This is a genomic window from Actinoplanes xinjiangensis (genome assembly GCF_003148685.1).
GTDB lineage: Bacteria > Actinomycetota > Actinomycetes > Mycobacteriales > Micromonosporaceae > Actinoplanes > Actinoplanes xinjiangensis.
On the sequence record NZ_QGGR01000030.1, the window covers coordinates 1 to 57,671 of the forward strand.

Consider the following 57,671-nt stretch of genomic DNA (forward strand, 5'->3'; position numbering starts at 1 on the left):
GACCCGCTTGCCACTCCGCGAGCACCGCCCCACCCAACATGACCAGTCAACGAGCGACCGCTGCTCAAGTCGCAACACCGGGTTGCAGTATTAGGACCTGCTGGTCTTCACAGCGCTTCCGCGTTCGCTGGCGAGGCGAAGCTGCGGCTCCTCAATCTTGGACGAATCGTCCGCGGCGCCCGATGTCAGCCGGCTCACACCTCGTTCCACTTGCTTCGAATTCAAAGCGAGTTATGGTTCAGGGGTGCTTCGAATACGAAGCACTCGGCAGACGAAGAGGCGAGGGCAAGCCATGAAGGCGATCCGATTCCATGAGTACGGCGACCCGACCGTCCTGCGCCACGAGGACGTCGACCAGCCCGTCCCCGGCACCGGCCAGGTGCTGATCCGGGTCGCGGCGACGTCGTTCAACGGCGTTGACGGCAACATCCGCGCCGGGTTCATGCAGGGCCCGATCCCGGTGGCCCTTCCGCACATCCCCGGCATCGACGTGTCCGGCACCATCGCGGCGCTCGGTGACGAGGTGACCGGCCTCGCGGTCGGCGACCGGGTCGTCGGGTTCCTGCCGATGACCGGTGACGGCGCCGCCGCCGAATACGTCGTGGCCCCGGCCGGGATCCTCGCGCCGGCGCCCACCGGTATCGATCTGGTCGACGCCGCCGCACTGCCGACCGTCGGCCTCACCGCATGGCAGGCGCTGTTCGACCACGCGAAACTCACCGGCGGGCAGCGTGTGCTGATCAACGGTGCGGGCGGGGCGGTCGGCGGCTACGCCGTGCAGCTGGCCAAGAGCGCCGGCGCACACGTGATCGCCACGACCAGTGCGCGCACCGCCGACCGCGCGAAGGCGGCGGGCGCCGACGAGGTCATCACCGATGCGCAGGAGTCCGACGCCAAGGAGCGCGAGGCCATCGACCACACCGGGGTCGACCCGGTCGACGTGGTCGTCAACCTCGCCCCGATCGACCCGGCGCGGCTGGCGGCGCTGCTCGACGTGATCCGGCCCGGCGGTGTCCTGGTCAACACCACGGTCTGGATGCCCGCCCCCAGCGACGAGCCGCGCGGTGTCCGCGGTATCGACCTGTTCGTCCGCAGCGACGCCGGACAGCTGGCACACCTGACCGGGCTGGTCGACTCCGGCGCGCTACGGGTCGAGGTCGCCCAGCGGGTCCCGCTCGCGGAGCTGCCCTCCGTGCACGCCCAGGCCGCTGCCGGCACGCTGCCCGGCAAGACCGTGATCGTCGTCTGACGGCCCGCCGCGGACGGAGACTCGCAGCGGCGGAGACCCGGAAAGCAGGAAACGATGGCCCCTCTTGCAGCGATCGAACTCCCGCATCGGGCTCGCGGCCACCTCCCGCGGCGGTGACCATCGCGGCCACACCGACTACCCGGCGCCGGCCCCGGTCTGGCCGGCGGCGCCCTGGACTCCGGTGCCGCGGGCGGTCACCAGGCCGGATTCGTAGGCGGCGATCACCAGCTGGGCGCGGTCGCGGGCGGCGAGCTTGTGCAGCAGGCGGCCGATGTGGGTCTTGACGGTGCCGACACCCAGATACAGATGGTCGGCGATCTCGGTGTTGGACAGGCCCGCGGCGATCAGGGACAGCACCTCCCGTTCGCGTTCGGTGATGGCGTCGAGGCCGCGCGGCGTACCGGAGGAGGGGTTGCCCTTGCCGGTGAAGGCGTCGATCAGCCGGCGGGTCACCCGGGGCGCCAGCAACGCCTCCCCGGCGGCGACCAGGCGGACACCGTTGAGCAGCTCGGCGGCGGTGGCGTCCTTGACGAGGAAGCCGCTGGCACCGGCCTGGAGCGCGGCGTACACGTACTCGTCGAGGTCGAACGTGGTCAGGATGAGCACCCGCACCGCGGTGGTGTCCGGTCCCGCGCAGATCTGGCGGGTCGCCTCGATGCCGTCCATCTCCGGCATCCGCACGTCCATCAGGACCACGTCGGGTCGCAGCTCCCGGGCCAGCCGGACGGCCTCGGCGCCGGTGCCGGCCTCACCGACCGTGGTGAGGCCGGGTGACGCGTCGAGCAGCGCCCGGAAACTCTCCCGCATCAGCGGGTGGTCGTCGGCGAGCAGCACTCGGATGTCCAGCGCGGGCGGGGCGTCGGTCACGCGTTCTCCTCTTCCGGCGTGTACGGGATGGCGGCGGTCACCTGGAACCCACCGTCCGGGCGGGTGCCGGTGGAGAGCCGGCCGCCGTACATCGAAACACGTTCGCGCATGCCGATCAGCCCCTGGCCGGTGCGCCCGCGACGGGACGGCGCCCGGCCCCGCCCGTCGTCGGTCACCTCGATGTGGACCTCCCCGGCGCCGGCACGCACCGCCACCCGGCACCGGCTCGCGTCCGCGTGTTTGATCACGTTGGTCAGTGATTCCTGGACGATGCGGTAGACGGTGAGCCCGACCGCCGTCGGCAGCTGCTCGACGCCGGCCAGGTCGAGGTCGATGTGGAGCGCCGGTGATCGCAGCCGGTCGACGAGGTCGGGCAGGTCGGCGGCGGCCGGGGCGGGCGCCCGGTCGGCGGCCGGTTCGTCGTCGTCACGCATCACGTCGAGCAGCCGGCGGATCTCGACGAGCGCCGAGCGGCTGGTCTTCTCGATCGTCTGGAGCGCGGCCCGGGTCTCGGCCGGCCTCTCCTCGGCCAGGTGGTTGGCGATGGTCGCCTTCACCGTGATCAGGCTCAGGCTGTGGCCGACGATGTCGTGCAACTCGCGGGCGATCCGCAGCCGTTCGTCGGCGACCGCGTCACGGGCCACCCGGCGCGCGGCCTCGGCCTGCAGGGCGCGCCGCCGGCGGATCAGCCGGCCGGCCGCCCACGCCGTCGCGATGACGACGACGGTGATCCCGGTCTCGACCTGCCACCACAGTGGCGCCTCACTCTGCGGCGCCGACGCGGACGTGACGCCGGTGCGCCGATACAGCCACGGGATGGTGATCGCGGGCGCGGCCAGGCCGGTGACCAGCGCGGTCATCGCCGGGAGCCGGCCGGCCGCGGCGGCCAGGCTGTAGCCGGCGAACGCGACCGGCACCCAGGTCAGGAAGATGACGCCGAAACCGACGACACCCGTGGCGGTGGCGATCGTTGCGGCCGCGGTCACGACGGCGAACACCGGCGCCGGCCAGAGCCGCCGCACCACCAGCGGCAGACCGGCCGCCGCCCCGGCCGTCCACGCGAGCGCGGCCGGACCGGCGAACGCCGGGCCCGGCGGATCCAGCGTCGCGGCGATGATCTGGTAGGTCAGCACCACGGCGAGGGCCGCGTCGATCAGCGTGCCGCGTACCTGGAATGCGGAGGCCCGTGTCACCCGCCCCACGTTATCGGCGTGATCCACCGGGGCGCGTCTGACCCAGGTCATACCTTCGGTTCCGACCCCGGTCAGACTCGCCGGCCCCCGCCTCGCCGACACCATGGGACGCATGATCGAGCTGCGAGAGCTGACCAAACGATATGGACCGACGACGGCGGTCGACCGGCTGTCCTGCGAGGTCCGCCCCGGCGTGGTGACCGGATTCCTCGGGCCCAACGGGGCGGGCAAGTCCACCACGATGCGCATGATGCTCGGCCTGCACCGGCCCACCTCCGGCGAGGCCCTGATCAACGGGCGCCGCTACGACCGGATCCGCCGTCCGCTGCACGAGGTCGGCGCGGTCCTCGACGCCGACGCCGCGCACCCCGGCCGCAGCGCGTTCACCCATCTCGCCTGCCTGGCCCGCAGCAACGGGATCGGCAGGGCCCGGGTGGCGGCGGTGCTCGACGAGGTCGGCCTGGCCGGGGTGGCACACAAGCGGGTCGGCGGGTTCTCCCTCGGTATGCGCCAGCGGCTCGGCATCGCCGGCGCCCTGCTCGGCGACCCGGCCGTCGTGCTGCTCGACGAACCGGTCAACGGCCTGGACGCCGCCGGCATCCGGTGGATCCGGTCCACGCTGCGGTCGCTGGCCGCCCAGGGACGCACGGTGCTGCTGTCCAGCCATCTGATGAGCGAGATGGCGGTCACCGTGGACCGGGTCCTGATCATCGGCAAGGGACGGCTCCTCGAGGACACCTCGATCCACGAGATGCGCGACCGGTTCGAGCGGGACGTGCTCGTACGGACGCCGCGCCCCGCCGAACTCACCGGCGTACTGACCCGGCTGGGAGCCACCGTCACCCCGAACGGTGACGGCGACCTGATCGCGGTCGGGGTGGACGCCCCGGCCATCGGCGACGCCGCCGCGCACGCCGGGATCCCGATCCACGCGCTGACCCCGCGCAGCGCCACTCTCGAAGACGTCTACCTGCAGATGACCAGCTCGGCCGCCGAATACCGGGCCACCGTCACCGCCGCCCCCACCAGCGCCGCCCTCGTCGGCGCCGCCTCTGCGAAGGAGAACAACTGATGACCGCCCTGCTGGACCGTACGTGGCGCGACGCGGTGGCCGCCGAGTGGATGAAGGTGCGCAGTCTCCGGTCGACGTGGGCGTTCCTCGCCGGCGGGATGGCCGCGACCGCGCTGGGCGCACTGATCCTGTTCATGCTGGTCGGCGCCTACGACGCGGCCACCCCCGCCGAGCGGTTGAACTACGAGACCGCCGACCCGACCGTGGTGACCATGCCGTTCGTGATGTTCTTCGTCGGGGCGATCGGTGCCATGCTCGTCACCAGCGAGTTCGCGACCCGCTCGATCGGCCCGGCGCTGCTGGCCGTACCGCAGCGCCGCCTGCTGATGGGCGCCAAGGCGACCGTTGCCGGACTCGTCGGCCTCGGCTGCGGTGCCCTGTTCGCCCTGCTCGCGTTCGCCGACGCCCGCCTGCTGCTCGGGGACCGCCCGGCACCGATCAACCCGTGGCCCCAGTGGACCGACGCGATCCCGACCGTGCTCTGCGCCACCCTGGTCGTCACGGTCACCTGCCTGGTGGCGATGGGCATCGGTGCCGTCGTGCGATCCACCGCGGCGGCCCTGACCATCGTCGGCACGCTCGTCCTGGTGATGCCGACCTTCGCGCACTTCCTGCCGACGGTGTGGCAGCTGCGGCTCGCCTCGGTACTGCTGCCCAACCTCACCCCGCAGCTGGCCGGCAGCGACCATCCGTACCTGCTCTCGCAGGGCGGTGCGGCCGCGGTGACCGCCGGATACGTGCTGCTCGCCCTGACCGCCGGTGTGCTGCGCTTCAGCCGCCGCGACGCCTGACCCCGACACCGACACCGACGACTCGTAGGAGAGAAACCATGACCGACCTCGCCATGACCCTGCTCGGCATCCTGTTCTGGACCCTCCCGCTGGCCGCCTACGTGGCCGTGTTCGCCGCCACGATCGCCGGCATCGTGCGCGCACCGCTGAGCAGACGATCGCGTACCCGCTGGATCTGGCTCGTCGTCCTCGCTCCCGGCATCGGCATCGTCCTGTGGTTTCTCGCGGGCCGCCCGGCGGTCTCGGCCCGGCGGTGATCCGGAGGCCGGCGGCACGGCGGTGGTCGATCGACTCCAGGATGCCGAGGGCGCGGCACCACCACAGGGCGGCCGGCGGCCGCGGGAGAATCAGCCGCGGATGGACCGTACCCCTTGCTCTGACCTGCATGTCATGCCGGTGTCATGGATGCCCTTCTATCTTGCCGTCGTCGCATTGGCATTGGTTGAGACGGGGGTGTCCCATGCCGGGATCGATGGGGTTGCGTGTTGCCCTGGCGGGCGCATTGGCGGGAACAGTACTGGGAGCGCCACCGGCATCGGTGGCGGAAGCGCCGTCGTCGGTGGTGGACGATCGGGCCTATCCGGGTGCCGAGGAGATCTTCGCCCAGCACGGCGTGCGGGTGATCAAGGGCGACGGCAACATCCGGTACGTGGCGGACTGCGCGGCGGACCCGGATCTCCTGCGGGTGGAGCGGCTGGTCGGCTCGGACCTGAAGACGACGTGTTTCGAGGTACGGGGGCCGCGCGGCTTCCTGACCCTGGAGCTGGCCAACGCGTTCCTGGTGCGCGGCGCCGACCGGACGGTGACGGCGAAGGCCACCTTCGAGGGCGAGACGGACACCGTCACGGTGCCGCCGCACGAGTACGAGGCCATCGGCAACGGCGACGCCACCCACACGCTTGTGGAGCTGCGGGTCGCGGGTACGCCGCCGGCGGGTGAGACGTCCGCCCATCCGTTCGTGGCCCGGGTGGAACCCGCCGACGGGCGGGCCTGCAGTGGGGTGCTGATCGCGGCACAGTGGATCGCCACCACCCGGTCGTGCCTCGCCGCGGACGGCAACGTCGCCGCGGGCGCCCCGCCGCAGGCCACCGGGGTGACCCTGGGCCGCGCGGACCTGACCCGCTCCGGCGGTCACACGACCACGATCGCCGAGGTCGTACCCCGTACCGACCGGGATCTGGTCCTGGCCCGGTTGACCGCGCCGGCCGAGGGCATCACGCCGATCGGGCTCGCCTCCACCGCGCCGTCCGCCGGTGACCAGGTGGTGGCCGCCGGCTACGGGCGCGGCGCGGCCGACTGGACCTCCGACGTGCTGCGCAGCGGCGGCTACACCGTCGGGGCGCTGACCGCCACCACGGTCGCGCTCACCCGCTCGGCGGGCACCGCGACGAGCACGTGCAAGGGCGATGCGGGCGGTCCGGCATTCCGGTCCGTCTCCGGGTCCCACCAGTTGCTGGGCCTGCACTCCCGGTCCACGCACCGCGGCTGCTTCGGCGCCGGCAACGACAACGGCGAGGACCAGGCGATCGAGGTACGCACGGACGACCTCGGCCCGTGGATCGACGCGGTGCTGACCCCACCGGCCCGGCAGAACCCGCTGAAGAACCTGCTCGCCGGCGCCACCCCGACCGCGTCGAGCAGCACCGAGAACTGGGGCTGGGCGTTGCGCCTGGTCAACGACGGCGCCCGGGAGGGCCTCGGCTGGAGCTCCCTGGACCCGCCGAACGCGCAGCGGATCGAATGGCTGCAGTTCGACCTGCCGCAGCCGCAGGTGATGAACCGGGTCGACCTGTTCCCCCGCTCGGACGGCAACGCCTCCGGCTTCAACTTCCCGTCGAACTTCGTCATCGAGACCTACCGCAACGGTTCGTGGTTCCCCGCGCTGCAGCGGTCCAACCTGCCGAACCCGGGCAACAAGCCGATGCGGTTCACCTTCGACTCGCCGCGCACCGTGGAGAAGCTGCGGATCCGGCTGGGGTCCGGCCGGCTGTTCCAGTTCGCCGAGGTGGAGGCGTACCTGTCGGACAACCTGCTGGCCGACGCCACGGTGACCGCGTCCAGCACCATCGAGAACTGGGGCTGGTCCCTGCGGTACGTCAACGACGTGCGCCGTGAGGGCATCGGCTGGAGTTCCGACCCGGTCGCCGGCCGCAACGACTGGATCCAGTTCGACCTGCCGCAGACCCGCACCATGAACCGGATCGACCTGTACCCGCGGTCCGACGGCTCGAACGCGGGCAACAGCTTCCCGGCCACGTTCACGGTGGAGGCGTACCGCGACGGCCAGTGGCGCACCGTGGTGACCCAGACCGGCCGCCCGCACCCGGGCGCCGCCCCGCAGCGGTTCCAGTTCCCGCCGCAGCCCGTCGAGCGACTGCGGGTGTCCACCGGCTCCGGCCTGCACGTGCAGTTCGCCGAGGTGGAGGCGTACCTGTCGAACAACCTGCTCGCCGACGCGGTGACCACCGCGGCCAGCAGCACCGAGAACTGGGGCTGGTCCCTGCGGTACGTCAACGACGGCGTGTCCGGTGCCGACGGGTGGAGCTCGCTCGATCCGCCGGCCGCCGACCGTCCCGAATGGGTGGAGTTCGCCTTCCCCGGCGCGCGGACGCTGAACCGGGTCGACATCTACCCCCGCACGTCCGGCAGCACGTTCCCGCCCGACTTCACCATCGACGTGTTCCGCGGCGGGACGTGGCACACCGTGGTCAGCCGCACCGGCCATCCGGCCCCGGGGGCGACGCCGCAGCGGTTCCTGTTCCCGGCACAGGACGCCGAGCGGGTCCGGATCAAGGCCGGCGCGGGCCGGCTGCTGCAGTTCGCCGAGATCACCGCAGACCACATCTGACGGGGGGCCGATCATGAGAGCGTTTCGACGTTGGATCGCGGTGGCCACCGCCTCGGTGATGCTGGCCACGCTGGCGGCCGAGCCGGCCCGGGCCACCCCGGCGGCCGAACCGTACCTCGCGAACATCACCGAACTGCGTGAGTGGGCCGTCGAGCTGATGCGCTTCGGCGGGCCGTCCGTCGCCGGCGCCGCCGAGACGGCGTTGACCGGAACCGACGCCGACCTGCGCGCCTTCGCCGAGACAGGCGTCCAGGAGGCCGGCGCCCACGATGTCCGGGCCGAAGTGGAACAACTCGCCGGACTGGGCGGTGCGACGATGAAGCGCGCAGCCGAGGCGGCGTTCAACGGCTCGGACGCCGACCGGAGTGCGTTCCTCGCCTCCGGGTGGCGGACCCCGTGGGTGGCGGACGAGCGCGTGCGAACCGCCAACGTCCTGGCGACCGGCGGCCCGGCCACCCGGCAGGCCGCCCAGGCCGCGCTCAACGGCACGGCCGACGACGTGGCCGAGTTCCTCGCCACCCAACAGCACCAGACCCGGGCCGCCGACGACCGCATGCTGGTGGCGCAGATCATCGCCAGCGGGGGACCGGCGGTCCGCGCCGCGGCCCGTACGGCACTGAGCGGGTCGCCGCAGGATGTTCGGGAGTTCCTGGTCAGTGGTCAGCACGTGGCTCGTGCGCGGGACCAGGAACTGCTGACCGTGGCACAACTCGCCGGCATCGCCAGGGAAGCGGGTCTGCTCGCGGCGCAGGAGACCCAGGACGCGAAGGACGCCTCCGACCGGGCGGTCGAGGCAGCCCGTCTCGCCAAGGAAGCAGCACAGCGCGCGGCGGCCGAGACCGAGGCCGCCCGCGACTCGGCGGCCAAGGCGTCCGCCGCCGCCGGCCGGGCCGCGGACGCCGCGCGCCGGGCGGCGCAGGCAGCGCAGACGGCGATCGCCGCCGCCCGCGCGGCCAGCAACGCGGCACGGGTGGCGGCCGGTGCGGCCGCCCGGGCGGCAACCGCCGCGGCCCTGGCCGGCGACGCCGCCGCACGGGCGTACACCGCGGCGGCGGACGCGGCCGGCGATGCGAACAAGGCCGACGCCGCGCGGCAGGCGGCGCAGCGGGCAAGGGACGCCGCGGCCGGGGCGCGCAAGGCGGCCGAGGCCGCTGCGGCAGCCCGAGACGCGGCCGGCGCTGCCGGGGACGCCGCGGTGGCGGCCAGCAACGCGATCATCAACGCCGAGGCGGCCGCAGCCGCGGCCGCCGAAGCCGCCGGTCACGCCGGGGTGTCCCAAGCCGAGGCGGCCCGGGCGCGGGCGGCAGCCGCCGAGGCCCGGAGGAAGGCCGCCGAGGCACGCAGGGCCGCGACCGCGGCGCAGACCCTGGCGCGGGAGGCGGCCGCCCACGCGGCGGATGCCATGCGGTTCGCTCAGGAGGCAGCCAACCGTGCGGAGGCCGCCGCGGCGGCGGCCGACGACGCGGCGGCGCACGCCGGGCAGGCCGCGGACTGGGCGGCGAAGTCGACACAACACGCGGCCGCCGCGATGGCCGCGGCGGAAGCGGCCGGCGCCGCAGTGCAGAAGGCACGGGATGTCGAGCAGACAGCGCGCCGTGCGGATGCCGAGCGGCTCGCCACGGCGACCGCCCAGGCGGTCCTGATCGCCGAGGCGGATCGGGCCGAGGAGCAGGCGAACCTGGCCAGGGCCGACTGGGACCAGGCCGAGCAGGCGCGGCGGGACGCCGAGACGAACGGGTGGCTGGCCGCGGCGCGCCAGGCCGGCGCACCCGCCGACACGGTCACGGCCAATGGTCGGCGGGTGGCGGCCCGGCTGCTGACCACCGGCGCCTCGTGGACCCGGATGGCGGCGGAACGGGCGCTCGCCGGGACACCGGCGGACGTGGCCCACTTCGTGACCACCGGGCTGGACCAGGCCGCCCTCGAGGACGACCGGGCCAAGGTGGCTCACCTGGCGGACACGGCCGAGAAGCCGGCTGCCCGGACGGCGGCCGAGGCGGCACTGTTCGGCACTGCCGACCAGGTGAGGGAGTTCCTCCGGACCCGGGCGTACCCCGGCAAGGAGGCCGACGACCGGATCAAGATCGCGGCGCTGATGGCGGCCGGCGGCCCGGCGACCCGGGCCGCGGCACAGGCGGCCCTGAACGGCACCGACGCCGATCGGCAGGCATTCCTCACCCGGGGCCGGTATGCCGCGGCCGAGAATGACGATCGGATCGAGATCGCTCGTACGGTCGCGGCCGGTGGTCCGGAGGTCAAGGCAGCGGGGCAGATCGCTCTGGCCGGCCCGCGTGCAGCGGTACGCGACTTCCTCGCGGTGGAGCGGTTCCGGGCGGCGCAGCGTGACGCCGAGGCGGCGGCGCACGTCGCCAAGGTGCAGGCCATCATCCAGGACGCGGCCCGGGACTCCGCGGCGGCGTACGGGCAGGCAGCCGAGGCGGCGGCAGCGGCGGCTCGGGCGCGCAACGCCGCGGCCGAGGCGGAGGGCTACGCGCTGGAGGCTCGGGAGTCCGCCGAACAGGCCCGCGGGTACGCGGATCAGGCGGCTGAGTCGGCCCGGCAGGCTCAGCAGTCGGCGGCGCAAGCGGCGGAGTCGGCGCGGAGCGCATCCACCGCGGCGGCCGCGGCTGAACGGGACGCGGCAGCGGCGCAACGGTCCGCTGCGGCGGCGGCCGCTTCGGCGCACCGGGCGCGGGTCTCGGCCCAGGACGCGGCGAAGTCCGCCGCGGCGGCGTTCCAGTCTTCCCTGGACGCCAGCGCGGACGCCGCCGAGGCAGGCCGGCTCGCCAAGGAGGCCCTGGACCTGAGCATCGCCAAGCAGCGCGCGGAGGAGGAGGCGCGCCGTAAGGCCGGCCAGGACGGCACCGAGGGACTGCCCGAGTGCACGATCGTGCACAAGGTGCACGGCATCAAGTGCAAGGGCGGGGAACTGCTCGACGCGATCGCCGGCGAGGAGAACTGGTGCACCATCCGATATGGGCACGGTGAGCACTGCGACACCATCATGCAGCTCCAGCAGGACATCACCGCGCGGGAGGACGCGCAGGTCAAGGTCGTCTTCCAGATCATCCTCACGCTCTGCGGATTCATCCCGCTCGTCGGCGAGCCGTGTGACGCCCTCGACGCCTTCCTCGCCTACCTCGAAGGCGACGAGGAGGGCGCCATGCTCAGCCTGCTCTCGATGATCCCGCTGGGTGGATGGCTGTTCGGCGGCGCCCGAGGTGCCGACCTGCTCCGGCAGTTGCAGAAGTTCAAGAATCGGGCCTGCGGTGTCGTGTCCTCGCCCACCTATCATGGGCTGGCCGGTGCGGCCCGGGCGCCCGGTAACGACGAGTGCAGCATCAACTGGAACTGGCGGAGCCAGGCGTCGTTCGGGCACGCGTTCTCCCTGCACGGCGCGGGACCGGATCGTCGGCGTGGTCTGGAGGGCAGAGCACGGGGCACCGGGCAGGAGCAGGGTCAGTGGCTGGACAACGACCGAGCGGCGGAGTTCTTGCGGAGCATCTATGACCCGAACAATCGGCAGCCACGGATCGTCTGCATCCCGCCCGGCCTGGGACAGGTGATCATGCCGGACGGCACCGATCCCGTCCCGGCTCAACGGGCCTGGGTGATCCCGATGCGCAACGGCGTGTACCGCAACGCCTACCCGATCTCGGGACCGTGCTGACAACCTCGTTGCGGCTGTGGCTGGACCTCCCGTCGGGTCCGGCCACACCCGGCCGGGACCTCGGCGACGACGACCGATCCGGCTATCCGTATTTGGTCATGGCGGTGTGCGGCCTCCTCGGTGCCACCGACTGCCGCTTCCACGCGAGCGGCTTCGGAGCCGAAGAGTGGTACGTGGACGTCGCGTACGATCTCGCCACCGTGATGGAGGCGGTACCGGAGGTGCTGGACGGCTTGCGGTCCGGCCGCGCGTGCGAGATGGACATGTACGGGCAAGGGGTTGAACGGACCCTGCATTTCTCGGCCGGTGGTGATGCCGTCGACGTCGAGTGCCGCTCGGGGACCTCCTGGATGCCGGATCCGGCGGTGGTCCGCCACGACCGTGCCGCGCTGATCGCGATGGTGGAGAAGCTGGCGGCGGACTTCGGGCGTGCCGTGGCGATCGGTCTGCCCCGGCTCGCCGGTCTGGAGCCGTTCGCCGGGTGGCGGCGAGCGGCGTGACCCCGCGGGCGCGATGCCCCGGCCCCGCGCCCGCGGCGAACCATTGATGGTCATCTGTCGATTGATCTGGCCTCCGGAGGGTTGCCCCGCCTACACTCCCGTACATCATGGACTTCCTGGTCCTCGGCCCGCTGGTGGTGCGCTCGCGGGGGACACTCGTCGACCTCGGCCGGCGCCGGCGGGAGCGTTGCCTGCTCGGCCTGCTGTTGTTGCAGCCCGGCCGGGTGATCGCCGTCGACCGGCTTGTGGACCTGCTCTGGGCGGGTGATCCGCCGGAACGGGCCAGGGCCACCCTCAACAGTCACGTCTCCCGGCTGCGCGGGGCGCTGGGCGCGGCCGGTGACGCGCGGCTGCACCGGCACGGCGACGGGTACCGGCTGGCGGTCGAGCCCGGCCGGGTGGACGCGCACCGGTTCACGGCTCTGGTGGCACAGGCCGAGACGATCGATGATCCGGCACGGCGCGCCGGCGTGCTGCGGGACGCGCTGGCGCTGTGGCGGGGCGACCTGCTGGCCGATGTGGCCGATGCGCCACTGCGGGAGCGGGTCGGGGCGGGGCTCGCCGAGCAGCGGCTGGGCGCCACCGAGGCGATGCTGGCCGCGGAACTGGCATGCGGACGGCACCTGGCCGCCGTACCGGCGCTGACCGAACTGGCCGAGGCGTACCCGTACCGTGAAGGTCTGTCGTCGCTGTTGATGCTCGCGCTGTATCGCAGCGGGCGGGCGAGTGATGCGCTGGCGGTCTATCGCCGGGCCCGGGCCCGGCTGGCCGGTGACCTGGGCACCGAGCCGGGCGCCGAGTTGCGCCGGCGGCATGAGGCGGTGCTGCGCGGTGATCCCGCGCTGGACCTTCCGGAACCGGCGGTCACCGCCGGCACGGTATCCACGGCCACCGCCGGCACGGTGGCGGCGACGGTCAGCGCCGACGGGGGATCCGCGACCGCCGCCGGCGCGGTACCGGCCCAGCTGCCGGTCGCTCCCGGTCGTCTCATCGGCCGCGACGACGCGCTCGTGGAACTGGACACGATGCTGGACGCGCCGACGCCGCTGGTCGTGGTGGAGGGCCCGGCGGGAGTCGGTAAGACCGCGCTCGCGTTGCGGTGGGCGGTCACGGTCCGGGAGCGGCTGCCGGACGGGCAGATCTATCTCAACCTGCGGGGCTTCGCCACCGACCCGCCGCTGTCGGCCGCCGACGCGCTGGGCCGGCTGCTGCGGACGTTGGGCGTGCCGGCCGCGGAGGTTCCGGCCGGCGCCGACGAGGCCGCGGCCCGGTTCCGCACCGCGGTCACCGGCCGGCGGATGCTGCTGCTGCTCGACAACGCCTCCGGTGTGGACCAGGTCCGGCCGCTGCTGCCGGGCGACCCGCGCTGCGTGGTCGTGGTGACCAGCCGCAACCGGCTCGGTGGGCTGGTCGCGCTGGAGGGTGCCCGCCGCATCGGGCTGGTCCCGCTGGCGCCGAAGGACGCGGTCGCGCTGCTGCACCACCTTCTCGGCGACGGCCGTCTCCCCGGACGGGCCCGGGAGACGGCGGCGGTCGCGGAACTGGCCGAGGTCTGCGGCAACCTGCCGCTGGCGCTGCGGATCGCCGGCGCCAACCTGGCGGGCGACCCGGAGCGGCCGGTGGCGTCCTACCTGCGGGAGGCCGCCGGGGCACTGTCCGCGCTCAGCGTGGAGGGCGACTCGCAGGCCGCGGTCCGGCTGGCGTTCGACCTGTCGTATCTGAAGCTGCCGCCGCCCGCGGCCCGGCTCTTCCGCCTGCTGAGTCTGGTGCCCGGACAGATCGCCCCGACCGGTGCCGCGGCCGCCCTAGCCGGGACCGCGGACGGCATCGAGACGGTGCTGGGCACGCTCGCCGACGCCAGTCTGGTGGAACAGCCGGCGCCGGGCCGCTACACGATGCACGACCTGATCGCCCGCCACGCGCGGGAACGGCTGGCCACCGACGAGCCGGCGGCGGACCGGTCGGCGGCGGTGATCCGGCTCCTGGACTGGTATCTGGCGGCGTTCCACACCGCGCACACCGCTCTCGCGCCGTACCGGACGACGGTGTCGATACCCGAGCCGCCGCCGCCCGCGATACCGGCGTTCACCGGTGACCCGCTCGCGTTCCTGGAGCAGGTCCGGGAGATGCTGCCCGGCCTGGTGCGCTTCGCCGTCGAGGAGGGGCACCCCGAACGCGGCTGGCAGATGGCGTATCTGCTCGGGCCGTACTTCCAGATGCACGGTGACGGGCCGGACAGTCTGCGGATCTACCGGACCGGGCTGGCGGCCGCCCGGGAGACGGCGGGGCCGACGGCACAGGCGGCACTGCACAACAGCGCCGGGATCGCGTACGCCATCGCCCGTCGCCTGCCGGAGGCCGCCGAACACCTGGAGCGGGCCGTCGAGGCGTTCCGTGCCGCCGGGATGACCGACGCGGTGGCCGGCGCGCTGTCCAATCTCGGCCGGCTGCGGGTCGAGCAGCATCAGCTGGCCGAGGCCCGCGCCGTCTACGAGGAGGCCGCCCGGCTGCGGGAGAGCACCGGCGACACCCGCAGGCTCGGGACCGTCCTGAACAATCTGGGCACGCTGCTGGCCGAGTTCGGCGAGAACGAGGCCGCGCTGGTGCACCTGCGGCGCGCTCTGGAGTTGCACCGGCGGCACGACGACCGGGGCGGGGCCGGGCACACCCAGGACAGCATCGGCATGCTGCACCTGCGCGCCGGTGAGATCGACGCCGCACTGGCCGGTTTCCACGCCGCGCTGGCCGATCTGCGGGCCGTCGGTTATCGCGAGGCGGAGGGCGCGACGCTGGCGAACATCGGTCACGCCCATCTGTCCCGCGGTGACACCGCGGCCGCGCTCGAGCACCTGCGCCAGGCGGCGGAGTGTTTCCACGCCACCCGCGACACCCATCGGGAGCTGCTGATCCGCCAGGAGATGGCCGCCCTGCAACAACCGGATCACCATCCCGGATGAGCGGTGGCCGCCGCGGCCGCGGCGGACCGGCAAAAGGCCTCGAACAGCGAGCGCTCCGGTACGGCGGCCGCGCGCCGCCGTACCGGAGGATTCAGGGATGTCTCACACGCGGCACTGCCACGAGTGGGCGTCGTGGAAGTCGGCGAACCGGTCGACGGTGGCGTAGCCGAAGGTGGTCTCCCGGCATGCCGCGAGCACGTCGATGTCGGTGGGGGCGCCGCCGGTGACGCAGTGCCAGTCGTAGACCGTGTCACCGGTCAGCGCCGCGCCGTCGGCGCCGATGCTCCGGCAGTACCGGTCGAAGTCCGGCGTCACCACGTCGGAGCGGACCCGCCAGCAGCCGATGCTCTCCGGGCGGTGGAAGTCGCCGATCCGGTCGACGGCCTGGTCGATGCCGTGGGTCCAGCGGCAGGCCGCGTCGAGGGCGATGCCGGCGTCCCGCCCGTCCGCGGTGCGGCAGTGCCAGTCGTAGGCGGTGGCACCGGACAGGACGGCCGCGGCGTGGCCCAGCGACTGGCAGTAGCCGGTCAGGTTGGGCGCGCCCAACTCCCGGGGCGGCGGCGGGGACGCCGAGGCGGGCGCGATCGCTAGGACCAGAGCCGCGCCGGCGCCGAGCAGCAGGGTGAACAGGAGACGGATCAGGGTGCGCACGGGTTCTCTCCTTCGCGCTCAGGCGATCGTGTACGCGTAATTGGCGCCGAAGTCGGAGTCGTAGGCGGTGCAGCCGCTGCGCTGCCCGGTGACCCGGAACCACAGCTCCAGCTCCCGGGTGCCGGGTGCGATGTCGACGGTGGCGGGAACGGGCGTGCCGTGGGCACCGGTCAGGGCCTGGGACCGCACCGGGCCGCCGTCGAAGCGGAACAGGACGTCGATGTGCCAGGCGGCCACACCGTGGTAGGTCTCCCGGCACTGCGGGAGGCGGGCGGTGTCGTACCGGATGGCGAGGCCGTGGCCGGCGCGGATCGTGCCGGTGACCGACTCGGACCAGTCGGCGCCGAACGTGGCGACCGCGGGCTGCCCGATGGCGTAGTGGTAGTTGGCGCCGGACCGCGAGTCGTACTCACTGCATCCGGTCCGGTCGCCGGCGTGGAACCACAGTTCCAGGTCCTGCCCGCCGAGCGGCAGGTCGATGCTGACCGGAACCTTGACGTTGTGCCGGTTCTCGTCGAGCCGGGTGACCGCCTGTGTCGTGATGGGCCCGCCGTCGATGCGGTAGTAGACGCCGATGCTCCAGGCGTCCCCGCCGGCGTACTGGTTGCGGCACTGGGAGAGCCGGGCCAGGTCGTAGTCGACCACGACGGGCCGGTTCGCCTCCAGGGTTCCGTCGAGCCGGTCGGTCCCGTCGGCCGCGAAGTGCAGCACGGGGGTGCCGTCGGTGGTGGGGGTGGCCGCCGCGGCCGGCGCCGCCATGGCGGCCAGTGCGGCCATGCCCAGCACGAGGATGCGGGTGATGCCCGCCATGGTCCGGCGTCTCGAGGTGATCCCAGTGGTGCGGTGCATCGCTTTCCTTCTCTCAGATCGCTGCGGAGGGTGCAACGCTCGCTGCAACATCAGGCAGAGACTGCAAGTTCTTCCAGGATCAGTCAAGGCGAATCATCACGTTGGGTATTCACAAGAGGCCTCGCAGTCATGAACGCAAGCGGTTCGATAGAGGCTGTACGTGTTCAAATAAGGCCTTCATGAACAACGTGGGCTTCGTCACGAGCAGTGATCACCCCAGGTTTCGGCGCAGTGGATGCAAGAACTTGCAGCACCGATCCGCTCCTTGGTTGAGCTGCCGAAGGACTCTCGGCTACACCCTCCTGCGCAGCAACGTCAGCGACCGCGATCGAGCCGTGCTGAAGAATCCCGAGCATGGACAGCCTCGACCCGTTGCGCCAGGCGGCCGTCATGGTCCCTCGATCGGCCACCAGCGAGGCCGGATCCACCGTGGCGGACGCTATCGACTACCTCGACCACAACGAGTACGAGGTCGCGCTCGACCTCCTCACGGAACTGGGCGAGGCCTACGCAACCGAGACGTCGTACTGGAATCTTCTGGCAGACGCGGCAGCCGAGATGAACCTGCACCGCGCCAAGGCCTGGTGTCACTGGAGAGCTGCGGAGACCGTCCACGGCATCATCCGCGCGGACCTCCGCCTGGTCGACCCCGCACAGCCGGGTGCCCGAAGAACCGCCATACCAGGCGACGGCATACTGCGCCCTCTCTGGAACGTCGGGCTCGTCATGCCGGAGGGACATCCCGACCTGCGCGTCGCCCGCATCTGGGTCGAACGGGTACCCCACCTCGAACCGAGCGCATGCGGACCGGTCCGCCTGGCTCCGCTCCGCCCGGAAGGATGGCGGCACCTGAAACCAGGCCACCAGATCACCATGCACGAGCAGGCTCCGCCGGCCGGCACGGCCACCATCACACAGGCGACGTTCCCCGTGGCCGCTTTCAGCCGGCCTGGGTTTCGACGGTCGCGGTGACGGTGCCTTGGAGGTCGGCGATGCGGGCGGCGGCGTCGCCGTCCAGGTGGCCGATGATCACGATGCCGGGATGGTACGACTGATCGCCGTAGTAGAGGACGAGATCGTTGCCGGGTGCGTAGTAGCCGACGTCTCCGACCGCGGGGTCGGCGCCGTCCGGTTGGCCCGCCGTGGACAGCGGCGACGGCAGCGGACCGGTCTTCTCCACCGCACCATGATCGGTCATGTCGATGGTCAGCGGGAGCTGGGCGACGAGGTCACGACCGGCGGCGCTGTCGGCGATCGTGGCGTGGAAACGCTGATCGCCGATGACGATCCGGATCCTCATCCACCCCTCCTGACCAGGTGACGCGCCGGTCGGTGCGCCGGATGCATTCCGCACATTGCCGGGCGCCGATGCACCGACCCGGGTGTCGCCGGAGGGACCGCCGTCACCACAGCCGGCGACGGTGAGTCCGACGACCGTGGACAGCACTGCGCCGAACGGCAGGGCGCGTGCTGCGAGTGTCCTTCTCATCGGTTGCCTCCACATCGGCGAGCGGCTACGGGCGCAGCAGTGCCTTGACGGTCCTCGACGCGGACGTCGCCGGGGCCGTGCATGACGGCACCACGCATGGTGATCTCCTCCTGGGTTGCCGTTCTGTCCGTTTCAGCAAACCGCGCCGGTGCCGTCGGGAGAAGTTCCTGTTGATGGGTGTACCGGCAGGGCACGTCAGCCGGCCGGAGGGGTTCCGGTCGTCCGGCCATGAAGGCTGCGCCGGGGCAGGCGTAGGCTGAGGGTGTCGCTCCGGACTTCGGCGGCTTCCTACGCCGCCGACCAGTGACTCGAGAAAGCCGGAAATGATCATCTCCAAGGCAGTCGTCATCGCTGCTCTCCGTGATCGCGGCCAGCAGGCCAGGGCTGACTTCGTCGACCGGGAGCTCCCGGATCGCATCGACTCCACCGAGCACGGCGGGTTGCTGGCCATGCTCCGCCTCGATCTGGCGACGTTGTCCGAAGAGACATCCTCGTGAGCGTCGGCATCCCGCGCCCGGCTGCCGGAAACAGGTCCGTGCACGCCTCGATGCGCGCCGCGTGGTCGCCGACCATCTGACCGGCCCGCTCGTCTCACCATCGGTTCCGCCGGCAACGGTCGGCCCGCAGACATTCCGGCACCGTGGTTCGCATCCGATCGACCGATGCGCCGAGGGTGGCCGGCTATCGGAAGGCGCCACCATGACCATCAGGTACGGATTCCTCAGCACCCACCCGCCTACCCGGTGCGGTCTGGCAGCCTTCAACTCCGCTCTCGCCGCCCACCTGGCCGAGGTCGCCGGGCCGAGCGGCATCGTGCGGGTCGCCGTGAACGGCGACGACGTCACGCCCGCGGCCGGTGTGGCGCACACCTGGGTGGACACGACGCCGGCCGGCTGGCGTGACAGCGCCGAGGTGCTGAACACCTTCGACGTGGCCGTCGTCCAGCACGAGTACGGCATCTACCCCGGCCGTGACGGCGGAGAGGTGCTGTCCGTCCTGCGCCGGCTCACCGTACCGAGCATCGTCGTCCTGCACACCGTGCTGACCCATCCCACGCCGCGGCAGAAGTCGCTGCTCGAACAGATCGTCGCCGCCGCCGGTGCGGTCGTGGCGATCACCGAGGCGGCGCACGACCGGCTGCTTCTCGGTTATGCCGTGGACCCGGCGAAGGTCTGCGTCATCCCGCACGGCGCCTCCGATTTCGCGGGAGAGCCCGCCCGCCGCTACGACGACCGGCCGCATCTGCTCACCTGGGGTCTGCTGGGCCCGGGAAAGGGCATCGAGTGGGCTCTGCGCGCCTTGGCCCGCCTGCAGAGCGTGAAGCCGGCGCCGGTCTACACCGTGGCCGGCCGAACCCATCCCAAGGTCGTCGAACAGCACGGCGAGGCCTACCGGGCGAGCCTGCACCAGCTCGGTGCGGCCCTGGGCATCGCGCATGACGTGCACTACGAGTCGGCCTACCTCGATGACGCGGCGCTGGGCGACCTGATCCGCTCCGCCGATGTCGTCGTGTTGCCGTACGACTCCACCGAACAGGTCACCTCGGGTGTCCTCGTCGAGGCGGTGGCGGCCGGTATCCCCGTCGTCGCGACCGCTTTCCCGCACGCGGTGGAGCTGCTCACCGACGGGCCCGGGCTGCTCGTACCGCATCGGAACCCGGCGGCCCTGGCGGCCGCGGTGCGCAAGATCCTCACCAAGCCCGCTCTGGCGGCCGAACTTCGCACCCGCGGCGGCCACGCCGAGCCGGTGCTGCGGTGGCCCGCGGTCGCCCAGCGGTACCAGGAGCTGGCCACGACTGTCATCGGCGCCCGGGCCCGTCCGGTCGCGGTAGCCGGCGCATGACCGCCGGAGCCGCCCTCACCACGCGGTCCGGCCGGGCCGTTCCCGCTGCGCCCTTCACCCACCTGGTGCGGCTCACCGACGACACCGGTCTCTTCGAACACGCCCGGCACGCCACCGTCCGCCGTGAGCACGGGTACTGCACCGACGACGTCGCCCGGGGCCTCGTCGTCACCAGCCGCGAGCTCGACCCGTCCGCCGAGGTCCTCCGGCTCGCGGAGCGCTATCTGGCGTTCCTCACCCACGCACAGGACACCGACGGCGCGTTCCACAACCGGCTGGACTTCGGCCGGACCTGGACCGACCAGCCGGGGCTCGGCGACTGGTGGGGCCGCGCCCTCTGGGGCCTCGGCACCGCCGCCGCGCGCTCACCGTTGCGGTGGATCCGCCAGGAAGCGCTTCTCGCCTTCACGCAGGGAGCGGCCCGCCGGTCCACCGACCCGCGGGCGATGGCCTTCGCCGCGCTCGGGGCCGCCGAACTGCTGCGAGCCGACCCCGGCAACGAGCCGGCCGCCGAACTGCTGGCCGACGCCGCGATCGCCATCGGCACTCCCGGTCCCGACCCGCAGTGGCCGTGGCCGCACGAGAAGCTGACGTACGCCAACGCCGCCCTCGCCGAGGTCCTGATCGCCGCCGGGGATCTCCTCGACGACCCGCCGGCCCTGACCGCGGGCCTGCGGATGCTGACCTGGCTGCTGGAGATCCAGATCAGCGACGACCGCCTGTCGGTCCTGCCGTCGGCGGGCTGGCAGCACGGCGGCCCCCGGCTACGCCACGACCAGCAACCGATCGAGGTGGCCGCGCTGGCGGACGCCTGCGCCACCGCCGCCACCCTCACCGGCGATCAGATCTGGCACACCGGGGTACGCCGGTCCATCGACTGGTTCCTCGGTGACAACGACGTCGGCCAGGTCATGTGGGACCCGGCGACCGGCGGCGGTTACGACGGGCTGACCCTGCACGGCCCCAACCTCAACCAGGGCGCCGAGTCGACCCTCGCCCTCATCTCCACCCTGCAGCACCGCACCCCCGGATAGGTCCGCGGGTGCGGTCGGGTCACAGCACGGCGCCGCGGGGAGCGACCTCCACCGCGGCGACGCCGCGGCCATAGAGCACGACGAGCCGGTCACCGTGTTTGCAGTGCAGTGCTCCCGAGTCCTCGGCCAGCGTGGTGATCACCTGTTCGATGAGGTCTTCCTCGCTGGACAGTTCGGGTCGCTCGTAGGTGATGTCCATACGGTCGCCGCCGATGAGACGGACGCGAAGCACTGTGGTCGCCATCTCCCCAACCTAACCGCGGAGGTACGGCTGCCGGGTCATCCCCACGGTGCCTCCCCGAGCTCGCCCCGGCCCGGCGCATGGTCACGCATGCGGTGACGCGACCCTCCCGGTCAACGGCCGGCCGCCGGGATGCCTCAGCGGATCGCGGTCAACGCACCTCGTGGGCGTCGTGCTCGACCGCTCCCGCGTCGTGGGCGAGGTCCGGGTCGGCGGCGGGTTGCGGCACACACAGCAGCAGAGCCTGGGGCCGTACGGTGACCAGCAGCTCCTTACCCGGGTCGATGAGATCACCGTCGAGTTGGCGGGGCTGGACCCGCCGGCTGCGGATCTGCACGCGGGTGGCGGTGTAGGTCTCCATCCTCGGCACACTCTCCTTACGGCGCAGCACGGCCCAGCCGAGGGCGGCCCAGTGGCGCAGGGTGCGAGGGCTGAGGATGGCGACGTCGAGCAGACCGTCGTCGGGTTGCGCGTCGCTGAGCAGCCGCATGCCGCCCTGCAGCCGGCCGACGTTACCGACGATGACGGTACGGGGCCGGCGGGTGAAAGGCGGCTTGTCGTCCAGGGTGATGCGCAGATGCATGGGGCGGTCACGAAGGTGCTGGACGGCCCCGGCGACGTACGCCAGCCAGCCGATGTGTTTCTTGGCGGTGTCGTTGGTGTCGTCGAGCATGTGGGCGTCGAAGCCCATGCCGGCCATCACCGCGAAGCTCCGCTCGCCGACCGCGCCCACATCGATGCGACGGCGCCCACCCTGAAGCACGACTTCGAGGCCGGTGGCGACGTCTCCGCTGAGCCCGAGGTTGGCGGCGAGCAGGTTGCCGGTGCCGGCGGGCAGCACGGCCAGGGCGACGTCGGTGCCGGCGAGGGCGGTCACGCAGGCCATCACCGTGCCGTCGCCGCCGCAGGCGAGGACTAGTTCGGCGCCGTCCTTGACGGCCCGGGTGGCCTGGCCGACGCCGGGGTCGTCGACGGTGGTCTCGAACCACATCGGTTCCGGCCAGCCTTCGGCGGTGAGGGCGTCGGTGATGGTGCGGCGCAGCTCGTCCAGGTCGGGCACTTTCACCGGGTTCACGACGACGGCTGATCGTAGGGGGCCGGTGATGGTCATGACGTCCACGGGGAGGTCCCTCTCGGTGCGAAAAGGCGACCGCCGCCGGCCCGTCCGGGGTCGGCGGCGGTCGTCAGGCGTCTGCGTGGTCGCGGCTGCCGGACTTCGCCGGGCCACGGCCGACCAACCGTCGTCCGTTGCCGTCGGTCAGCTATTGCCCTGGGTGAAAATCGCCAAACAGGACGGACCTCACCGGGGCCGGGCGCCGTCGACCGACTGGATTCCTCCGTCGCGGCACAGCCCGGCCCTACGCCACCGCCTGATCGGCGGGCAGGCACGGCAACGACTTCCGGCCACGGTGGTGCGCCGTCACGCGCCGGCTGATCGCCGGGCCGTCGACTGCCTGCCACGGGGTGGCGCCCGGTTCGGCCGCGGCCCGTTCGAGCACCGCGACACCGATGTAGCGGTCGGAGACCCCGTAGAACAGATAGTCGGCGTCGCCGATCCGGGCCAGTCCGCTGGGGAAGACGATGTGCCGGTCGACACCTGCCTGCTCCTGGGTGGTCTCCGGCGCCAGCAACGGCTCGGACGTGCGGTAGCGGACCCGGGTGACGTCGTCGGCGTCGAGCAGCATCGCACCGGCCGCGTAGTCCAGGCGCGGAACCGGCTCACCGGTGTCGTGCTCGCTCACCCCGTGATGCAGCAGCAGCCAGCCCTCCGGCACACGGATCGGCGGCGGGCCGGCTCCGATCTTCGTCGATTCGAACGGGAACATCGGCTGCGCGACCGGCCGGTGCTGATCCAGCAGGACCAGGGCCCGCAGATCCTCCGCCACCGCGTCGACCGGGGCGAACGACACCCAGATGCTGTGCCGCCGGTCGGTGACACCGGCCGGCAGATCCAGCATCGGATCCCACATCGGCCGGTGCAGGAAGGCGTACGACATCCGGCCGTCGGGCGCCGTGACCGGCTCCGGGAAGAGCACCACGTCCTTGTTCGGGAAGACGTTCAAATCATGCGCGAGTTCGGGATCGTACGCGAAATGCAACGGCCCCAGCCGCCGCCAGGTCCGGAAGTCCTCCGACACGGCCAGCGCGGCCCGGGCCCCGTGGGCGCCGCCCTCCGCGGTGTACGACATGACGTACAGGCCCAGCGACTCCATCCAGGTGGCGCGTGGGTCCTCGATGCCGCCCCGCCCACCGCCGCGTTCCCACGGCTCGTCCGGAGCCATCACCACATCACCACGGTGCACCCCGACCGGCACACCGTCGTCGAGCACCAGATCCACACTTCGCAGCCGGGACACGTTGCCCTCCGCGGTCACCCGCGCCAGCAGGCGCCACCGGCCGTCCGGTGTGCGCCCGACAGTGGGATTGAAGGCACCCCAGAACTCCACCGGATCGTCCGGATCCGGCGACATGATCGTGCCCAGCCGGCGCAGCCGATAAGTAGGTGACGTCATGACAACCAACCCCCGTAAAATGGCAGATTTCGCAAGCGGTGATACACACGCATCCGACAGGTTCGGCCGGCAACCCGCTGCCGGGTGCAGTCCCGAGAACCGGACCGGGCGCCGTCGACCGAGGCCGCCGTCTACCCGGCCGGCGCCGCGGCAAACGGTCCGACCTGCGATTCGGGCACCCACAGTGACGGAGATGACGCCCACGGCATCGTCCTGCAAGCCGGTCGGGACCACCGCCGCGGTGTCCGGCCGGCGCCTCAGGGCGACGCTGGAACCGGCGGCGGGGGTCTACGACTAGATTCGTTCCGTGAGTGATCCGTTCGAGGCCGCCGGAGCAGTGCGGAACACCTACCGGCAGGTCGACTGGGCCGCGACGGCGGTGGGCCCGGTCGCATCGTGGAGCCCGGCGCTACGGGCCGCGGTCAACCTGATGGTGCGGTCCAAGATCGGGGCTACGCTGCTCTGGGGACCGGAGTTCGTGTTGCTCTACAACGAGGCCTACCTGCCGATCCTCGCCGAGAAGCATCCCGCCGCACTCGGCCGGCCCGCCCGGGAGGTGTTCCCCGAGGTCTGGCCGGACATCCAGCCGTTGCTGACGTCGGTGCTCGCCGGTGAGGGCACCGTCGCGATCGACGACTTCCGGCTACTGATGAGACGTCACCGGATGCTGGAGGAGTCGTACTTCACCTTCTCCTATTCGGCGGTGGCCGCCGACGACGGCACCATCGAAGGTGTCCTGGACATCGTCGCGGAGACCACCGCCCAGGTCATCGGGCACCGCCGACTCGCCCTGCTGAGCCGTTTGACCGGCCGCCTGGCAGATCTGGACCTGGACAGCCCGCACGACTTCCTCGACCGTGCCCTGCCGGTGCTGCGCGCCGCCACCGACGACCTGGACGCGGTCGACATCCACCTGCCCGGCGTGACCCCGGTCGCGCCGGGCAGCGGCGCCGAGCGGACTCTCTCGGTACGGCTCGCCGCCGACCAGCCCGCCGACGACGGTCGGCTCATCGTCCGGCGCAGCGAACACCTGCCGGACGACGACGCCTATCGGGAGTTCGTGGCACTGCTCGCCGCGACCCTGGAACGCAGCCTGGCGCGCATCCGTGCCCGGCACAGCGAGCGCCGCAGCGCGAGCCTGGAACGGGAGATGTCCGAGTCGCTGCAGCGCAGTCTGCTCACCGCTCCGGTCCAGCCCGAACATCTTCAGGTCGCCGTACGCTACCGTCCGGCCGCCGAGCAGGTCCAGGTCGGCGGAGACTGGTACGACGCGTTCCTGCTGCCCGACGGCTGCCTCACCGTGGTCGTGGGCGACGTGACCGGCCACGACCGGCACGCCGCCGCGGCGATGGCCCAGATCCGCAACCTGGCCCGCGGCGTGTCGTACACCCTCCAGAAGCCGCCGGCGCGGGTGCTGAGCGGATTGGATGCGGCGATGTCCGGGCTGGCCGTCAACAGGTACGCCACTGCCGTTCTGGCCCAGATCGAGCAGTCACCGGAGGACGCCCTACGCGGTCTCCGCACGCTGCGCTGGTCCAACGCCGGACACCCGCCGCCGATCCTGCTGCACGCCGACGGCACGGTCGAGGTCCTGCACAGTCACCCGGAGACCCTGCTGGGGACCCGCTGGAAGATCGGCCGCAGCGACCACACCGCGACGCTGGCGCCCGGTTCCAGCGTGGTGTTCTACACCGACGGTCTGATCGAGCGCCGCGACACCGGCCTCGACGAGGGCATCGCCGGCCTCGTCGGCCTGCTCACCGGCAAACAGCATCAGACCGCCGAACAGATCTGCGACGTACTGCTGGGGCATTTCGGAATCACCACCGAAGACGACATCGTCCTCGCGGTGGTGCACGCCTACGCCGCCCACGGCCCCCGCCCGCCCGCATTCAGATAGTCCTTTACCGGCGGGCCCGAAAGGCACGGCAGGCCGAATCCTCCACCACGATTTCTCATTTCCCGAATTCACGGTGGGAGGCCTGACGGAAAAGGGCCGGCTCACGCTGGCACCTCGCCGCGCGGCCGCCTCATCCGCCTGGCTCACCCGCCGACGCCGCTGCGCCCGCGACTACGAACGCCCTACCCGAACACCACGAAACCATCATCTGCTGGGCAGCGATCCATCAGATGGTCCGCCGCCACGCCGGCACCACGACCATATAGATCGAAAACAGGCTCTATAGAGGGACGTGCGACGGCGAACACCCGGGGTGGGCAGCCGGATCCGGCCGAGTCGCTCAGGTCGTTTGGGGTCGCTTGATGTAGACGCGGCTCACCAGGTAGGCGCATGTGGCTGCGGAGACCAGCCCGATCAGCCAGACCAGGACCAGCCCGGTTCGGGCCCACGCGGAGATCTGACCGGAGCCGAAGACGAGCCCGGCCGTCCAGCCGAGCGCCAGCAACCCGGCGCCGGGGAAGCAGATCAACAGGGGGAGGTACCAGTCGAAAAAACGTTCGGGGCGGCGGTTCGCCCGGGACCAGGTGGGCCAGCCGAATCCGCCGGGGACCTGCGGGCTCAGCTCCGTCTCGATGTATCGCGAAATCCAGCGAATGGCAGTCCGCTGCCCGATATAGCGCCCGCACAGCAGATAGGAACTGAGCGGCACGATCAGCAGTACGCCCAGTGGCGCCGGCTTGGAGAACGCGAGCGCGAAAATGGCGCTGGTAAGGGTGAGCTGGAGCGCTAGAATCTGTTGCTGGTATTTGTACCGGGAGTCGATCTCACCGCGTAGGGTGGCGTATTCAGCGAGCGGTCCTTCGAAGGCGCGGTCAGCCACAGTGGCAGGTCCTTTCTGCAGGCTGGAACTCCCCATAGGATCGGATCACAGACGTCAGCCGGAATCAATGGCCCCGATCGTCACTTCGAGGCCCTCTTTCTCGTTCGCCGGGCCGGCCCCAACAGTGGCTTCCCTCAATGTCGATGTGCGGCGTACCTTCGGACGAATAGGGCCGCTCGTGGGTCGTTTCACCCGCGTCGCCGCACCCCTGTCGTCTCGTATGGAGGTGCGCCTTGACCACCTTGAAGCTCGGCACCCGGCTCAACGCGCGGTCGTGGGAGGAGGCTCTCGGCCGTCTGCCGCCGCGGTACTCCGCCGCAAACTACGACGACCGGGGCCTGCTCGGCGAGCGGCTGGTGATCGATCTGCGGCAGGTCGGCTTCGCTGACTTCGTGACGCTCGGGCACCTGTTGCTGCTCGTCCACCTGGCCTCCGACGCGGGGGCAGACTGCTCGGTGCTGCTTCCCGACACGAAGGGCGTGACCGGCGAGGCCCCGTCGGACTCGGAAGCCGCCATGCGCCGGATCCGCCGTTACAACTGCCACCGTTACCTCGACCAGGCCGGCGTGGTCGAGGCGCTGGGCCCGATCGCGTCGGACCGGCCGGCCGCAGACGACGGCGAACCGGCCGACTCGGTCGAGGGTGACCGGCATCGGTCGCTGCTGCGCCCCGACCCGCCGCATCGGGCCAGGCGGATTCTGCCCTACCGCTGGATACCGGTCGAGGACACGCAGGAAGAATCGCTGACGTCGACGACAGCCGAGCTCGAACGGAACTGGCGCGAGCTCGGACTGTCCGCGGAGATGGCCGCCGCCGTCACCCGCGGTGTGATGCACGAGCTGCTGGAGAACGTGGCCGAACACACGCAGGCTCGGGAGATCCTGCTCGGCGGGGTGATCGTGGATCCGGAGACCTACGGCGTCCGCCACGAGGATTTCGACTCCGCTCTGGAGCCGCTCACCCGGCATGCCTACGGCGAGGAGAACGACCTGGTCCGGTTCGTGGTCGCCAACGCCGGTCCCGGCATCGCCTGGGGCGAGGACGCCGCGTGTCAGTCGTTCGACAGGCCGGTGGGAGCGACCGACAAGTCCGCCCGAGGGCTGTGGAAGGCCTCGCGCGTGGTCCGCGCACATGAGGGCAGCCTGCTGATCTCGTCGGGTGGTCAGGTCGTGAGCCGGGTCTGCGACTCCGCCGCGGTGCTCGACGCCACCCGGCCGATTCAGGCCGTGCTGCCCGGAACACTCGTCGAGTGTGCGCTGCTCACCTCGCCCCGCCGCAGCGTCATCGAGGACTCCGGCGAGCTGATCACACCGCCCCGCCGAGACGCCGGGAAGGGACGATCGGCTGCGACCCGTGGGCGATCGCCGCGATGTCTCGCCGCCGGGCTGCGTTCGCACGACGGCCTGAAGGTTGCGGACCTCGACCGGATCCGGCACGAGCTCGCCCGGCCGGCGCGCAAGGCCGTCGACCTGGTCGTCACGATCGACGCGGACGCCGACGCCACCCACGACGTCGAGATCGGCCTGGCCATCAGCCTGGTGGCCGAAGCCGCCGCCGGTGCCGGGGACCGTTGCGTCAGTCTGGCCTTCGCCAGCGCGAACAGGGCGCTGATGGCCGTCGCCATCGAGCACATCAATGCGAGGTACGACGTACGGGACACGCCGCCACCCGCGCCGATGCTCGTGATCGCACCGAACAACCGGCACTACTGGGTCGGCGGCACCGTGGCGCAGCGGCGGGTACTGGCCCGATTGTCCCGCGCCGAGGAGCCCGTCCCGCTCGCGGCGACGGCCACGTGGCCACCGGAGCAGATCGCAGCCCTCACCGAGCTCCGCGAATCGACCGCCCTGCTGCAGAGCGTCACCGGGGCCGAGCAGGACGCGGTGACGCTCAGGACCCTCCCGCAGGACGCGGTGACCGCCCTCGCGGGCTGGGCTCGGGACAGGATCAAGCTGGCCATCGACAAACCACGGGCCGACCAGAAGCAACCGGACGTCTGGACCGGGCCGTTCCTGACGCCGAGTCTCCGGGTGACCAGCCGATGGTGCGACCTCGACGCGATGCTGTCCCGTCTGGACATCCAGGCCGTCGCCGGGATGGCTCTGGTCGCCCTGGTCGAGGACACCCTCCGGACCCTGGAGGTCCGGGAGGAGCCGGTCATCCGAGCGCTGAAGTACACCCCCGAAGGGGTGCTGCGGATCTTCACCGCGGCGCTGGCCGGCCGGTACCGGGACCGCGCGCCGGGCGAGGGCACCCGCGAGGTCGGCCGGCGTGGCCCGGAGCTCGTGCTGCTCCTCGTGGACGCGATCTCGAGCGGCGCCACCGTGGGCCGGGAGCTGCTCGACGTCTCGGCGAGCGAACCGGGGCGGGTCGTGGTCGCGACGATCGTCGACACCCGCCCGGAGGCCGAGCGCGCGAAGTCCGCGGACCACCTCGATCTGCCGTCCGGGCGCGTGCCGCTGGTCAAGCTGGCCACCGTGTCGGTCGAAGCGGAGGACGACAGCGATGCCAGGCTCGTCGACCCGGTGCTGCGCCGTCCGGAGGATCCCGGCCGGCCGGTTCCGCGATACCTCAACGAGCAGAAGAAGTACGTCGACGCGATGAAACGCAACTCGGCGGCACGTCTGGGGCACATCGAGCGCCCGGCGGACCGCCACTACACCGCCTACGTGGATCCCACTCTGCTGTTCCGCGAGGAGGAATGGTCGCGGACCGTGCTCGCGGACCTCACCACCGAAATCGAGAAACGCCACCGCCGGCCTGATCTGGCCGGGACGACGGTGGGCATCCTCTACCCGGCGGCGACCGCCGACGACCTGCGGGAGGCGGCGACCCTGCTGCGCAAGGCGCTGTGCAATGTGGGCCTGGACCTACCCGAGGGGCCGGTCGCCGTCCCACGTGCGGCACACGCGACCAACTGGCAGCTTTCCGGCTCGGTCGTGTTCCCCGCCGTCCGGCACGCGGTCATCCTCGACTCCGGCGCGAGCACCGGGCGCACCGTACAACAGCTCGTGGGGCTCGCCGCCGACATGGGTGTCTCCATGATCACCGTGGTGCTGCTGCTCAACGGCATGTCCGACAGCGACGCCGTCAATCTGCAGCGCATCACGACCGTCCACCGGTCGACCGGACAGCCGCCGTCCGGCCGGGCCGAAGTCGAGATCATCTACGTGGCGCGGACCGCCATGAGCCGGGTCCCGAGCGGTCACTGCACCGTCTGTGCTCTGCGGGACAGCTACGAGGCGGCCGCCCTGCACACACCACTCCAGGATTCGCTGGCCAAACATCGCAGCTGGCTGGTGTCGATGCTGACACCGCGGGCCAAGCAGGAGCTGTTCGAGGAGCAGGCGGTAGACCTCTTCGGGGCCACGGTGACCCAGGCCGAGTGCGTCGAATATCTGAGCTGGCGACTGAGGCTGCGCGAAGCCGACCTCAACACCAAGCGACGCCAGGACGTGGCAAAACGACTCAGATCCGGCACTATGGAGCGGCCGGTACGCGACTCGCTCCTGCGCCTGCTCGTCGCGGAATCGCAGTGGCTGGACTCCGAGCCGCTGTCGTTCCCGGAATACCGTGCGATCATCGCTGACCTTGCGGTCGGGATGCTCACCGGCGACCAGGCGCTGCTGGTCGAGCAGCGCCTGCGCATCCAAGCGGTCATCCTGCTGGTACGCATCGCCCCCGACCGGTTCGCCCAGGAACTGGGCGCCATCCTCCGGAAGAATCAGCGCCAGGGCGTCGTCGTCTCCCAGATGCTGCTCGAGACGCTTCTGCTGATCTCCCGGGTGGGCGCTCCGGGGCCGCACGAACGCCGGGCCGTCGTCGGCCAGATCGTGCAGAGCCTCGACAGTCTCCAGGACCACCTACGCCAGGACCCCACAGAGCAGCTCTTTCTCAGGCTCCCGCTGGTACGGTACGTCACCTCGTACGCGATGCGGTCGCAGCAGACGCCACCCACCGACGTCCAGAGCGCCTGGGCCGCTCTCCGCGACGAGTTCAAGGCGGCCGGGCACGACTACGCCAACCGGGCCTGGATGGTCCGCTCCGACATCGAGTTCGCCGAGGCCGGCGACGACGTCACCGATCTGGGAGGCATCCGCGACGGCTGGTCGAGCTGTGCGAACTTCCTCCTCGACCGGATCCTGCCCAACCTGCGGCCGCTGCGCCAGATCCTGCTCAGCCGGGCGGTACGCGGGGACATCCCCGGCGAGCTCGGCGTCCGATGGGAACAGACGGTCCAGGCCGAGGGCGACAAGCTGGTCGACGACACCACCGTGCGCATCGACGACTATGTCGAATGGCTGCGCCGCAGCGGCCGTACCGACGCGGTCCTGGCTCGAACGCTCTTCGCCGACCTGGAATGGTGGTCGAGGTTCGCCCTCGACGACGATGGGATCCTGCCCAGTCTCATCCATCGCGCGCCCGTCGACGCCCTCGAAGTCGTCCGGCGCAGATTCGCCGGTGACGACATCGAACTCGACGACAGCCGCCTTTCCGACGCGGCCCCCGAGGGGTTCCAGGCATTCTGCACCGACCGGCTGCTCAACGACATCGTGTCTCACATCCTGATGAACGCCCAGCGAACGCATCGCATCGAGGGGATCCCGCAGCGGATCCTCGTCGAGCTGGATCTGACCGCGACGAGCCAGCTGATCATCACGGTGTTCAACGACGCCAGCACACGGGAGTCGGTGGGCAACCGCAGCGGCCTGGACGCCGTCGGCCACCGCCTGGAGAGATTCGGCGGCGAGATCTACGAGGTGGAACCGAAGGAAGACTGGACGTTCGCCGTCGCGATACGACTGGAGAAGTGGAGGGCGGAATCGTGACCACGCAGCATCGTGGCCTGATCGTCGACGACCACGAGGAACAGGCTGAGAAGATCAAGCAGGGCCTCAAGATCGCGTTCAAGAAGATCGATGTGGTCGTCGACTGGAAGTTCGCCGACAGCGCATTGAAGGCATGCACCCTGATCGAGGACGAGGAGCCGTTCGACATCGCGATCCTCGACTACGAGCTGGAGGAGTCGGAGAACGCCCTCAGCGTGGTCGACGAACTGCGCGACAAGGCGCCCCGCTGCTACATCCTCGTCGTCACCGGCGTGGGCCACGACTATCCGTACTTCGCCGAGCTGGCCCGTAACCGCGGAGCCGCCGCCGCAATCCACCGCAAGCAACTCACGCTCACCAAGTCGGCGACCGACGAGGTGGAGAGCTGGGACTACCACCACCTGGCCGCCCGGATCAGCCGCCACCTCACCGTCCAGGGCTGGGGCGGCAAGCTGAACGTCGAATTCGCGGAGACCGCCGGGATGGAGTCCATGCTGTACCAGCTCGGCACACCACCCGGGGCCGACGGCGATGTTCGAGCACGGGGGAAGCGGGTCGCGCGCTCACTCATACTGGAGTGCCTCGGCGAACGAGACCTGCACACCACCCTGCACGTCGAGCACCTGACCGCCGGGAAGTCCGGCGCCTTCGTCTGCAAGGTTCGTGGTGAACAACCCGGCCGGGCGAACCGCTCCTCCGTGATCAAGATGAGCTTGAACCGTGCGGATCTGGAATCCGAGCATCGGATCAACAAGGACGCGGCCGAGGTGATCGGTGACGGCGCGCTCGTCAAGTTCGCCGACCGGGCTCGCAAGGACCCGCAGTCCGACTACTGGGCGCTCGCCTCCCCGTTCGCCGAGGACACCGTCGCCCTGGACAGGTGGCTCGCCCACCCCGGCACCCTGCCCACGCAGGCGGGCGCCGTCGCCGGGGAGATCTTCGGCCGCTCCCTGGCGCCGCTTTTCCAGTCGAGCCTGCGAACGGATCAGGCGACCGACTCCTGGTTCGCGCTGTCGCCGGTCCATCTGCAGCGGGTCCGCGAGGCGATCAGCGCCTACCGACCGGTCTGGGGGCTGCCGGAAGGCGCCGCCGTACCCGGTGCCGAAGGACTCGCGACCGAGCTCCGGACGTTCGCCGACGACCGGACTCTGCCCGGGACGAACGTGCCTCCGGTGCCCAAGAAGGTGACGTACGTCCACGGCTTCGGCGACCTGCACTCCGGGAACATCCTGGTGCGGGCCACCGGGCAACCGTGGCCCAGGCTGGTGGACGCCTCCGGCTACGGCCCCCAGCACTGGGCGGGAGACGCCGCCCGGCTGCTCGTCGACCTGGTGCTCGTCGTACGGCGTACCGGCGCGGGTTCGATGCTCTGGTCCAGTGTCGTGGCCGACGCCGAGTTCGCCGGCGACCTGTGCGGCTGCGACATCGGCCCGCACCCCACCGATCCGGCCGGCGCCGAGACGAGCCCGGTCGACGCCTTCATCGGTGAGGTCGTCGGCCGGCGGCAGGAATTCCTGCACCTCGACGAGCTCGGGCTACGCGAGGCGGACTGGCACTGGCAGTGGCACACGGCGCTGGCTCGCGAGTTCCTCCGGCAGGGCGCCCGGCCCGGACTGATGCCCACATCAGCGGTGCTGGGCCTGACCGCCGCCGCACGTCACCTCGGCAAAGCGGTGACTGCGCTGCGCGGCGGGGAAGTCCCGCCCGGCCGGTGACGGAAGGGACCGGTCAGCCTTCGAGCCGCGCATCCAGTACATCATCGGGAACCGGCAGATCTGGTCCTCGAGCCGGGCCTCCGAGGGCTGGCGGAGCTACACCGGTGCCAGCCCGCACACCGATCACACCGACCACCGACTGGGGCCGCTACCACGGCCTCCAGGTCACCAACGGACTCGGCCGCCTCTACTTCTCCTGAGCACCCGACTCGCCGCCGGCTTCAAGATCGGCTTCGCAAGCCACCGAGAAGCCGTCCGAACAGGTTCGAGATCGGCGGCGCTCGGAGCCGGGACGCGCGGAACCGCACCGGTCTCCTGGAACGAGCATGGGCTGCCGGGCAGCCGGGGGGCCATGGGCCCGGAAGGTCGCGCGTGCGGCGTGCTTCTCGCCTTCGCAGCAGAGCACCGGCCACGCGGGGTCCGCGATCGTGACGCCGAAAGCCGGACACCTTCGTCCAAGTCAACTGCGCTATGGTTACCGCCGCTTTGTACATCCCGATCCGCCGCCGGGGGGACCATCGTGATCGACCTGGAGCTGATCGTCCCGGATGGCTGGGCGCAGATCCCGGCCGGCTCGAACAGCGCCGGTGAGCGCGCCCGGATCATCGACGACCTCGTCCGCCGGCACTCGCCCACGGATGTTGAGAAGGCCGCTTCATGGCAGCGGGCGTTGCGGCTCGAGATGACCGCCGCGGTGGACGAGGCGAACCGTAATCAGGCGCGGACGGTACTGCTGCCGATCGCGGACTTCGACGGCGTACGGCTGCCCGGCTCCCTGTTCGTCGCCGTGGTGGAGGACGTCGAGGAGGGCACCGCCCCGGAGCAACTGTTCGCGTCGGTTCTCGCCGGAGCCGGAACGGACGGGACCTACCTGGAGATCGGCGGCTCCCAGGCCGTCCGGGTGTCCGCGATGTCCAGCAGCGGACCGGCCGAGAGCAGAATGCCGTCCCGCCAGGTCAAGTACTACATCGCCCATCCCCAGGTGCCCGGGGCCTACGGTCTGGTCACCTTCACCGCGGTCAGCGACGGCGACGTCGAGGCCGAAACGGTCCAGGCCGTGGTTCTGATGTTCGACGCGGTCGTCGGCACCCTGCGGTGGGAGCAGGAGACCGCCGCCACCCCAGTGGCTCCGGCTCCGGCTCCGGCTCCGGCTCCGGCGACGATTCACACCGGGACGCCCGGCGCCGGCCAGGACACCGGCAAGCCCACCGAGGTCATCTCCACGTCCCTGCCGCCGGCTCCGTCCCGGCGATCACGTCTGGGCCGCCCGGTCGCCCTCGGCGTCGTGCTGGCGCTCGCGGTCCTGACCGGCGCCGGGGGCCTGGCCGCCCGGCGTGCGGCCGGCGCCGCCGAGGCGGAGGCGGGCAACCAGGTCTCCGCCCAGGACGTACGGATCCTCGTCGGCGCGGCGTCTTCCTGTGCCGCACTCACCGCGCCCCGGCTGGCCGGGCAGATCATGGTCGCCTCGAATTTCGGGGATCAGCCGGTGGCAACGATGAGTGGCGGCGGCGCGGCGGGAGTGGCGGCGCTCACCCCGGCACAGTGGCAGGAGAACGTGCCGTGGGAAGGCGCACAGATCACCGACCGCGAGGCCGCTGTGACCGCTCTGGCCCATCACATGTGCCGGCTCGCCGGCCAGGCCCGTACGGTGAACCTGGACGAGGATCCGTGGCGGGTGGCGCTGGCGGCGCACCGGCTGGGCATGGAACCGGTCATCGCGGCCGGCGGCGTTCCCGGCGACGCGGACGACTATGTGGACACCGTCGAGCGATACGCGACCTGGTACGCCCTGCAGCCTGCTTTCGCCGGTCGCGCCGTGTCCCCGGCGCCGACGCCCGTCCCCACCGCCGGTGATGCGGTGGTCCCGGTCCCGGCGGTGTACCTGCCGGCGATCGCCGCAGCCGGCAAGCGCTGCCCGGACATGCCACCCGCCCGGATCGCGGCACAGATCATGGCCACCTCCGGCTTCGACCCGAACAAGCTGGGCCCGGCCGGCGAGCAGGGCATCGCGCAGTTCCCCCCACAGGCGTGGGCGAGCAGCGTCGACGCGGCGCCGGGCAGGTCCCCGTGGGATCCGGCTGTGGCGATCCCGGCACTCGGCCGCACGATGTGCGAGATGATCAAGAAGAACGGCGGCTACACCTACGCTCTGGCCGCCTTCACCCGCGGCGATCGGACCGCGACGGTGACCGACCTGGCCGAGCGGGTGTCCACCGCACAGACCGCGTACGCCAAGGACGCCCGGCTGCAGCCCGTCAGGAAGCCGTCGGCGCCGGTGTCCCCCTCGGCTGCCGCCTCCTCCCGGCCCGGCCGGACGACGGCCGCCCCCTCGTCGGCGCCCCCGGGCCGGACCAATCAGCCGGCCGTCAAGGGAGCCGGCGCTGCGGGCACGGCCTACGGCCCGTACTTCGTCCTCAACCTCGCGACCGGAATGTGCATCGACGTGCCCAACTACCATGCGGGCTCGGTGGACGGCCCGGTCAACCAGTTCCCCTGCGCCAAGACCGGTGACGACAACCAGGAGTGGACGTTCGAACCACGGCGGGTGGATGCGGGCGGGTACCAGCTCTACTGGATCCGCAACGCCGACGACGGTTACTGCATCGACCCGCCGGGCAACAGCGCGGTGGCGCAGAGCACGCTGCTCAACGAGTCGAACTGTTTCGACGACGACAACCAGTACTTCCGGCTGGAGCCGCGGACGACCTCCGGCGGCTTCACCTACTACTGGCTGCGCAACACGGCCTCCGACATGTGTCTCGAGGTGGACGGCGACGCCAACGGCGGCCCCGACGCCCGGCTGGCGCTGTTCCCGTGCAAGACCGGCGACGATCACGAGTGGGCGCTCGTGGAGAAGTCCGAATGGTGAGGGCGATGCCGGCCACGACACGGCGTCCGGTCGCACTGGTTCTCGCCGCGTGCGTGGCGGCACTCACCGGGGCCGCCCTGCCGGCCCGGGCGGAGCCACCCGCGGACGCCGTGCGGAACCGGTACTACTACACGGTCGGCCGCGGTCATCAGGGCGCGCCGGAGAACCTGCGGGAGATCGCGGAGCGGTTCCTGGGTGACCCGCAGCGGGCCGGTGAGATCCTCGAACTGAACGCGGGCCGGGTTCAACCCGACGGCGGCCGGCTCACCAACCTCGGCAATCTCACGCCGGGCTGGCATCTCGTTCTGCCGTGGGACGCGGTCGGCGCGGAGATTCAGCACGGCCCACTGCCGGTCAGCGGAACCCGTCCGTCGAAGTGCCGGTGGAGCACCACCGTGCCGGGCGCCGCATCGTGGGGTCAGTCCCTGCTCACGCCGAGCGGGGCCTGGACCGTGGCGGACGGCTCCGGCGTCAAGGTGGCGATCGTGGGCTCCGGCGTGGACGGCTCGGCCCCCGGGCTGGCCGGCCGCGTCCTGGGCGGCACGGACGTCGCCGCCGGTACCGGCCGCGGGGACGACAGTTGCAGCGGATCCGGAACCGCGCTGGCCGGCATCGTGGCCGGCGACGACGGTGCCGCGGGACGGACATTCGGCGTGGCGCCCGGCGCGAAGGTGATACCGGTCAAGGCCGGGATCACGAAGCCGGCGCCGGGCCTCACGGCGACCGCCATCGAGGTGGCGGCCTCCTCCGGTGCCGGAGTGCTGCTCGTCGGCGCCACCGTCGATGCCGCGAACCCGAGGGTGAGCGCCGCCATCAGCGAGGCGATCGCCCGCGACGTGGTGGTGGTGATCCCCGCGACCGCCGCGGTCCCGGCGGCGGACGGCCTGCTCCGGGTCGGTGCGGCGGACCGGGACGGCCGCCCGTCCGACGGCGCCGCGGCGGATCTGCTGGCCCCCGGTGCCGAGGTGGCGAGCATCGGCCGCGCCGGCACCGGTCCCGAGTATGCCGCCGCGTTCGTGGCCGGCACGATCGCCCTGGTCCGCTCAGCCGATCCCGGGCTGTCCGCCGCACAGGCGACCCGGCGGGTGCTCGACACGGTGGTCGAAGGTGTGGTCGCCCCGGTCGCTGCGGTCACCACGCGGGCGGCTGCCGAACCGGCTGCTGTCGCGGCGCCGGCTCCGCCGAGCAGTCTCGGCATGCTGGGAACCGTGCTGATCGGGGTAGCGATCGGGTTGACCATGCTCGTGACGGTGCTTCTCGTGTCGTACCTGTGGCGACGGCGCTCGGCCTCCGTGTCACCGCCCGGACGGACCGGCTGACTCAGTCGACAGTGAGTTCCCGACGGGCCAGGCGAAGGGCCGCAACATACTTCGGGAGCTCCCGGGCGGCACGCTCGATGCGCCCCGGGCACAGTTGATCGACGAAGACGGTGTCCACCACCGCGCCGGAGACCACGGGTGGCATCCGGTCGAGGCCCGGGGTCCGCCGCCAGAGGTCCAGCACGCTCAATCGCTCGTTCAGGATGGCGATCGTCTCCTCCAGGCCGGCGATGAGGGAATCGGCCTCTTCCGAAGCGACGACCAACCGGCCCTCGTTCGCAAGGGTGAGGAAGATCTCGCCCGCGAATTCGTCGCTCAATCCGGCCCCCAGAACGCGTTGTTCCGGCACCTCGCCGGAAGGAAACGATTACGAGTTCATCACCCCGAACGACGAATTGTCAGCGTGACGGGACAGACGGTGCCCGGCTCTGCTAGGCACGATGCCCCTCCTCGCCATCGGCGGCGCGAAACAATAGCCGATGCCGTCAACGTCGTCGCATCAACGGTTGCCCCCATCCATCTTTCGGCTAATATTTCGGCCGAATAGTTGATGGAGCAAGCAGGGGATATCGCGAGGACCGCGTATGACGGCAGTGCCCATCAGCTTCGACATCCGTCTGCTGGACACGCCCCGGGTGACGCTCGCGGGACGGGAAATCGCACTGGGCGCCGCTCGCCGCCAAGCCGTCTTCGCCGCCCTCGTCCTGAACTCCGGCCGGGCCGTGCCGCGTGCGGAGCTGATCGCAGCGGTCTGGGGTGAGGACCCCCCGTCCAGCGCCATGGGCAATCTCTACACCTACGTCTCAGCGCTGCGCCGGGTCCTCGAACCGGGTCGCGACCGCTGGTCCTCCAACACGGTCCTCACCTCGCAGGGTGGCGCCTACCGCCTGCACGTGCGGGCCGAGGAGGTGGACGTCCACCGCTTCGAGAGGGCACGCGAGCAGAGCAGGTCGTTCCGCGCGTCCGGAGACGCCCGTAGCGAACTGGCCGCCCTCGACGCCGCACTGGCCGAATGGCAGGGTGGCGAGCCCTTGGCCGGGGTGCCCGGGCCGCATGCCGAGGCCCAGCGCGTCCGGCTGGGTGAGCTCTACCTGGCCTCCACCGAACGCCACGCCGAACTGATGCTCGGATTCGGCCGGGCCGCCGAGGTCACCCGCCCTCTGCTGGACCTCGCCGCGCGCCACCCCACCCGGGAGAGCCTGCACGCGGTGACCATGCTGGCGCTCGCCGCCGAGGACCGCGCCGACGAGGCGACCGTGCTCTACACCGAACTGCGCGAACGCCTGGCGGAGTCCGGCACCGAGCCCGGAGCCGCCGTGACCCGGATCCACGCCCAACTGGCCGACGACGCCGCCCGCCCGGCCCGGCCCCGCTCGCCGGTGCCTCCGCGGCACGCCGGTTTCCGGGGGCGGACCGCAACGGTGGCCCGGCTCCGGCAGGCGTTCACCGCACTGGCTGACGGAGGCCACGGCGGCAGCCACTGGATTCGCGGCGAGGCCGGTATCGGCAAGTCCGCGCTGCTGGCCGAGGGCCTGCGCGATGCCGCCACCGCCGAGGTGCAGGTCGGCTGGGGTGTCGGAGACGAGCCCGACCGCGGCGCGCCGCTGAGTCTGCTGCCGGAGTTCCTCCCTCGCGACGCGGCGAACGACCTGCTCGCCTCGTTGTACGCCGCCCACGGAACGATGCCGCCGACCATGGCCGTGATCGACGCGGTCAAGGCTTTCGTGACCGCCCGCTGCGCCGAGAGACCCGTGCTGCTCGTCCTGGACGACATGCAATGGGCCGACGACACGTCGCTGCTGGTCTGGCATGCGCTCCACGAACTCACCGACCGGTTGCCGTTACTGCTCGTCTCGGCCTCCCGGCCGCTGCCCACCGGGCACGAGATGCGCCTGCTGCGGCGGCTTCTGCCCCGCACCGGCGCCACCCTGATCGACCTCGGCCCGCTGGACGACCCGACGGCGACGGACCTGGTGCGTAGCTGGACCCTACGGGCCGACATCGACCAGGGAGCGGTCCGCTCCCTGGTCGCGGCCGCCGGCGGCAACCCCTTCTATCTGCGGCACCTGGTCATCACCGAACGGCAGGGACTCAGCGCCGACACGCCCGCGCCGGAACTGATCGAGGCCGTCTACCGGCATCTGCGGCCACTGACCGACGACACCCGGCAACTGCTGCACGCGGTTGCCTTCCTGGGCAACAACTACCGCATAGCCGACCTGTCGGCGGTGACCGGCAAGCCCATTCCGGCTCTGGTGCCGTTCGTGGAAGAGGCGATGACCGCCGGGGTGCTGGTCGAGGACGGTCACCGTCTGAGGTTCCGCCACCCGGTGGTCCGCCAGGTGCTGCACGGCGCGATCCCGACCGCGCTGCGGGTCACCATGCACCGGCAACTCGCCCAGCGGATCGCCGAGGCCGGCGGCGGCCTGAGCCGCGTCGCAGGTCAACTGCTGGCCGGTCCGGTACCGATCGACGCGTGGGTGGAACAGTGGCTGACGGCCAACGTGGAACAGCTGAGCGTCACCGTCCCGGCCTCGGCCATCGCCGTACTGCGGCACGCCGTCTCCTCCCCCAGCCTCTCCCCGCCGTCCCGTGAGCTGCTCGCCGGCCAGCTGAGGCGGTCACTGCTCCGGGCCGGGCTGATCGAGGTGACCGGACCGGGACAGCCGTCGGTCCCGGACGACGAATACTCCGCCGTCCGATGACCGGGCTCTGCGTCAACGTTCTGGGACCGGTACGCGCCTGGCGGAGTGGCCGGGAGATCGATCTGGGTACGGCACGCCGGCGGGCGCTCTTCGCGGTGCTGGCAGCCAACGCGAACCGGGTGGTCAGCCGCGACGAGCTGATCGTCGCCCTGTGGGGAGACTTCCCGCCGTCGACCGCGGCGGGCAACGTCTACACGTACGTCTCCGGGCTGCGGCGAAGCCTGGAACCACACCGCGAACCCGGGCGCAACGACGGACCGCTGGTCTCCAGGGCGGCCGGATACACCCTGCGGCTCGCCGCAGACGCCGTGGACGCCGACCGGTTCCGTCACCTCTGCGAGTCGGCCACGGCGTCGGCCGCCGCGGGCCGGCCCGACGAAGCGGTGGCCGTCCTCGACGAGGCGCTCGCGCTCTGGCAGGGCGACGCCTATACGAACCTGACCGGCCGTTTCGTCGAACTGGACCGTTATCGGCTCGAGAAGCTGCGCACAGCCGCGGCAGAGCAGCGGGCCCGGTTGATCCTGGCCGCCGGCGGCGACGACGGCCTGATCGCCGACCTCACCACCCTGGTCCGGCGGTATCCCCTGCACGAGCCGTTCCACGAACTCCTGATGGCCGCGCTTCACCAGGGGGGACGTGCCCCCGAGGCGCTCGAGGCGTTCCGTGCGGCCCGGCAGACTCTCGCCGACGAACTCGGCGTCGAACCGGGCCCCACGATCCGCGCGTTGCAGAGGCGGATCCTGGCCAAATCCGATGAGCCGCCCACGACGCCGAGAATCCCGCCGCCCACGTCACCGTCCGCGCCGCCCACGGCCCGGAGACCGGGTCCCTCCCTGATCGGCCGGGACACCGAGGTACGGCTGATGCTCCACCTCGCCGGCCGGGTCGCCGGCGGCCACGGAACGGCACTCTGGATCGAGGGCGAACCGGGGATCGGCAAGTCCGAGCTGATGGCCGTGGTCCTGAACGAGGCCGAGCGGATCGGGTGCCGGATCGCCCGGGGCGTCGCTGACGAGCTCAGCAGGCGCGTCCCGCTGCGAGCGGTCATGCGGACGCTGAACCTGGAGACCACCGCCACCGACCCGCACCGTGCCGCGCTGGCCGGCGCTCTGCCCGGCGATCCGCGAGGCGTCGAGCTGGTCGTCGGATACGTCCGTGACCTGTGCGCCACCGGCCCGCTGGCGGTGGCCCTCGACGACATGCAGTGGATCGACGAGATCGGCCTGCTGGTCTGGGAACGGCTGATCGAACTCACCCGCTCGCTGCCGCTGCTGCTGGTCTCCGCGGCCCGGATCGAACCGAACGGCCGAGGGTCGGCCCGCCTTCGCGACCGGGTGGTGGCTCACGACGGACACGTCCTGGCCCTCGGGCCGCTGAACCGGCGCGACATCGAACGGGTCGTCGCTGCCGTGGCGGGTGCGCCACCCGGTCCCGCGCTCCGATCGCTGGCCGAGCTGACCGGCGGCAACCCGTTGTACGCCCGTGAGCTGGTCCATGGCCTGATGCAGCAGGAGGCCGTCCGGGTGGTCGACGGGTACGCCGAGGTGGAGCCGCACGTGTCGGAGGTTCCGCGGTCACTGCTCGACGTCGTCCAGGAGACCCTCGCCGACCTCCACCCCGACCGGTGGGAGACACTGCGCCACGCCGCCCTGCTCGGCGCCGAGTTCACCGTCGCGGACGTGGCGGCGTTCACCGGGCGGCCGTCGTCGGCCGTCGGGGCGGATCTACGGGAGGCTGACGTCGTCGTGGACATCGGGGGCGCCCTGAGGTTCCGGCATCCGGTGCTCCGGCAGGCCCTGGTCGGGAGTGTCCCGGCCGCGCTGCGGCCGCCCCTGCACCGGCACGCCGCGGAGGTGCTGGCAGCCAACGGTGGCACGGCCGGCCGGGTCGCCGAACACCTGGTCCTGGGTACGCGCGAGGTCGACGCGTGGATGGTGGGCTGGGTGGCCGCACACGGTGCCGAGCTGGTACGGGAGTCGCCCGGACCGGCCGGGGACCTGATCGGCCGGGTGCTGGCCGACGGCCGGTGCACCACGTCGCAACGGGAGTCGCTGGAGTCGGCCCTGTCCGGGCTCGCGTCCGGCCCGGCCGGTGCACCGCGGTCGTCACCGCCCGGCGGAGCGATCTGACCGGGTCAGATCATCCCGGGGACACCCAGGAACCGGCTGGCGACTGTCACCGGCATCGGCGGACCGGCGCCGACGTCACGCTCGACACTCCGGCGCAGAGCAGCGAGCGCCAGGTCGTCGAGCGGAACTCTCCGGCCGAACCCGGCCTCGTCCCGGACCAGTTCACGAAGCATCAGCAAGCCGCGAGCGCCGTCGGTGGGCTCGCGCAACTCCAGCACCTTGAACGACGATCCCGGCAGGAACAGGACCCGGCCCGGCAGGCCCGCGTCACCCTCCGGTTCCAGCAGCCGGGTCCGCCGGGCCGTGGTGGACCAGAGCATGACCTCGATGTTCCCCGGCAGGCCGGCGGGCCGTTCGATGAGCGCGTTGGTGAACCCCCAGTCGGTCAGCGTCCCGCGGCCGGCGAGATGCCGCAGCTCGTCCGTGGTGAGATCGGCTGCCGCGTAGGTGACGCCGCGATGCGAGGGCAGCCGGCTCAGACCGGTGGCCACACACCGGGCGAAGGAGACGTGTACGCCCGGTTCGGCCAGGCGCAGCATCTTGTCGACGCTGTCGCCCCAGACGGAGAGGTAGAGCCGGACGGCGACCGCGTGTTCCAGAGCCTCGGGACCGCTCTGCAGGATGGCGTGTCCGGCGAGGATCCGGGAGATGCCGCCGGAGGCGGCCTCGAACTCCCGGCTGAAGGCGCGGCGCAGCCAGGCCCGTTCCGCTACCGGGTCGAGGTCGGGACGGTAGCCGCGTACCTCGTCGCTCGGAGTCCGCTGGAAGTAGCCGGATGCGTCGGCCTCGGCGGCTTCCCGGACGACGGCAGGCGATGCGACGACCGACGGCGATGGACCAGCCGGCGGCGGCGCGGTCCTCGACGGCGGAACGGCCGTCGGAGCAACAGCCGTCGGGATCTCGAGGGTGGCGGCGGCCCAGGATGGAGCGGGTTTCTGCGGGTCCGCGGGAGGGTCCGGACGCCGCAAGGGCAGCGCCATGGTCGGGCCCACGGCCCACGACGGCCGGGCCGGCGGTGGCGTGGGCGACGCGGTGGACGACGGGCCGGTCGTGGCGGCCACGGCTTCCGCCGGGACCGGTGCCGAGGGCTCGGCCCCGGTCGTGGGCCCGGCGACCGTGAGACCGGGCGGGGCGACGGCGGGCTCCGGCGCCGGCGGGAGCCGTTCCGGCGCAGGCTCCGGACGGTCCGTGGCACCGTGCGGAGCGGTCACCACGCCACCCGCGGGGCCGGGTGTCCGCAGGCCGGTCCGGACGGCCACCGAGGACAGCGGGGTGGTCGCCCGGTCACGGGTGGCCTGGTCGAGCCGGCCGGCCAGGTCCCCGGCGAGTTCGCGGTAGCGGTCGACGAGGGCCGGCGCGGCATCGTCCACGACGATACGCATGCTGTCCGGATCAGCCGGAAGGGCGCGGATGCGGTCGGCGTAGCGGGGTGGCTTCTCGCCCCGTACCCAGAGACCGGAGGGGATCACCTCGACGACCGCGTCGTCGGTGTACCGGTAGGCGAGGGCGCCGAGCGGCTCACCCAGCAGTTCCGGGGCGCGGTGCCCGAGGATGCGGGGGGTCTTCGGCGCGGCCCCCCGGCTGTCGCGGGGCTGGTAGAGCAGTTCCCGGGCGAAGACCTGCCAACCGGGCCGGCCGTCGGAGCCCACCGTGAAAAGGGACGGCTCCGACGGCTTGCCGGCAGGTACTCCGCCGAAGAGAACCACCGGGCTCTCCAGCAGATCGGCCAGAGCCTGGCCGACCGTCTCGCCGGTGCGCACGGCGACCGGGCCGTAGTGAACGAAACGTGCATGGCTCCGGCCCTGGGGCGCCAGGCCGCGCCAGAACCTGGCGATGTCGTCGAGGCTCAGCGGTGCGGTACCCGGGCAACCCAGGACGACCGACATCGCGTGCGGCTGGCAGGGCATCGTCGACATGAGACGGTGCCAGTGCCCGGCTATCGCCGCCTCGTCCCGGCTCTCCCGCAGCCACACACCGCCGGGAAGCGGTTCGGCCGCCGCGGTCGAACTGATCGGCAGGTACTCGACTGCCGCGCCGTCCCAGGCCGGCACCGGATAGCGCTTCGACTGCCAGACCGGCGCCCTGCCCTGCCGGTAGCAGACCCAGCCGCCGAGGTCCGCCGCGTGCACGAACAGCAGACCCGACGCTCCCGGGATCAGCCGTCCGAACGGAGCGATCACCGGGCGGCCCAGCCGGTCGGACAGCCACTGGCCGGCGAGTGCCCCGGTCTCCGGGTGCGCGCCGCAGACCATCAACCGGATACCCCGGCCCCGGCGATGCAGCGCGGCCGCCACCGAGTCCCAGATGTCGAACGGCAGTTCGTTGTGCAGGTCGAGGATGACGATGTCGTTGTCGGGATCGCTCTGCACCGACAGTGCCACCGACCGGGCCTCCGCGCTGATCTGGTCGCGGGCGTGTAGTACCAGGGCGTTACCCACGGTATGCCTCGCGATCACGGCTGAGCCCGGCACGGACGCCTCAGATCACGCCGGAACGCACGGCGTACGCCACCGCGTGCGAGCGGTTCCGAAGTTTCAGCCGGTGGTTGAGGCCGTAGATGACGTTCTTCACCGTCCGCTCGGAGTAGCACAGCTCGTCGGCGATCTCGTTGGTGTCGAGACCGTCGGCCATCAGCCGGAGCACGTCGATCTCACGCGAGGTGAGGCCGGAGGCGTTCAACCCGTTGGGGGTGAGCACGTCACGCTGCAGACGCTCGACGTGTTTGAGCAACTCGCCGACCAGGTTCGGCGGCAGGACCCCGCCACCCGAGGCCGCGGCGAGGACGCTGTGCAGGAGACGCTCGGCGGTGACCACGGCACGCGGGAGGATGGCCACCACCCGGCACTCCACCGCGATCAGCAGTTCCTGCTCGCTGATCTCGCCGGCGACCAGCACCACGGGGGCGCCCACCTCACCGGCCGCGAGACGCAGCATGGCGATGACATCGGTGGTGAGCCGCTCAGCGGCGACGATCAGCACATCCGCCCGGGACCGCTCCCCGGCGGGCAGCACCGTGATGTCGGATCGTGTCCGAAGGTGACTCACCAGCCCCGCATGGGTCAACGGGTCCGGCGCGTGCACCGCGACATCAACCTTCTCCACAGACACCTCCGTCACTCAATGTGGGCGGAGGGAGTGTCTTTAAACGTTCTTCAAAAAATCTCCACGGGAACCTCAACGGAGCCTAACGGTCCATGAAGGTCTCAAGAACCCCCAGGCCAGAGGTGCGACCGAGATCCGGGTCACCTCAGTGGAGGTTGATCTCGACGGGCCCCATCTTCTCCGCAGCGAGGGCGGCGGCGTTCTCACCGGCCGCCCGCATCGCCTCCATGATTGCTCTCTGCAATGATGCGACGTCGCGCTGCTCGTAGACCCTGGGATCCACCCGGACGGCCTGAAGCCTGCCCAGGCCGGTGGACACGGCGACGACCGTGCCGTCCTGCGAGCGGCCGGTGACGACCGTCTTCTCGAGCTCCGCCTGGCCTCTGCGCATCCGGTCCTCGAGCCGCTGGGCGTTCTCCATGAACTCCTGGAAAGTGGGCGGTACGGGTGCGGAGGAGGGCTGCACGGCGGTGCCTTTCTGCCAGGGGGACGGTCAGCCGACCACGGCCAGACCGACCGGCTGACCGCCCACGGCGGCAGCGGGCGGCAGGGCCAGGTCGGCCAGCGCGATGGTACGAGACCCGGTGCGCCGGGCCAGAGCCAGGGAGAACTGGTGGGCGGCACGAACGGTGCGCTCGGGCAGCTGCCCGGCCAGACCCGTCAACGCCGCCCGCACGTCCTCGGGGATCTCGTGCCCACGCCGCTCCAGGTGCCGGACCACGATCGCGGCCAGCTCGTCGGTACTGAGCTCCGGCACCGACCACTGCTGCCCGAACACCTCACCGATGGCCGGCACGGCCGCGCGCAGACTCGCGAGAACCGCCTCCTCGCCGATCAGCACGACCACCGGGTCACCCAGGCGGGAGCGGATCTGGTCGGCCAGCGCCTCCCCGATCTCCTGGGCCGCACCGCTGCCGTCATCCGACCAGCCGATCTGCAGCACGCCACCGGCGGCGTCGTCGAGCGCGGCGGCCACCAGGCTGCGGGCCTGACCGGGCCACTGCGGAGCCAGTTCCACACCGGTGCTCACCCGTACCAACTGGCCGACCGGCACGAGATCGAGCTCGGACAGACCTGCCGCGTAGAGACGGGCGTACTCGCCGCGCCCGCTGCCCGGGCGCCCGCTGATCAGCACGTTGCCGGTCTTGCCGGGGCCACGACGACGGTTGCGCCCTTCGCAGAGCTGCAACAGGGTCTGCCCGGCCGCCTCCTTCACCGCACGGCCGCCGACCAGCTCACAGAACCGTTTCCAGCTGCGGGCGGCGTTGATGGCTCCGATCGGATCGGTAGCCGCGTCCGGCTGGGCGGTCCGCTCGACCGGCAGATCCTCCAGCTGCGCCAACTCGGGCTCGACGTCGGCCGCAGTGAGCCTGTTGAGTTCGTTGTCCCTGGTCGGAGGCATCATCGCCAGACGGGACGCCTGGTTGTTGATCAGGGCCTCGAACAGCTTGCGGGCGACACGGCCGTTACCGAAGGTGGAATTCTTCGGGACCCGGGTGAAGTACTCGGTCAGGGCGTCGGTCGCGTCGTCGGTCAGCTCGTAGTAGTGCTTGCTGACCAGGTTCGAGGTGATCGTGACCAGTTCCTCCACCGAGTAGTTCGGGAACTCGACGGTGCGCGTGAACCGGGAGGCCATACCGGGGTTGGAGGCGAGGAACTTTTCCATCAGCTCGGAGTACCCGGCGACGATCACCACGAGCTCGTCGCGGTGGTCCTCCATCATCTTCATCAGGGCGTCGATGGCCTCCTGACCGAAGTCCGGTCCGGAACCTCCCGAACCCGCCGACAGGGTGTAGGCCTCGTCGATGAAGAGCACGCCGCCGATCGCCTTGGTGACCAGCTCGGTCGTCTTGATCGCGGTCGAACCGATGTACTGGCCCACCAGGTCGGCCCGGGCCGCCTCGATCATGTGGCCCTTGGAGAGGATGCCCAGCTCTTTGAGGACTGAGCCGTAGAGCCGGGCGACGGTGGTCTTGCCCGTTCCGGGCGGGCCGGCGAAGACCAGATGCCGGCTCATCGGCGGCATCGGCAGGCCCATCTGGAGCCGGACCTGTGACATCTTGATCAGGTTGATGAGCGCGGTGACCTCCTGCTTCACCCCGCGCAGACCGATCAGGCTGTTCAGCTCACGCAGCGGCTCGCTGAGCTCGTCCTTGTCGCTCTCCGCGCTGTCACCGGACTGGCCGGGGAGCGGGGCGGGAACCGGCTCGGACGACACCTGCGAAACTCCGGCCGGCGCCGCCGGCTGTGGACGTCGCCCGACGGTCAGCGCGTCGGTGGTCACCTTGGCTCCGGGAGCCCGGCGGACATCGTCGTTGCCGCTGTCGCGCACCACGCACCGGGTCAGCGACACGGGCTCGGTGGTGTCCACGTTCACGCCGACCGCCGCGCTGTCGAGGACCTCGCAGTCGATGAAGGAACCCGACGATCCGGCTTCCAGGCTGATCCCGTCGGCTCCGGCGGTACGCACCCGGGTCTGGGTGGCGGTCACCGAACCCTTGATCCGCAGACCGTCCCGCGCCGCGTCGACCACCTCGCTGTCGCGCACCTGCACGGCGCCCTCGGCGACCAGGCCGGTACCACGCAGGACGCACGACTCCAGGGTCAGATCGGCGCCCGGGCCCACCTGTACGCCGGCGGCGTCCGTACCGGTGAACCGGCTTTCCCGAACCGTTGCCCGCGCCGAACCGCTCAGGCTCAGGCCCACCGCGCCACCGGAGTCGACCACCAGGTCGGCGCCCTCGAACGAGGCGTTCTCCTGCACCAGCAGACCGGCGCCCTTGGCGACCACGGCACGGAGCCGGTGCATCGTGACGGCCGAGTCACCGCCGATCGATGCGACGCTGTCGCCGGTTCCGCGGACGGTCAGGCCGATGAACCGGGGTGTGGCGTTGCTGCCGGTGCTGATCCCGATCGGGACGTCGCTGACGGTGCAGTCGGTGAAGGTCGGCTTCGCATCGCTGAGTACCTGCACCGCGGTGTGCTTGGCGCCCTTGAAGACACAGTTCCTGAAGGCAGGGGAGCCACCCTCGGTGAGGTGCACCGACTGTACGGCCGCGCCGGTGAAGGTGGAGTCGCTGATCTGCACGTCGGCCTCGCCGCGCACGAAGACGTCGACATTGCTGCTCTCGGTGACGGTCAGGGCGCGCACCCGGGCCCAGGCCCGCTGCTCGATCACCAGTGCGGGCTTGCCGGAGCCGGTGATCTCGCACTGCTCCACCGTGAGCCGCGAGTCGCCGCCCGCGCAGATGCTGTTCGCCGCGGCGGCGGTGACGCGGCAGCGGCGCAGGGTCAGGGCGCTCTTCTCACCGACCACCACACCGGTGGTCGCGACGTCGTGGATGACGGTGTCCTCGATCGTGCTGGACCCGACCGACATCACCACCACCCCGGCACCGACCGAGTTGGTGATGTCGCAGCCGCGCAGGGCGACGGAACCCTGCATACGAGCCAGCAGGGTGACCCACGAGGCGCCGCGGACCCGGCAGTCGTCCAGGGCGACCTCACCGGCGTACACGTCGACGGCGGCCAGCTTCGGATCGTCACTGCTCAGCGCGACACCGCGCAGTTGGGCGCCCTCACCGTGCACGACGAGAACGCTGCCCTCCTCGACGTGCACCTCGACGGTGCCGGGGTCGGCCGCGCTGATCGTCACCCGGTTGCCGACGATCAGCTTCTCGACATACCTGCCCGGGTGGACGCTGATGGTCGCGCCCGGCTCCGCCCGGGACAGCGCCGCACCGATCGTCGGGTAGGAACCCGCCTTCCGGTCACCGACCACGAGAACCTGCCGACTCATGGCGTCATCCCTTCCGCTCCGATCCGGGCTGCGTGTTCCGTTCCAGTCCGGGCAGTGTCCGATTACGCCCATCGGCCTTGGCGCCGATCCGCCGGCGGGGCTCGGCGGTGGCCCACCGGTCGACGCTGCGCCGCAGCGACGTCACCGCCAGCTCGTCGAGCGAGACCCGGTTGGCGTCGACCTTGCCGTTGTCGTCGATCTCGTTGGTGCCGATCTCCCGGATCAGGACCGCGCCACGCTCCCCCACGGAGGGCCGGCGCAGTTCCAGGATCTTGAAGTTGGTGCCCGGCAGGAACAGCACCCGGTCCTCGACCGCCTCGTCACCCTCCGGCTCCAGCACGGTGGTACGCCGAGCCGTCATCGACCAGATCAGCACGTCGGTGTCGCCGTCCTGGGTGGAGCAGGGCTGGGTCAGCGCGTGGACGAAGCCCCAGTCGGTGACGAGCTTGCGCTGCTGGTAGAGGTCCCATTCGTCCGCGGTCGGCGTGATCCGGTAGATCGTCGTCCCACGGAACGACGACATCCGGGACAGCCCGGAGACCACGCAGCGGGCGAACGGCACGTGCGGCCCGTTGCGCCCGGACCGCAGACCGGCGTCGACACCCGGGCCCCGGGCGGTGAGGTAGAGCCGCAGCGCCACCGAATCGGTGAGCACGTCCTCGGTGGACAGGCCGGAGCCCTGCATGCCGGGGTGCTCGGACATGGTCCGGGAGACCGAGCTGGCCATCACGTCGAACTCGCGGCTCAGGGTACGGCGCAGCCAGGCTCGTTCGTCGCCCAGTCCCTTCTCCCGGAGCAGCGCGCTCGCGCCGGCGGCCGGTACCGGCTGCCACTGGACGCCGGACCGCGGCGGGGCCGGCGCCGCCTCGGGTGCACGATCGGCCACCACCGGCTCCGCGGCCGCCGGGACGACGATCACCGGTTTCGTGTCGGGAGCCGTCGGGGCAGGCGGCGCCGCGACGACGGTGGGCTCGACGACGGGTGTCACCGGCAGCGACGTGTCCGTGCTGAGGGAGCCGCCGAAGCCCGCGGGCATGGTCGGGGGCTCGGGCATGGCCGGGGGCCCGGGCATCGTTGACGGCTCGGGCGCGGCCGGTGGCGCGGGCATGGCCGAAGGGCCGGGCTCGGCGAACGCGGCCGGCATCGCCGGCGGTTCGGGGACCCGCACAGCGACCGGGTCCGGGCCGGCGTGCACGACCGCCGGTGCCGGGGCCGGAGTCTCCGGTTCGACGGGAGCCGGCACGACCGGCTCAGCGACCGGAGCCGGAGCCGAGGGCCGGGCCGACGGTTCGGACGGTTCCGCAGCCGCCGCCGACGAGGTGACCGGCGCGGGCGCCGGGGGCACGACGGGTCTCGCGACAAGCCCCGGGACCGACGTGATGGCCGGCCCGGCGGCCGGAGCCGTGGCCGGTTCCACCAGGACCCGGGGCGCCACCGGGGCCGGAACCGCCCGCGCGGGTGGCACGACCGCCGGGGCCGGCGCCGGTTGCGCCCGCACCTGCTGCCGGGCGCCCGGCAACTGGATCTGCTCCTCGCCCGGGGCCTCGACCTCCAGGCGCGACGGCAGGGAGACCTCGGCGATGACCACGTTCTCCGCGGCCACCGGGGCGGGCGGGGCCACCTCCACGTACACCGGGATGGGTGCCACCGAGGAGACCTTGCGGGTCTCCTCCTCCAGGTCGATGACCGCCTGCGCCCGGCTGGCCGGCTTCGCCCCCGGCACCAGCACGGAGGCCGGCATCAGCGCACTGCCGCTGCCCTCCATGCCGCTGACCCGGGCGGCCAGGTCGACCGCGAGCTCGCGCATCCGGCCGGTGGCGGAGTGGATGGTGTCGTCGAAGACGAGGACACCGCCCTCGGCGTCGAGCATCGCGGCCCGCACCTGCTCGGCGTTCTTCGGCTCCTCCGCGGACCGTACCCAGAGGCCGGTCTGCACGACCTCGACCACGGCTCCGGGGGCGAACCAGTAGACCCGCGGCGAGATCTCCTCGGCCGTCGGCAGCGGCGGGCGGTGGGTCAGCACGGTGGGGCGGCGGGCCCGGGAGTTCGGATGCGCACGGGGCGTGTAGACCAGTTCGAGAGAGAACGGCGCCCAGCCGAGCGTGCCGTCGGGCAGCACCGTACGGATCTCGTGTTTCTGCGGGCTGCCGATCGGCATGCCGGTGTAGCAGACCACGCTGGTGTTCAGCAGGTCGGCCAGGGCCTGGCCGAAGGCCTCGCCCTCGGGCATGCGCACATCGCCGAACTGCGCGAACCGCACCCGCTGCCGGTTCTCCTCGTCCAGTCCGCGCCAGAAGCGCACCACGTCGTCGAGGGAGAGCGCCGGGGTCCCGGGGCAGCCCAGCAGCACCGTCATGGTGTCCGGGTGACACGGCACGTACGCGGTCAGCCGCTGCCGGTGCTGCTCGACCAGCTCCGGGTTGCGGGTGCTGTGGATCCACACGCCCGCCGGGATCGGTTCGATCTCACCGGTCGCGCTGGAGGCCTGCGTCTCGATCGAGGCCCTGTCCCACAACGGGGTGGGGTATCGCTTGGCATCCCAGGTCGGCGGCCGGCCGGGACGGAACCGCACCCAGCCGCTACCCGGAACGGAGTGGACGAACAGCGCACCGGCCGCACCGCGGATCAGTTCGCCGTCGGGGGCGATCACCGTACGGTTCAGCCGCTCGGAGAGCCACTGTCCGGCCATGGCGGCGGAGTTGTGGTGCCGGCCGCACGCCACCAGCCGGATGCCACGACGGCGGCGTGGCAGTACCACCGCCACCGACTCCCACGCGGTGATCGGCATGCCGTCGCCGAGGTCGAGCACGACGACGTCGTTCTCGGCGTCCTCGATCATCGACAGTGCCAGCGACTGCGCCTCGGAACTGATCGCGTCCGCGGAGTGGACCACCAGGGCGTTGCCGACGGTGTGCTGCACGATGCCGCCGTCGGGCCGGTCCTTGCCACCACCGAGCAGGTCACGAAACCGGGATGCCATGAGATCGACTCACCTTACTTCTGCGGCCGCGATGGCCCTCACGCTCAGCGTCGGACCCGTGGGCAGCAACGCGAGCAGGTTCTTCGGGAAAGGAACGGCCGCGACCTTGTCGAGCTTGAGCGCTGCTGCGGAATCCGGGTCACCGATCGGGTAGGCCTTCCCGTCGTCCGCGATGTAGGTGGGCAGGGGTTTGCTGTAGCTCTCCTGGTACGGCGTGGGGATGACCGCCATGCCGGAACCGGGGGCGGTGAGCACCGAGGTCCGTCCGGCCGGGTCCACTCCGGACCGGGCCGGCGGCACGAACACCGCGACGCTGGTGAACTGCTGCTCACCCACCGGCGCCTGCCGCAGGCAGAGCGCCTCCCGTCCCGGCTCCCGCGGAGTCAGGCCGGTCAGGTCGGGCAGCCGGGTGAGCAGCGAGCGGTCGTCGGACTTGCGGGCCGAGACCAGGTCGGCGGCGTCCAGCTCGACCGGTTTCCGGTCGCTGGTCGCGGTCGCGAACAGGAACTCGGTCCGGCTGATCGCCGCCAGGCCGTCGCGCCGCAGGACGAACAGCTGCTCCACACCGGCGTCCGGCTGCTGCCGGAACAGCGTGCCGACCGGATGACTCGCCGGCCCCACCGTCCCCGGCTCACCGGCGCCGGGGACCTTGGCGGGCGCCAGCGCGGGGCCGTCCGGCAGGTAGTCCAGCCAGGACTGCGGGGCCTGCACATCCCGGACCGTGCTGGCGCCGAGCGCGACGAGCACCGCCGGATCGCTCACCCGGTATTTCCGGTCGGCGGTCACCAGGTAGGTCGCCGCCTGGGGGCCCCGGACCACGACGAAACCGTCGGCCGGCACCCCGGCGCCGGTGACCCGCGGGTCCAGGTTCAGGCCGAGCCCCTCACCCGGGGAGTCCGACACCGATCCGGGCAGGCAGACCAGCCAGGGGCCGGTGACCATCGAGTCGGTCGCGATGGATTGCGGTGCGCCCTCGATCCCGATCGACGGTCCGCGCGGCACGTCCTTGAGCGATTCCTTGGAGATCAGCTTCACGGTGCCGGACGGGCCCTGGATCAGCATGGCCGAGGTGAGATTCGGTGTCGGCCGCAGCATCCCGTTCAGGAACACGAAACGGGTCCCGCTCTCCTTCTCCACCAGGATCATCCCGGGCTGGGTGTACGCCTTGCTGCCACCGGGGACGATCCAGCCGTAGACGGCGAACCCGGCCACCACCAGGACGCTGATCAGTACGCCGAAGGACAGTCCGGTCAGAGCGCGCCGGCCCGGGATCTCCGCGGTCGACGGGTCGCCCTCCACGAGCGCGGAGCTCAACCGGCCCACCATGAACTGATGGGCGTGTACGTGGTCGCGCTGAGTCTGCACCCCGCCTACCCGAACAGTCCGCGGGCCCAGGCGTAGAGCCCGAGCACCTGGGCGAGCACCGGCAGCACGGCCAGGCCGGTCGCGACGTCCAGACCGGTGGCCGTGTACTCCCAGAACGGGAGCATGCGCCGCGGCCACGGCCGGAGCGCCGCCGTCACCAGCGGGATCAGCAGCGCGGCAAGACCGCCGAGCAGCACGTAGCGGCCGGCCGGGCCGAACATGTCGGAGAACTTGAGGACCACCATGAGGTAGCCGACGGTACCGGCCACCACGAGCGCGGTCCGCTGCCAGAGGCCGAAGAAGGTACGCGAGCGCAGCAGGATTGCACTTGAGGTCACCAGCACCAGGGTCCAGCCGGACCAGCCCGGGACCGCCATGGTGAAGTGCATCAGGAACGGCAGGATCAGCGCGGACGAGACCATGCAGACGGTCAGATACGTGTCCGCGTCGTTGGCCCGCGTCCGTACCAGCTCGGAATCCTCCGGCTCGATGTCGTACGACATGTCCGCGCCGGTCTTGGGCAACTGCGGGCCGCGCAGCCGGGAGAACTTCACCGCCATCCGCGGGGCGAGCACGATGAGCGTCAGGATCAGGGAGACGGCCGTGGCCGAGACCGACGGAACGGTCATCTCGGCCATGCTCCGGGTCAGCAGGACGAGAACCGCCATCACCGCCGTCACGCCGCCGATCAGCAGCGGCGGGAACGGCATGACGGGCGTGAAGGTGCGCTGGGCGACCAGCAGGAACGCGAACACCGCGGTGACCGCGACCGCAGCCGACAGCAGGGCCGGGCCGTTCAGCGAGACACCGTCCGGGTTGCCGTCGGAGGCGCTGGACGCACCGACCGCGGCGAAGAACGCCGCACCGTTACCGAACAGCAGCGGGAACGCGCCGTCGCTCTGCCGCAGTGCGCTGACCAGTGCGGCGATGAGCAGGCCGACGGCGAGCACGCCGCCACCGATCACCTGTGGGAGCACCGGGCCCCGGTCGACCAGGACGGCCGCGAGCGCTCCCATCGCCACCATGGACAGCACCAGGAACAGCACCCGGCGGTATTCCGGCTGCCATCGGTCTGCGCGCCGATTGACCATCGTGGCGACGCCCTCGGCGAGGTCGTCGAAGGCGAGTTCCGGCAGCGGGTCCTGGGTGGGGCGCAGGTGCAGTTCCTCGCCCTCCAGCCAGTCCAGGCTCTCCGGCGTGCCGGACAGCTCGAACGGCGCCTGCCCGAGGCGTTGCAGCACCCACGACTCGTCGGCGACGTCACCGTCCGGAACCCGGCCGAGATCGGTGGTGTGCCGCACCAGCGTCGGCATCAGGTTGCCGACCGGCATCCGCATCGGCACGGCCAGATCGACCTTGCGTTCCGGCCCGATCACGGTGATGCGGCACAGTTGCTCGTTCAACGCGGTACTCACCAGCGAGCCTTTCTCATGGGACCGTGTCCGGCCCTCACGGGGCCGTGTCCGATACGAAACCGGTCTGCATCAGGCGCACGCCCCGGCGGGTGACCAGCTGCGCCCGGCCCGGCGGCAACTGCCGGGGTTTCGCCTCACCGAGGAACTTGCCCTCCTCCTTGGGGTAGGAGAAGAGCATCGCGGGGGTGCCGAGCTCCCACATCCGCCGGATCACCGGGTCCATCATCGCCCGCATCGCGCCGGAGGTGCTCCGCGCGATGATCAGGTGCAGGCCGATGTACATGCCCTGGGCCAGCAGCGGAAGCACCGGGTCGAGCGCCGAGCCCATGCCGGTGCCCTTCGACATCAGGTCGTAGTCGTCGACGATGACGAAGAGCTCCGGGCCCTCCCACCAGTCCCGTTTACGCATCCGCTCGGAGGAGATGTCCGCGCCGGGCATCCGCTTGTTCATCGAGACCGAGGTCTGGCCGGCCAGCTCGTACATCTTGTCGCCGGTGAAGGCGAACCCCACCTGATAGGCGGCGTCGATCGCGGTGTCCAGGTCCCGGCGGGAGTCGCCGAGCACCACCTTGGCCTGATCCGGCTGATAGCGCTGCTGGATGGCCTGCAGCACGAGGCGGAGCATGTTGGTCTTGCCGGTCTCGCTGTCCCCGAAGACCAGCATGTGCGGGGTGGCCATGAAGTCGTGCCAGACCGGGGCGAGCCGCTGCTCGTCCAGGCCGATGACCATCTTGAACTCCGGCTCCGGCGCCGGCAACCGGTCGGCCATCAGGTGAGCCGGCAGCATCCGTACCGGCGGCGCCACCGGGCCGGGCCAGAAGGTGCCGATCTCCTCGACCACCGCCTTGGTCGCCTCGGCCAGGTCGGTGACCTCGGAGCTGCCGTCCATCCGCGGCAGCGCGGAGAGGAAGTGCAGAGCGCCGTCGGTCAGACCACGGCCGACCTGGTTGGGCACGGTCTGGGCCTTGCGGTTGCCGTGTTCGGACTCCATCGAGTCACCGAGCCGCAACTCCAGTTTGGTGCCGAGCAGGTCCCGCATCCAGGTGCGCATCTCCGACCAGCGGGTGGCGGTGACGATGACGTGCACACCGAACGACAGGCCGCGCGAGGCGAGCTCCTGGAACTTCTGCTCCAGGTCCTGGAAGTCCTGCTTCATCGTGTACCAGCCGTCGATGACCAGGAAGACGTGGCCGAAGTTGTCCTCGATCACACCCTCGGCCACCCGGGCCAGGTAGGTGGCCATCGAGTCGAGCCCGTGGGCGGCGAACTCCGCCTCACGCCGCTCCATGACCTGAAGGACCTCTTCGACGGTACGGACCACACGATCGCGTTCCATCCGCGTCGCGATCGACCCCACGTGCGGCAGACCGGAGATCGACGACAGACCACCACCGCCGAAGTCCAGCCCGTAGAACTGGACCTCCCGCGGGGTGTTGGCCAGCGACAGCGCCAGGATGAGGCTGCGCAGCAGGGTCGACTTGCCGCTCTGCGGCGCGCCCGCGATCCCGACGTGCCCGTCGGCGCCGTTCAGGTCGACGAACAGCAGTTCCCGCAGCTGCTCGGCGGGCCGGTCGACGATGCCGACCGGGACCCGGAGACCACCACGGAGGTACGGGTCGTCGATGGTCATGCCCCGATCCGGATCGGGCACCACGCTCGGCAGCAGCGAATCGAGGCTGGGCGCGTTGGACAGCGGCGGCAGCCAGACCTGGCGGGCCGGCGGTCCGGAACCCGCGAGCCGGTCCAGCAGCACCTCGACCAGGCTCGGCCCGTTGGCGTTCGCGGGCGTCTCCTGCTCGGGCTCCGCCGGGCGTTCCTGGCCGGGGTCGTGGCGGACCGCGACCTGCCGGGTGGTGAACGGCACCACGTCGGCGGGCAGACCGTCGGCGGTCTCCACACTGCCGCTCTCCCGGCCGCTGCCGGTGTACGAGCCGGACACGTACGCCGCCTTGAACCGCACCAGATTGGTGGTATCGATCTTGAGGTAGCCGTTGCCGGGCTCGGGAGGCAGCTCGTACGCCGCGCCCACGCCGATGACCGAACGGGACTCCATCGACGAGAAGGTCCGCAGTGCCAGCCGGTAGGACAGGTGACCCTCGACGCGGTTGATCCGGCCCTCGTCGAGACGCTGCGAGGCCAGCAGCAGGTGTACGCCGAGCGACCGGCCCAGACGTCCGATGGAGACGAACAGGTCCATGAACTCGGCCTTGCTGGACAGCAGCTCGCTGAACTCGTCGACGATGATCAGCAGCACCGGGAAGGGCACCAGCTGAGCGCCGTTGCCACGGGCCTTCTCGTAGTCGAACAGTGACGCGTACCCGCTGGCCCGCAGCATCTCCTGGCGCCGGGTCATCTCACCGTTGAGCGCATCCTGCATGCGGTCGACCAGCGGCAGCTCGTCGGCCAGGTTGGTGATGACCGCCGAGGTGTGCGGCAGCTTCTCCATGCCGATGAAGGTGGCGCCACCCTTGAAGTCGACCAGCACCAGGTTGAGGATCTCCGAGCTGTGCGTCGCGGCCAGACCGCAGACGAGCGTACGGAGCAGCTCCGACTTGCCGGAGCCGGTGGCGCCGATCAGCAGGCCGTGCGGTCCCATGCCGCCCTGCGCCGACTCCTTGAGGTCGAGTTCGATGACCTCGCGTTCCTCGGTGACACCGATCGGCACCGTCAGACGGTTGCGCTGTGGCGTCCGGGTACGCCAGAGCGCCTGGACGTCGAAGGTCTTCGCGTCGCGGATCCCGAGCAGGGTGGTCAGTTCGAAGCTGGTCTCCAGCGGCTCGTCGGAGACCTCCAGGGTGCCGCTGGTCCGTTTCGGCGCGATGATCCGGGCCAGGGTCTCGCACTGGACGTCGTCCAGGCTGTCCCGCTGCGCCGAACCGGTGGTGGCGCCGGCCGGGA

General features: G+C 71.5%; 37 protein-coding genes (1 of these 37 running past the window's edge). 19 read left to right on the forward strand and 18 right to left on the reverse strand.

All coding sequences use genetic code 11. From position 1 onward, the window contains the following. Positions 1 to 292: 292 nt before the first annotated feature. On the forward strand, positions 293 to 1,249 hold the full coding sequence (locus tag BC793_RS40330) for an NADP-dependent oxidoreductase (protein WP_109601898.1): 957 nt from the start codon (positions 293 to 295) through the stop codon (positions 1,247 to 1,249). 135 nt (positions 1,250 to 1,384) lie between these two features. Here BC793_RS40330 and BC793_RS40335 read toward each other — a convergent pair whose 3' ends face one another. Further along, positions 1,385 to 2,116 (reverse strand): response regulator, encoded by a 732-nt coding sequence (locus BC793_RS40335; protein WP_109601899.1) that lies wholly within the window; start codon positions 2,114 to 2,116, stop codon positions 1,385 to 1,387. Then, positions 2,113 to 3,309 (reverse strand): sensor histidine kinase, encoded by a 1,197-nt coding sequence (locus tag BC793_RS40340; protein WP_109601951.1) that lies wholly within the window; start codon positions 3,307 to 3,309, stop codon positions 2,113 to 2,115. Before BC793_RS40340 ends, BC793_RS40335 begins: the two co-directional genes overlap by 4 nt. A gap of 112 nt (positions 3,310 to 3,421) precedes the next feature. On the opposite strand from BC793_RS40340, the gene BC793_RS40345 reads away from it, so the two are divergent. The 7 genes from BC793_RS40345 (at position 3,422) to BC793_RS40375 (ending at position 15,147) form a co-directional block, all read left to right on the forward strand. After that, entirely contained in the window at positions 3,422 to 4,381 is a 960-nt protein-coding gene (locus tag BC793_RS40345; protein WP_109601900.1) for an ATP-binding cassette domain-containing protein, read from the forward strand. Then, complete coding sequence (locus BC793_RS40350; protein ID WP_109601901.1) at positions 4,381 to 5,172, forward strand: ABC transporter permease; 792 nt, start codon at positions 4,381 to 4,383, stop codon at positions 5,170 to 5,172. The genes BC793_RS40345 and BC793_RS40350 overlap by 1 nt, the downstream gene beginning before the upstream one ends. Positions 5,173 to 5,210: 38 nt before the next feature. After that, positions 5,211 to 5,429, forward strand: coding sequence for a PLDc N-terminal domain-containing protein (locus BC793_RS40355; protein ID WP_109601902.1), 219 nt, complete (start codon positions 5,211 to 5,213; stop codon positions 5,427 to 5,429). 281 nt (positions 5,430 to 5,710) lie between these two features. Then, positions 5,711 to 8,020 (forward strand): discoidin domain-containing protein, encoded by a 2,310-nt coding sequence (locus BC793_RS40360; RefSeq protein WP_158319517.1) that lies wholly within the window; start codon positions 5,711 to 5,713, stop codon positions 8,018 to 8,020. A 13-nt stretch (positions 8,021 to 8,033) separates the two neighbouring features. After that, entirely contained in the window at positions 8,034 to 11,690 is a 3,657-nt protein-coding gene (locus BC793_RS40365) for an ALF repeat-containing protein (protein WP_109601904.1), read from the forward strand. Further along, positions 11,684 to 12,190, forward strand: a complete 507-nt coding sequence (locus BC793_RS40370; protein ID WP_109601905.1) for a hypothetical protein — start codon at positions 11,684 to 11,686, stop codon at positions 12,188 to 12,190. Before BC793_RS40365 ends, BC793_RS40370 begins: the two co-directional genes overlap by 7 nt. A 107-nt stretch (positions 12,191 to 12,297) precedes the next feature. After that, on the forward strand, positions 12,298 to 15,147 hold the full coding sequence (locus BC793_RS40375) for an AfsR/SARP family transcriptional regulator (RefSeq protein ID WP_109601906.1): 2,850 nt from the start codon (positions 12,298 to 12,300) through the stop codon (positions 15,145 to 15,147). A 102-nt stretch (positions 15,148 to 15,249) separates the two neighbouring features. Here BC793_RS40375 and BC793_RS40380 read toward each other — a convergent pair whose 3' ends face one another. Together BC793_RS40380 and BC793_RS40385 are read right to left on the reverse strand one after the other, a co-directional pair. After that, entirely contained in the window at positions 15,250 to 15,798 is a 549-nt protein-coding gene (locus tag BC793_RS40380) for a hypothetical protein (protein WP_109601907.1), read from the reverse strand. 18 nt (positions 15,799 to 15,816) lie between these two features. Continuing rightward, positions 15,817 to 16,647: a DUF6209 family protein gene (locus tag BC793_RS40385; protein ID WP_146246684.1), complete on the reverse strand. Its 831-nt coding sequence runs from the start codon at positions 16,645 to 16,647 to the stop codon at positions 15,817 to 15,819. A gap of 354 nt (positions 16,648 to 17,001) precedes the next feature. On the opposite strand from BC793_RS40385, the gene BC793_RS40390 reads away from it, so the two are divergent. Next, positions 17,002 to 17,619 carry a hypothetical protein gene (locus BC793_RS40390; RefSeq protein ID WP_109601909.1) on the forward strand — a complete coding sequence of 206 codons (618 nt, stop codon included), beginning with the start codon at positions 17,002 to 17,004 and terminating at the stop codon, positions 17,617 to 17,619. Here BC793_RS40390 and BC793_RS40395 read toward each other — a convergent pair. Then, positions 17,588 to 18,136, reverse strand: a complete 549-nt coding sequence (locus BC793_RS40395) for a cyclophilin-like fold protein (protein WP_109601910.1) — start codon at positions 18,134 to 18,136, stop codon at positions 17,588 to 17,590. The genes BC793_RS40390 and BC793_RS40395 overlap by 32 nt on opposite strands. Before the next feature lie 323 nt (positions 18,137 to 18,459). On the opposite strand from BC793_RS40395, the gene BC793_RS50420 reads away from it, so the two are divergent. From BC793_RS50420 to BC793_RS40405, 3 genes are all read left to right on the forward strand, one after another. Next, on the forward strand, positions 18,460 to 18,633 hold the full coding sequence (locus BC793_RS50420; protein ID WP_170167340.1) for a hypothetical protein: 174 nt from the start codon (positions 18,460 to 18,462) through the stop codon (positions 18,631 to 18,633). Positions 18,634 to 18,835: 202 nt separating this feature from the next. Next, positions 18,836 to 19,978 (forward strand): glycosyltransferase, encoded by a 1,143-nt coding sequence (locus BC793_RS40400; protein WP_109601952.1) that lies wholly within the window; start codon positions 18,836 to 18,838, stop codon positions 19,976 to 19,978. Continuing rightward, a complete protein-coding gene (locus tag BC793_RS40405; protein ID WP_109601911.1) occupies positions 19,975 to 21,012 on the forward strand; it encodes a glycosyltransferase in 1,038 nt (345 codons plus the stop codon). The genes BC793_RS40400 and BC793_RS40405 overlap by 4 nt, the downstream gene beginning before the upstream one ends. Positions 21,013 to 21,031: 19 nt before the next feature. Here BC793_RS40405 and BC793_RS40410 read toward each other — a convergent pair whose 3' ends face one another. The 3 genes from BC793_RS40410 to BC793_RS40420 all read right to left on the reverse strand — a co-directional run bounded on the left by BC793_RS40410 (position 21,032) and on the right by BC793_RS40420 (position 23,766). Beyond that, entirely contained in the window at positions 21,032 to 21,256 is a 225-nt protein-coding gene (locus BC793_RS40410) for a hypothetical protein (RefSeq protein ID WP_109601912.1), read from the reverse strand. Positions 21,257 to 21,404: 148 nt separating this feature from the next. Further along, positions 21,405 to 22,364, reverse strand: coding sequence for a diacylglycerol/lipid kinase family protein (locus tag BC793_RS40415; RefSeq protein ID WP_109601953.1), 960 nt, complete (start codon positions 22,362 to 22,364; stop codon positions 21,405 to 21,407). A 247-nt stretch (positions 22,365 to 22,611) separates the two neighbouring features. Continuing rightward, positions 22,612 to 23,766, reverse strand: coding sequence for a glycoside hydrolase family 130 protein (locus BC793_RS40420; RefSeq protein WP_109601913.1), 1,155 nt, complete (start codon positions 23,764 to 23,766; stop codon positions 22,612 to 22,614). Between the two features lie 307 nt (positions 23,767 to 24,073). On the opposite strand from BC793_RS40420, the gene BC793_RS40425 reads away from it, so the two are divergent. Beyond that, a complete protein-coding gene (locus tag BC793_RS40425) occupies positions 24,074 to 25,666 on the forward strand; it encodes a PP2C family protein-serine/threonine phosphatase (RefSeq protein ID WP_109601914.1) in 1,593 nt (530 codons plus the stop codon). A gap of 340 nt (positions 25,667 to 26,006) precedes the next feature. Here the strand turns inward: BC793_RS40425 and BC793_RS40430 are convergent, their stop codons facing one another. Continuing rightward, a complete protein-coding gene (locus BC793_RS40430; protein WP_146246685.1) occupies positions 26,007 to 26,546 on the reverse strand; it encodes a hypothetical protein in 540 nt (179 codons plus the stop codon). 233 nt (positions 26,547 to 26,779) lie between these two features. On the opposite strand from BC793_RS40430, the gene BC793_RS49970 reads away from it, so the two are divergent. The 4 genes from BC793_RS49970 to BC793_RS40445 all read left to right on the forward strand — a co-directional run bounded on the left by BC793_RS49970 (position 26,780) and on the right by BC793_RS40445 (position 37,278). Continuing rightward, positions 26,780 to 31,375 carry a hypothetical protein gene (locus BC793_RS49970; RefSeq protein ID WP_158319518.1) on the forward strand — a complete coding sequence of 1,532 codons (4,596 nt, stop codon included), beginning with the start codon at positions 26,780 to 26,782 and terminating at the stop codon, positions 31,373 to 31,375. Beyond that, positions 31,372 to 33,090, forward strand: coding sequence for a response regulator (locus BC793_RS40435; protein WP_158319519.1), 1,719 nt, complete (start codon positions 31,372 to 31,374; stop codon positions 33,088 to 33,090). The genes BC793_RS49970 and BC793_RS40435 overlap by 4 nt, the downstream gene beginning before the upstream one ends. A gap of 520 nt (positions 33,091 to 33,610) precedes the next feature. Then, positions 33,611 to 35,959, forward strand: coding sequence for an RICIN domain-containing protein (locus tag BC793_RS40440; RefSeq protein WP_109601917.1), 2,349 nt, complete (start codon positions 33,611 to 33,613; stop codon positions 35,957 to 35,959). 5 nt (positions 35,960 to 35,964) lie between these two features. After that, positions 35,965 to 37,278, forward strand: coding sequence for a S8 family serine peptidase (locus tag BC793_RS40445; protein WP_158319520.1), 1,314 nt, complete (start codon positions 35,965 to 35,967; stop codon positions 37,276 to 37,278). Position 37,279: 1 nt separating this feature from the next. Here BC793_RS40445 and BC793_RS40450 read toward each other — a convergent pair whose 3' ends face one another. Continuing rightward, the gene (locus BC793_RS40450; RefSeq protein WP_239170669.1) at positions 37,280 to 37,597 is read right to left on the reverse strand and encodes a hypothetical protein; all 318 of its coding nucleotides are present in this window, start codon (positions 37,595 to 37,597) and stop codon (positions 37,280 to 37,282) included. Between the two features lie 265 nt (positions 37,598 to 37,862). Here BC793_RS40450 and BC793_RS40455 point away from each other — a divergent pair, with 265 nt between their 5' ends. Together BC793_RS40455 and BC793_RS40460 are read left to right on the forward strand one after the other, a co-directional pair. After that, a complete protein-coding gene (locus tag BC793_RS40455) occupies positions 37,863 to 39,983 on the forward strand; it encodes an ATP-binding protein (RefSeq protein ID WP_109601919.1) in 2,121 nt (706 codons plus the stop codon). Beyond that, positions 39,980 to 42,112 carry an ATP-binding protein gene (locus tag BC793_RS40460; protein ID WP_109601920.1) on the forward strand — a complete coding sequence of 711 codons (2,133 nt, stop codon included), beginning with the start codon at positions 39,980 to 39,982 and terminating at the stop codon, positions 42,110 to 42,112. Before BC793_RS40455 ends, BC793_RS40460 begins: the two co-directional genes overlap by 4 nt. Before the next feature lie 5 nt (positions 42,113 to 42,117). Here the strand turns inward: BC793_RS40460 and BC793_RS40465 are convergent, their stop codons facing one another. The 8 genes from BC793_RS40465 to eccCa form a co-directional block, all read right to left on the reverse strand. Further along, positions 42,118 to 44,550: a hypothetical protein gene (locus tag BC793_RS40465; RefSeq protein WP_249037410.1), complete on the reverse strand. Its 2,433-nt coding sequence runs from the start codon at positions 44,548 to 44,550 to the stop codon at positions 42,118 to 42,120. Between the two features lie 40 nt (positions 44,551 to 44,590). Beyond that, positions 44,591 to 45,214, reverse strand: coding sequence for a response regulator transcription factor (locus tag BC793_RS40470; protein WP_109601955.1), 624 nt, complete (start codon positions 45,212 to 45,214; stop codon positions 44,591 to 44,593). Between the two features lie 145 nt (positions 45,215 to 45,359). Beyond that, positions 45,360 to 45,635, reverse strand: coding sequence for a YbaB/EbfC family nucleoid-associated protein (locus BC793_RS40475; protein WP_203896617.1), 276 nt, complete (start codon positions 45,633 to 45,635; stop codon positions 45,360 to 45,362). A gap of 72 nt (positions 45,636 to 45,707) precedes the next feature. Beyond that, positions 45,708 to 49,013 carry a right-handed parallel beta-helix repeat-containing protein gene (locus BC793_RS40480; RefSeq protein ID WP_109601923.1) on the reverse strand — a complete coding sequence of 1,102 codons (3,306 nt, stop codon included), beginning with the start codon at positions 49,011 to 49,013 and terminating at the stop codon, positions 45,708 to 45,710. Between the two features lie 4 nt (positions 49,014 to 49,017). Further along, positions 49,018 to 51,993, reverse strand: a complete 2,976-nt coding sequence (locus tag BC793_RS40485) for a hypothetical protein (protein WP_109601924.1) — start codon at positions 51,991 to 51,993, stop codon at positions 49,018 to 49,020. Between the two features lie 9 nt (positions 51,994 to 52,002). Then, on the reverse strand, positions 52,003 to 53,358 hold the full coding sequence (gene eccB, locus BC793_RS40490; RefSeq protein ID WP_109601925.1) for a type VII secretion protein EccB: 1,356 nt from the start codon (positions 53,356 to 53,358) through the stop codon (positions 52,003 to 52,005). Positions 53,359 to 53,363: 5 nt separating this feature from the next. Then, positions 53,364 to 54,773 (reverse strand): type VII secretion integral membrane protein EccD, encoded by a 1,410-nt coding sequence (gene eccD, locus BC793_RS40495; RefSeq protein ID WP_109601926.1) that lies wholly within the window; start codon positions 54,771 to 54,773, stop codon positions 53,364 to 53,366. Positions 54,774 to 54,807: 34 nt separating this feature from the next. Next, positions 54,808 to 57,671: the 3' portion of a type VII secretion protein EccCa gene (eccCa, locus tag BC793_RS40500; RefSeq protein ID WP_109601927.1), read on the reverse strand. It continues 1,096 nt past the right edge of the window; 2,864 of the gene's 3,960 nt are visible here — the last part of the coding sequence; its start codon lies off the right edge, out of view; the stop codon is at positions 54,808 to 54,810.

Coding starts and splice junctions, on each gene's coding strand:
- BC793_RS40415 (WP_109601953.1), bottom strand. CDS start 22,364: ATGACCATCACCGGCCCCCTACGATCAGCCGTCGTCGTGAACCCGGTG.
- BC793_RS40405 (WP_109601911.1), top strand. CDS start 19,975: ATGACCGCCGGAGCCGCCCTCACCACGCGGTCCGGCCGGGCCGTTCCC.
- BC793_RS40330 (WP_109601898.1), top strand. CDS start 293: ATGAAGGCGATCCGATTCCATGAGTACGGCGACCCGACCGTCCTGCGC.
- BC793_RS50420 (WP_170167340.1), top strand. CDS start 18,460: ATGATCATCTCCAAGGCAGTCGTCATCGCTGCTCTCCGTGATCGCGGC.
- BC793_RS40485 (WP_109601924.1), bottom strand. CDS start 51,993: ATGGCATCCCGGTTTCGTGACCTGCTCGGTGGTGGCAAGGACCGGCCC.
- BC793_RS40410 (WP_109601912.1), bottom strand. CDS start 21,256: ATGGCGACCACAGTGCTTCGCGTCCGTCTCATCGGCGGCGACCGTATG.
- BC793_RS40420 (WP_109601913.1), bottom strand. CDS start 23,766: ATGACGTCACCTACTTATCGGCTGCGCCGGCTGGGCACGATCATGTCG.
- BC793_RS40460 (WP_109601920.1), top strand. CDS start 39,980: ATGACCGGGCTCTGCGTCAACGTTCTGGGACCGGTACGCGCCTGGCGG.
- BC793_RS40455 (WP_109601919.1), top strand. CDS start 37,863: ATGACGGCAGTGCCCATCAGCTTCGACATCCGTCTGCTGGACACGCCC.
- BC793_RS40345 (WP_109601900.1), top strand. CDS start 3,422: ATGATCGAGCTGCGAGAGCTGACCAAACGATATGGACCGACGACGGCG.
- BC793_RS40475 (WP_203896617.1), bottom strand. CDS start 45,635: ATGGAGAACGCCCAGCGGCTCGAGGACCGGATGCGCAGAGGCCAGGCG.
- BC793_RS40385 (WP_146246684.1), bottom strand. CDS start 16,647: ATGCACCGCACCACTGGGATCACCTCGAGACGCCGGACCATGGCGGGC.
- BC793_RS40445 (WP_158319520.1), top strand. CDS start 35,965: ATGCCGGCCACGACACGGCGTCCGGTCGCACTGGTTCTCGCCGCGTGC.
- BC793_RS40375 (WP_109601906.1), top strand. CDS start 12,298: ATGGACTTCCTGGTCCTCGGCCCGCTGGTGGTGCGCTCGCGGGGGACA.
- BC793_RS40365 (WP_109601904.1), top strand. CDS start 8,034: ATGAGAGCGTTTCGACGTTGGATCGCGGTGGCCACCGCCTCGGTGATG.
- BC793_RS40480 (WP_109601923.1), bottom strand. CDS start 49,013: ATGAGTCGGCAGGTTCTCGTGGTCGGTGACCGGAAGGCGGGTTCCTAC.
- BC793_RS40400 (WP_109601952.1), top strand. CDS start 18,836: ATGACCATCAGGTACGGATTCCTCAGCACCCACCCGCCTACCCGGTGC.
- BC793_RS40390 (WP_109601909.1), top strand. CDS start 17,002: ATGGACAGCCTCGACCCGTTGCGCCAGGCGGCCGTCATGGTCCCTCGA.
- BC793_RS40395 (WP_109601910.1), bottom strand. CDS start 18,136: ATGAGAAGGACACTCGCAGCACGCGCCCTGCCGTTCGGCGCAGTGCTG.
- BC793_RS40350 (WP_109601901.1), top strand. CDS start 4,381: ATGACCGCCCTGCTGGACCGTACGTGGCGCGACGCGGTGGCCGCCGAG.
- BC793_RS40355 (WP_109601902.1), top strand. CDS start 5,211: ATGACCGACCTCGCCATGACCCTGCTCGGCATCCTGTTCTGGACCCTC.